The organism is Streptomyces sp. NPDC002889 (assembly GCF_042888425.1).
Lineage (GTDB): Bacteria > Actinomycetota > Actinomycetes > Streptomycetales > Streptomycetaceae > Streptomyces.
In genome coordinates, this window is sequence record NZ_JBIAPT010000031.1 from 1 (window position 1) to 51,375 (window position 51,375).

Annotated in this window: 47 protein-coding genes and 2 pseudogenes; 30 read left to right on the plus strand and 19 right to left on the minus strand. The window is 69.4% G+C overall.

Going from position 1 to position 51,375, the window contains the following annotated elements:
• The 3 genes from ACFYWI_RS33235 to ACFYWI_RS33245 all read left to right on the plus strand — a co-directional run.
• The coding region (locus tag ACFYWI_RS33235; RefSeq protein ID WP_389239488.1) for an RNA-guided endonuclease InsQ/TnpB family protein at nt 1–665 on the plus strand (665 nt) is incomplete at its 5' end.
• Between the two features lie 269 nt (nt 666–934).
• Nucleotides 935–1,684 carry a transglutaminase domain-containing protein gene (locus ACFYWI_RS33240; protein WP_389239489.1) on the plus strand — a complete coding sequence of 250 codons (750 nt, stop codon included), beginning with the start codon at nt 935–937 and terminating at the stop codon, nt 1,682–1,684.
• Nucleotides 1,685–1,707: 23 nt separating this feature from the next.
• Entirely contained in the window at nt 1,708–2,664 is a 957-nt protein-coding gene (locus tag ACFYWI_RS33245; RefSeq protein ID WP_389239490.1) for an aldo/keto reductase family oxidoreductase, read from the plus strand.
• On the opposite strand, the gene ACFYWI_RS33250 is transcribed toward ACFYWI_RS33245, so the two are convergent.
• The gene (locus tag ACFYWI_RS33250) at nt 2,636–3,304 is read right to left on the minus strand and encodes a DUF2238 domain-containing protein (RefSeq protein WP_389239491.1); all 669 of its coding nucleotides are present in this window, start codon (nt 3,302–3,304) and stop codon (nt 2,636–2,638) included. The two genes, ACFYWI_RS33245 and ACFYWI_RS33250, sit on opposite strands and share 29 nt — an antisense overlap.
• Before the next feature lie 251 nt (nt 3,305–3,555).
• Here ACFYWI_RS33250 and ACFYWI_RS33255 point away from each other — a divergent pair, with 251 nt between their 5' ends.
• Complete coding sequence (locus tag ACFYWI_RS33255) at nt 3,556–5,085, plus strand: SDR family oxidoreductase (protein WP_389239492.1); 1,530 nt, start codon at nt 3,556–3,558, stop codon at nt 5,083–5,085.
• A gap of 76 nt (nt 5,086–5,161) precedes the next feature.
• Here the strand turns inward: ACFYWI_RS33255 and ACFYWI_RS33260 are convergent, their stop codons facing one another.
• Together ACFYWI_RS33260 and ACFYWI_RS33265 are read right to left on the minus strand one after the other, a co-directional pair.
• Nucleotides 5,162–5,425, minus strand: coding sequence for a GlsB/YeaQ/YmgE family stress response membrane protein (locus ACFYWI_RS33260; protein WP_389239493.1), 264 nt, complete (start codon nt 5,423–5,425; stop codon nt 5,162–5,164).
• A 198-nt stretch (nt 5,426–5,623) separates the two neighbouring features.
• The gene (locus ACFYWI_RS33265; RefSeq protein ID WP_389239494.1) at nt 5,624–7,369 is read right to left on the minus strand and encodes a serine/threonine protein kinase; all 1,746 of its coding nucleotides are present in this window, start codon (nt 7,367–7,369) and stop codon (nt 5,624–5,626) included.
• Nucleotides 7,370–7,607: 238 nt separating this feature from the next.
• On the opposite strand from ACFYWI_RS33265, the gene ACFYWI_RS33270 reads away from it, so the two are divergent.
• Both ACFYWI_RS33270 and ACFYWI_RS33275 read left to right on the plus strand, forming a co-directional pair.
• The gene (locus ACFYWI_RS33270; RefSeq protein WP_389239495.1) at nt 7,608–7,817 is read left to right on the plus strand and encodes a helix-turn-helix domain-containing protein; all 210 of its coding nucleotides are present in this window, start codon (nt 7,608–7,610) and stop codon (nt 7,815–7,817) included.
• A gap of 100 nt (nt 7,818–7,917) precedes the next feature.
• Nucleotides 7,918–8,268, plus strand: a pseudogene (locus ACFYWI_RS33275) (response regulator transcription factor); the annotation flags it as partial.
• A 208-nt stretch (nt 8,269–8,476) separates the two neighbouring features.
• Here ACFYWI_RS33275 and ACFYWI_RS33280 read toward each other — a convergent pair.
• Complete coding sequence (locus tag ACFYWI_RS33280; RefSeq protein WP_389239496.1) at nt 8,477–9,010, minus strand: hypothetical protein; 534 nt, start codon at nt 9,008–9,010, stop codon at nt 8,477–8,479.
• A 374-nt stretch (nt 9,011–9,384) separates the two neighbouring features.
• Between ACFYWI_RS33280 and ACFYWI_RS33285 the strand changes: the two genes are divergently transcribed.
• From ACFYWI_RS33285 to ACFYWI_RS33325, 9 genes are all read left to right on the plus strand, one after another.
• Entirely contained in the window at nt 9,385–11,739 is a 2,355-nt protein-coding gene (locus ACFYWI_RS33285; protein WP_389239497.1) for a collagenase, read from the plus strand.
• A gap of 56 nt (nt 11,740–11,795) precedes the next feature.
• Nucleotides 11,796–12,962: an NAD(P)/FAD-dependent oxidoreductase gene (locus tag ACFYWI_RS33290; protein WP_389239498.1), complete on the plus strand. Its 1,167-nt coding sequence runs from the start codon at nt 11,796–11,798 to the stop codon at nt 12,960–12,962.
• Nucleotides 12,959–13,273 carry a (2Fe-2S)-binding protein gene (locus ACFYWI_RS33295; protein ID WP_389239499.1) on the plus strand — a complete coding sequence of 105 codons (315 nt, stop codon included), beginning with the start codon at nt 12,959–12,961 and terminating at the stop codon, nt 13,271–13,273. Before ACFYWI_RS33290 ends, ACFYWI_RS33295 begins: the two co-directional genes overlap by 4 nt.
• A complete protein-coding gene (locus tag ACFYWI_RS33300; RefSeq protein WP_389239500.1) occupies nt 13,254–14,828 on the plus strand; it encodes an FAD-dependent oxidoreductase in 1,575 nt (524 codons plus the stop codon). Before ACFYWI_RS33295 ends, ACFYWI_RS33300 begins: the two co-directional genes overlap by 20 nt.
• Before the next feature lie 101 nt (nt 14,829–14,929).
• On the plus strand, nt 14,930–15,832 hold the full coding sequence (locus ACFYWI_RS33305; protein ID WP_389239501.1) for a dihydrodipicolinate synthase family protein: 903 nt from the start codon (nt 14,930–14,932) through the stop codon (nt 15,830–15,832).
• Between the two features lie 20 nt (nt 15,833–15,852).
• The gene (locus ACFYWI_RS33310; protein ID WP_389239502.1) at nt 15,853–16,854 is read left to right on the plus strand and encodes a proline racemase family protein; all 1,002 of its coding nucleotides are present in this window, start codon (nt 15,853–15,855) and stop codon (nt 16,852–16,854) included.
• On the plus strand, nt 16,851–17,024 hold the full coding sequence (locus tag ACFYWI_RS33315) for a hypothetical protein (protein WP_389239503.1): 174 nt from the start codon (nt 16,851–16,853) through the stop codon (nt 17,022–17,024). Before ACFYWI_RS33310 ends, ACFYWI_RS33315 begins: the two co-directional genes overlap by 4 nt.
• Complete coding sequence (locus ACFYWI_RS33320) at nt 17,021–17,983, plus strand: ornithine cyclodeaminase family protein (protein ID WP_389239504.1); 963 nt, start codon at nt 17,021–17,023, stop codon at nt 17,981–17,983. The genes ACFYWI_RS33315 and ACFYWI_RS33320 overlap by 4 nt, the downstream gene beginning before the upstream one ends.
• 48 nt (nt 17,984–18,031) lie before the next feature.
• The gene (locus tag ACFYWI_RS33325; RefSeq protein WP_389239505.1) at nt 18,032–18,763 is read left to right on the plus strand and encodes a GntR family transcriptional regulator; all 732 of its coding nucleotides are present in this window, start codon (nt 18,032–18,034) and stop codon (nt 18,761–18,763) included.
• 69 nt (nt 18,764–18,832) lie between these two features.
• On the opposite strand, the gene ACFYWI_RS33330 is transcribed toward ACFYWI_RS33325, so the two are convergent.
• Nucleotides 18,833–19,447, minus strand: a complete 615-nt coding sequence (locus ACFYWI_RS33330) for an RBBP9/YdeN family alpha/beta hydrolase (RefSeq protein WP_389239506.1) — start codon at nt 19,445–19,447, stop codon at nt 18,833–18,835.
• A gap of 50 nt (nt 19,448–19,497) precedes the next feature.
• Here ACFYWI_RS33330 and ACFYWI_RS33335 point away from each other — a divergent pair, with 50 nt between their 5' ends.
• Nucleotides 19,498–20,433: a LysR family transcriptional regulator gene (locus tag ACFYWI_RS33335; protein WP_389239507.1), complete on the plus strand. Its 936-nt coding sequence runs from the start codon at nt 19,498–19,500 to the stop codon at nt 20,431–20,433.
• Between the two features lie 47 nt (nt 20,434–20,480).
• Here the strand turns inward: ACFYWI_RS33335 and ACFYWI_RS33340 are convergent, their stop codons facing one another.
• From ACFYWI_RS33340 to ACFYWI_RS33360, 5 genes are all read right to left on the minus strand, one after another.
• Nucleotides 20,481–21,908 (minus strand): FAD-dependent oxidoreductase, encoded by a 1,428-nt coding sequence (locus ACFYWI_RS33340; protein ID WP_389239508.1) that lies wholly within the window; start codon nt 21,906–21,908, stop codon nt 20,481–20,483.
• A gap of 135 nt (nt 21,909–22,043) precedes the next feature.
• Nucleotides 22,044–22,376, minus strand: a complete 333-nt coding sequence (locus ACFYWI_RS33345) for an ArsR/SmtB family transcription factor (RefSeq protein ID WP_389239509.1) — start codon at nt 22,374–22,376, stop codon at nt 22,044–22,046.
• A 197-nt stretch (nt 22,377–22,573) separates the two neighbouring features.
• On the minus strand, nt 22,574–22,948 hold the full coding sequence (locus ACFYWI_RS33350) for a hypothetical protein (protein WP_389239510.1): 375 nt from the start codon (nt 22,946–22,948) through the stop codon (nt 22,574–22,576).
• A 672-nt stretch (nt 22,949–23,620) separates the two neighbouring features.
• Nucleotides 23,621–25,639, minus strand: coding sequence for an APC family permease (locus tag ACFYWI_RS33355; RefSeq protein WP_389239573.1), 2,019 nt, complete (start codon nt 25,637–25,639; stop codon nt 23,621–23,623).
• Nucleotides 25,640–25,726: 87 nt separating this feature from the next.
• A complete protein-coding gene (locus tag ACFYWI_RS33360) occupies nt 25,727–26,722 on the minus strand; it encodes a LysR family transcriptional regulator (RefSeq protein WP_389239511.1) in 996 nt (331 codons plus the stop codon).
• 122 nt (nt 26,723–26,844) lie between these two features.
• Here ACFYWI_RS33360 and ACFYWI_RS33365 point away from each other — a divergent pair, with 122 nt between their 5' ends.
• From ACFYWI_RS33365 to ACFYWI_RS33375, 3 genes are read left to right on the plus strand one after another with little or no spacing between them, the layout of a single operon-like run.
• A complete protein-coding gene (locus ACFYWI_RS33365; protein ID WP_389239512.1) occupies nt 26,845–27,582 on the plus strand; it encodes an SDR family NAD(P)-dependent oxidoreductase in 738 nt (245 codons plus the stop codon).
• The gene (locus ACFYWI_RS33370) at nt 27,583–28,065 is read left to right on the plus strand and encodes a nuclear transport factor 2 family protein (RefSeq protein ID WP_389239513.1); all 483 of its coding nucleotides are present in this window, start codon (nt 27,583–27,585) and stop codon (nt 28,063–28,065) included.
• Between the two features lie 2 nt (nt 28,066–28,067).
• A complete protein-coding gene (locus ACFYWI_RS33375) occupies nt 28,068–28,277 on the plus strand; it encodes a 4-oxalocrotonate tautomerase family protein (protein ID WP_389239514.1) in 210 nt (69 codons plus the stop codon).
• Between the two features lie 165 nt (nt 28,278–28,442).
• Here ACFYWI_RS33375 and ACFYWI_RS33380 read toward each other — a convergent pair whose 3' ends face one another.
• Nucleotides 28,443–28,718 (minus strand): hypothetical protein, encoded by a 276-nt coding sequence (locus ACFYWI_RS33380; RefSeq protein WP_389239515.1) that lies wholly within the window; start codon nt 28,716–28,718, stop codon nt 28,443–28,445.
• Between the two features lie 196 nt (nt 28,719–28,914).
• Between ACFYWI_RS33380 and ACFYWI_RS33385 the strand changes: the two genes are divergently transcribed.
• The 5 genes from ACFYWI_RS33385 (at nt 28,915) to ACFYWI_RS33405 (ending at nt 31,166) form a co-directional block, all read left to right on the plus strand.
• On the plus strand, nt 28,915–29,052 hold the full coding sequence (locus tag ACFYWI_RS33385) for a hypothetical protein (protein WP_389239516.1): 138 nt from the start codon (nt 28,915–28,917) through the stop codon (nt 29,050–29,052).
• Nucleotides 29,053–29,260: 208 nt separating this feature from the next.
• Nucleotides 29,261–29,689, plus strand: coding sequence for a hypothetical protein (locus ACFYWI_RS33390; protein WP_389239517.1), 429 nt, complete (start codon nt 29,261–29,263; stop codon nt 29,687–29,689).
• Complete coding sequence (locus ACFYWI_RS33395; protein ID WP_389239518.1) at nt 29,683–29,916, plus strand: helix-turn-helix transcriptional regulator; 234 nt, start codon at nt 29,683–29,685, stop codon at nt 29,914–29,916. The genes ACFYWI_RS33390 and ACFYWI_RS33395 overlap by 7 nt, the downstream gene beginning before the upstream one ends.
• Entirely contained in the window at nt 29,913–30,884 is a 972-nt protein-coding gene (locus ACFYWI_RS33400) for an NAD(P)-dependent alcohol dehydrogenase (RefSeq protein WP_389239519.1), read from the plus strand. The genes ACFYWI_RS33395 and ACFYWI_RS33400 overlap by 4 nt, the downstream gene beginning before the upstream one ends.
• A gap of 132 nt (nt 30,885–31,016) precedes the next feature.
• Nucleotides 31,017–31,166, plus strand: a complete 150-nt coding sequence (locus ACFYWI_RS33405; RefSeq protein ID WP_389239520.1) for a hypothetical protein — start codon at nt 31,017–31,019, stop codon at nt 31,164–31,166.
• Between the two features lie 41 nt (nt 31,167–31,207).
• On the opposite strand, the gene ACFYWI_RS33410 is transcribed toward ACFYWI_RS33405, so the two are convergent.
• Nucleotides 31,208–31,447: a hypothetical protein gene (locus ACFYWI_RS33410; protein ID WP_389239521.1), complete on the minus strand. Its 240-nt coding sequence runs from the start codon at nt 31,445–31,447 to the stop codon at nt 31,208–31,210.
• A 641-nt stretch (nt 31,448–32,088) separates the two neighbouring features.
• Here ACFYWI_RS33410 and ACFYWI_RS33415 point away from each other — a divergent pair.
• A complete protein-coding gene (locus ACFYWI_RS33415; RefSeq protein WP_389239522.1) occupies nt 32,089–32,841 on the plus strand; it encodes a hypothetical protein in 753 nt (250 codons plus the stop codon).
• A gap of 117 nt (nt 32,842–32,958) precedes the next feature.
• On the opposite strand, the gene ACFYWI_RS33420 is transcribed toward ACFYWI_RS33415, so the two are convergent.
• A complete protein-coding gene (locus ACFYWI_RS33420) occupies nt 32,959–33,357 on the minus strand; it encodes a GntR family transcriptional regulator (RefSeq protein WP_389239523.1) in 399 nt (132 codons plus the stop codon).
• A gap of 150 nt (nt 33,358–33,507) precedes the next feature.
• Nucleotides 33,508–33,902: pseudogene (tnpA, locus tag ACFYWI_RS33425) on the minus strand (IS200/IS605 family transposase).
• A 92-nt stretch (nt 33,903–33,994) separates the two neighbouring features.
• On the opposite strand from tnpA, the gene ACFYWI_RS33430 reads away from it, so the two are divergent.
• The 3 genes from ACFYWI_RS33430 to ACFYWI_RS33440 all read left to right on the plus strand — a co-directional run bounded on the left by ACFYWI_RS33430 (nt 33,995) and on the right by ACFYWI_RS33440 (nt 37,740).
• Nucleotides 33,995–35,191: an RNA-guided endonuclease InsQ/TnpB family protein gene (locus ACFYWI_RS33430; protein ID WP_389239524.1), complete on the plus strand. Its 1,197-nt coding sequence runs from the start codon at nt 33,995–33,997 to the stop codon at nt 35,189–35,191.
• Nucleotides 35,192–35,361: 170 nt separating this feature from the next.
• Nucleotides 35,362–35,919 carry a PadR family transcriptional regulator gene (locus ACFYWI_RS33435; protein WP_389239525.1) on the plus strand — a complete coding sequence of 186 codons (558 nt, stop codon included), beginning with the start codon at nt 35,362–35,364 and terminating at the stop codon, nt 35,917–35,919.
• Between the two features lie 102 nt (nt 35,920–36,021).
• Nucleotides 36,022–37,740, plus strand: a complete 1,719-nt coding sequence (locus ACFYWI_RS33440) for an acyl-CoA dehydrogenase family protein (RefSeq protein ID WP_389239526.1) — start codon at nt 36,022–36,024, stop codon at nt 37,738–37,740.
• A gap of 69 nt (nt 37,741–37,809) precedes the next feature.
• On the opposite strand, the gene ACFYWI_RS33445 is transcribed toward ACFYWI_RS33440, so the two are convergent.
• Nucleotides 37,810–40,611: a M4 family metallopeptidase gene (locus ACFYWI_RS33445; protein ID WP_389239527.1), complete on the minus strand. Its 2,802-nt coding sequence runs from the start codon at nt 40,609–40,611 to the stop codon at nt 37,810–37,812.
• A 203-nt stretch (nt 40,612–40,814) separates the two neighbouring features.
• Here ACFYWI_RS33445 and ACFYWI_RS33450 point away from each other — a divergent pair, with 203 nt between their 5' ends.
• Together ACFYWI_RS33450 and ACFYWI_RS33455 are read left to right on the plus strand one after the other, a co-directional pair.
• Nucleotides 40,815–41,852: a TrmB family transcriptional regulator gene (locus tag ACFYWI_RS33450; protein WP_389239528.1), complete on the plus strand. Its 1,038-nt coding sequence runs from the start codon at nt 40,815–40,817 to the stop codon at nt 41,850–41,852.
• Between the two features lie 142 nt (nt 41,853–41,994).
• Nucleotides 41,995–42,528, plus strand: coding sequence for a GNAT family N-acetyltransferase (locus ACFYWI_RS33455; protein WP_389239529.1), 534 nt, complete (start codon nt 41,995–41,997; stop codon nt 42,526–42,528).
• 85 nt (nt 42,529–42,613) lie between these two features.
• Here the strand turns inward: ACFYWI_RS33455 and ACFYWI_RS33460 are convergent, their stop codons facing one another.
• The 4 genes from ACFYWI_RS33460 to ACFYWI_RS33475 all read right to left on the minus strand — a co-directional run bounded on the left by ACFYWI_RS33460 (nt 42,614) and on the right by ACFYWI_RS33475 (nt 51,087).
• On the minus strand, nt 42,614–43,579 hold the full coding sequence (locus ACFYWI_RS33460) for a YihY/virulence factor BrkB family protein (RefSeq protein ID WP_389239530.1): 966 nt from the start codon (nt 43,577–43,579) through the stop codon (nt 42,614–42,616).
• 93 nt (nt 43,580–43,672) lie between these two features.
• Nucleotides 43,673–46,201 carry a GAF domain-containing SpoIIE family protein phosphatase gene (locus tag ACFYWI_RS33465; RefSeq protein ID WP_389239531.1) on the minus strand — a complete coding sequence of 843 codons (2,529 nt, stop codon included), beginning with the start codon at nt 46,199–46,201 and terminating at the stop codon, nt 43,673–43,675.
• 63 nt (nt 46,202–46,264) lie between these two features.
• On the minus strand, nt 46,265–50,563 hold the full coding sequence (locus ACFYWI_RS33470) for a HAMP domain-containing protein (RefSeq protein ID WP_389239532.1): 4,299 nt from the start codon (nt 50,561–50,563) through the stop codon (nt 46,265–46,267).
• Between the two features lie 353 nt (nt 50,564–50,916).
• Entirely contained in the window at nt 50,917–51,087 is a 171-nt protein-coding gene (locus ACFYWI_RS33475) for a hydrophobic protein (RefSeq protein WP_389239533.1), read from the minus strand.
• Nucleotides 51,088–51,375: the final 288 nt, after the last annotated feature.

Sequence of the window (51,375 nt, forward strand, 5' to 3'; positions counted from 1 at the left end):
CTCTCTCGGACGGAACCACGTTCGAGCACGGCGAGTGGCTGACCGAGAAGGAGAAGACCAAGCTCCTGCGCCTGGAGCAGCGCGCCGCCCGGCGCAAGCAGCACCGCAAGCCCGGCGTGCGCACCAGCCGCCGGCTGCACCGCACCTACGACCAGATCGCAGGACTGCGCGCGAAAGCCAAGCGCCGGGCCTTGGACTGGCAGCACCAGAGGACCACCACCATCGCCCGCACCTACGGCACCGTCGTGGTCGAAGCACTCACCATCACGAACATGGTCACGTCGGCCAAGGGAACCATCGAGAAGCCGGGGAAGAACGTTGCCCAGAAGGCCGGGCTGAACCGCTCCATCAGCGGGGAGGCATGGGGCCGGACGGTCACGATGCTGACGTACAAGACCGCCCAGCTCGGCGGCACCCTGGTCAAAGTCCCCGCCCCCGGCACCTCCCAGCGCTGCTCAGCGTGCGGCTTCACCACGCCCGGCAGCCGGGAAGACCAGGCCACGTTCGTGTGCAAGAACCCCGATTGCGGCTGGTTCGGCAACGCCGACCACAACGCAGCCCGGAACATCTTGCACCTGTACCGGATCGGCCTCGTGGCCATCCCGGCTGCTGGAAGAGCAGTCGCCAGGCGCGCTCGTCGCGTCAAGCCTCCCACCGCAAGGTAGGGCGGAATCTCCATCCTGAGCTTGCGAAGGGAGGAGAGCGCTTCAATGGGACCAGGCATCGGTGGCCAGGCAGGGCTCATCGCCCCCGGCACCCTGGCACAGCTGCCGGTCGTCACGGACCAGAAGGCCACATTGAGCGACGGGCTCTCAACCAGCTCATGGACCCCGGCCCCCCACCCTGACCCCGCCTCCGCCGCGCCACCGGACCTGCGCCCGCCGTGGGGGAGGGCGGTGACCGGGCCCCTGGTGCCGCCTCATAGCATTCCGACATGACAAGCGCAGTGCTGACTCCGTGGTGGCGAAACCGGCGACCCGCGCCGACCGGTGCCCTCGATGACCATGGGTCCGTAGCCCCCACCCCGATCCTCGACTGGCGTCACGCGCGCGTGCAGCACCTGCTCGCAGAAGCCCGGGCCGCCTCCGAGCCCGCACAGCGCGCGGTGCTGCAGGCCGCGCACCAGCTCATCAGCGAGAACGTCCGGCCGGTCTACGCACTCAATGACGCACAACCGGTCTCCCGGACTCTGGCGCGGGGCACAGGTTCGTGCAGCCAGCGGCTGGCCGTTCTCGAAGCGGTGGCCCGTGCGGCCGGCGTGCCCACCCGCGTGCGGGGCCTTCTGGTGGACGGCTCGTTCTGGTACGAGCGCTTCCCCCGACTTCGCCGTCTGGTACCCGACACGGTCCTCCTGGCCTGGCCGGAATTCCGCATCGAGCAGACGTGGTTGAACGTCTCCGAGCTGTACGCGCCTCTCGACGCGCTGAGCGCGGCCAACCCCCGCGGTTTCACCAACACGGGGCCTCAGACGCTCTTCGAGGCGCTCGCTTCCACCGCCGTGGACTGGGACGGCTCGACCTGCGGCGCGAACAGCTGCTCGTCCTTCGACCTGTCGGCACTGGTGCGCGAGGACCTCGGGCGCTTCTCCTCCCGGGACGACCTCTTCGCCACCCACGGCCAGACTCTGTGCCCGCCCGCAAGGATCGTCGGCGGTGCCCTGCTGGGGCGCCGTGCGGCGTCCTGATCAGCCCACCGTAGGGTGAGGATGTGACGACGAGGGCAGGGACGGGCGGCGACCGGCTGCTGTACGGGTGCATGGGGCTCGGCGGCAGTTGGGACACCGAGCCCTACGGCGCGCCGGACATCGCACAGGCCGAGGCGGCGATCGAGGCCGCGCTGGACAGCGGGATCACCACGTTCGACCACGCCGACATCTACCGTCACGGGAAGGCCGAGGCGGTCTTCGGCGAGGTGCTCGCCCGCACGCCAGGGCTGCGTGAACGCATCGTCGTGCAGACCAAGTGCGGTATCCGCCTTGCGGACGGCGAGCGGCCCGGAATCTACGACCTCCGTGGCCGGAGCATCGCCCGGCGGGTCGAGGAGAGCCTGGCCCGCCTGAGCACCGACGTCATCGATGTGCTGTTGCTGCACCGGCCGGACCCGTTGGCGGACCCCGACGACATTGCCGAGGCGCTGATGTCGCTCCACCGGCAGGGCCTTGTGCGACGGTTCGGTGTGTCGAACATGGGCGCTGTACAGATGGCCGCCCTCCAGGCACGCCTCGACGCACCCTTCGTCGCCAATCAGCTCGAGATGAGCCTGCAGCGGCGCGACTGGCTCGAAGCCGGCGTCCTCGTGAACACCACGGAGGCCGCGATGAACGGCTTTCCGTTCGGAACGGTCGAGTTCTGCCGGGAGAACGGCATTTCCCTGCAGGCGTGGGGATCACTGGCGCGGGGCCGCTTCACCGGCCGGCAGGAGACGCCGGCGGAGCATGCGACCGCCCAGCTGATCACGTCACTGGCCGAGAAGAAGGGCACGACGCCGGAGACGATTCTGCTGTGGTGGCTGCAACGGCACCCGGCCCGGGTCGCACCGGTGGTGGGCAGTGCCCGTCCTGACCGTATCCGCGCCTGCCGGGACGCCGCGCAGCAGGAACCGGACCTCACCCACGAGGAGTGGTACGAACTCTGGCTCACGGCCCGCGGCGCTCCGCTGCCCTGAGCGGAGCCGGGCGCACCGACAGCTGACGGTCATGCACCCTGCTGAGCAGAACCAGCGCCACCACAGCGCCGACCAGTGCGCAGAACATGTCCCACTGGGTGTCCCAGACGTCGCCCTGCGTGGCCAGGAACGCGTCGGCCTGCTCCCCGCCGATCACGGCGGCCAGCCACTCGAGCATTTCGAAGACCGCGCTGAAGGCCAGGCAGGCACACACGGTGAGCGGCGCCAACCAGCGGCTTCCGCGCAGCGGCGACGTACGGACCAGCAACTCCCGCACAAGGATCGCCGGGACGAAGCCCTGCATCAGATGGCCGATGCGGTCGTACGGATTTCGGGTCAGCCCCAGCCCGTCCTGAAGCCACTCGCCCAACGGCACTCTGGCGTACGTGTAATGGCCGCCCAGACACAGCACCAGCGCGTGCAGCGCCAGCAGACAGGACAGCAGGAGCGTCAGCGGAAAGCGTTGCCACACGAGGACGACGAGCGGCAGACCCACCAGCACCCAGCACGTCTCCAGCAGCCATGTCGCCCGGTCGTACGGCCGCAGCCCGGACACGAGAAGGCCGGCGCACACGAGTGCGGCGAGTGCGAGGGGCACGCCCGCCCGCATGGGCAGGACGGGCCGGGAACCTGAGGACATGGCGGACGCTCCTTCGTCGGTGGTTCGCCCTCAGCATGGCCACGGCCGTGGGCGTCCGCCTGAGTACCCCTACTCATCCGCGCCACGTCGGCCCACGAGCCACCGGCAGGGCTCCGTAGCGCGCGCCGTTCGCCGGGCGACGGGCCGTCCCGGGAGACGCGGCGCCGGACCTGGTGGGGTACCGGCCGTGCGGAGGAGAGCGATGCGCGAGACCGTGAGAAGCACGGGACACGCACGAACGGAGGGCACCGATGGGGAGCGGCGAGGGAGCACAGCGACCCCACTGTCTGGTCACGGGCGCGACAGGCTACATCGGAGGCCGTCTGGTGCCCGAACTGCTGGATGCGGGGCACCGAGTACGTTGCCTGGCCCGGACGCCGGCGAAGCTGCGTGACCACCCGTGGGCCCCACACGTGGAGGTGGTGCGCGGAGACGTGACCGATGCGGCCTCGCTCGGCGAAGCCCTGCGCGGCATCGACGTCGCCTACTACCTCGTGCACGCTCTCGGCTCCGGTTCCGGCTTCGAGACAACCGACCGGAAGGCCGCGAGGCTCTTCTCCGAGCAGGCCCGGGCCGCCGGCGTACGACGCATCGTCTACCTCGGTGGACTGACCCCGGCCGATGTCCCGGAACGCGAACTCTCCGCCCATCTGCGTTCGCGTGCCGAGGTGGGCGCCATCCTCCTCCGCTCGGGTGTACCGGCCACCGTGCTGCGCGCCGCGGTCATCATCGGCTCCGGTTCCGCGTCCTTCGAGATGCTGCGCTACCTCACCGAGAGGCTGCCGGTCATGGTCACCCCGAGCTGGGTCGCCACCCGCATCCAGCCGATCGCCGTCCGGGACGTGCTGCGCTATCTCGTGGGCAGTGCGCGGATGCCCGACGCGGTGAGCCGGACGTTCGACATCGGCGGGCCCGATGTCATCACGTACGAGGAGATGATGCGGCGATACGCCGTGGTGGCGCGGCTGCCTCACCGCCTCATCCTGCGCGTACCGATGCTCACCCCTCGGCTTTCCAGCCTCTGGATCGGCCTGGTCACTCCCGTTCCCCCGTCTATCGCCCGGCCGCTGGCCGAGTCCCTGCGCCACGAGGTCGTCTGCCGCGAGCACGACATCGCGGAGTACGTCCCCGATCCGCCGGGCGCACCGATCGGCTGCGACCAGGCCCTGACGCTGGCTCTTCAGCGTGTGCGCGACGCCCAGGTCACCACCCGCTGGTCCTCGGCCTCCCTGCCGGGCGCTCCGAGTGATCCCCTGCCCACGGATCCCGACTGGGCGGGAGGCAGCCTGTACACCGATCGGCGGGCGCTGGCCGTGGACGCCTCGCCGAAGGCGCTGTGGCAGGTCATCGAAGGCATCGGCGGCAAGAACGGCTGGTACTCCTTCCCGCTCGCCTGGGCCGTGCGGGGCTGGCTCGACCGGCTCGTCGGCGGGGTCGGACTCCGCCGTGGCCGCCGGGACGCGGCCCGGCTTCGGGTCGGTGACTCGCTGGACTTCTGGCGGGTGGAGGAGATCGAACCGGGCCGACTGCTACGGCTGCGTGCCGAGATGCGTCTCCCGGGACTCGCCTGGCTGGAGATGTCCGTGGAATCGGACGGCAACGGCCGCAGCCGGTACCGACAGCGCGCCCTGTTCCACCCCCACGGCCTCCTCGGGCATGTCTACTGGTGGAGCGTGTCACCGTTCCACGCCGTCGTGTTCGGCGGCATGGCACGCAACATCGCACGGGCCGCGCACCGTGCCGCTGCCGCACCTGGCAACCGGGGCGTGGCTCGCGGGTGAGTGGGTGCACCCGTCCGCGCGCGCTGTGTCGAAGGTGCGGACAGCGGCACTGCTTGTCCGCCGGACTGCGGCCCGATCAGCGGCGGAGCTTGAGACGCTGGAGGGCGGCCACGCCGGCCGCAGCGACAGCGATCTGAATGACCCATTCGATCCAGTCGACCCCGTCGGTGTCCGCGACGCCGAGTCCGGCCGCGATACCCGTGCCGATGAACGCGGCGACGATGCCGACGACGATGGTCCAGAGGAAGCCGATGGGCTGACGGCCGGGAAGGACGAGCCGACCCAGCACACCGATGACGATGCCGATCACGATGGCGCTGATGACGCCGGAAATTTCCATTGCTGCCCCTTCCCAGGACGTCCTGTGCTGTGCGTCTGCCCGGGTCCCACGCGGCCACACCTGGGGCGGAGCCGACGCGGGAAGCCGGGGCCGCGGACGCGGGGTGATCGCCGTCGTCGCGAAGGCATGCTGCACATCTGCGGGGCTGTGCGTCGCCGCCGGCCCCGTACCGGCATCGGTCCGGCGCTCCCCGCGACGTCAGGAACGGGCCACGGAGAAGCTGCTGCAGTTGGCCCCGTACACGTTGCCGTCCAGATGGCCCGGTGTGTCGGGGTCGTACTCAGCGTCCAGGTCGACCGTCAGGTAGTCCGGGGGCTGCTCGATCCAGTAGTCGGCGTCGAGTGTGAGCTCACCCTCCACATACGTCCCGCTCATGGCGAACGAGCCACGCGGCACGAGCGGGTTGGACGGATCGGGGAAGAAGCTGAAGACCGCCGAGACGTCTCCGTCGCCCTCGTCCTCGATGGTCAGCGACAGGCCGGTGATGCCCTGGTTGCAGACGTAGCTGCCCAGCCACCTCCCGGTGATCTCCCCGACGCCGCCGGCCTGCGTGGGCTCCGGTTCGGGTTCGCTGCTGTCGGTCTCCACCAGGGACGTCTCGGTCGGGTCGCTGGTCGGGGTGGGCACCTCCGTCGCGGAGTCCGTCGGCGACGGCTCGTACGAGGCGGTCTGTGAGGGGGTGGCCGAGGAGACCGTCGATGAGGAGGGAGACGCTCCGTCCGCGCCGTCGGAGGAGTCCGCCGACCCGAAGATCGCCCCCGCCTGCCATGCGAAGACCCCGATGAGTGCCACCGCGGCGGCGGACGCGAGGACCAGGCGTCGGCGCACGGGGCGGGAGGGGGGACGCGGGATGCCGTCCGGTGCCGGTCGCGTCATACCGGGTGCTGTCCCCGGCCCGGGCGGTGGTGTGGGCGGTATCGAAGGCGGCGGCGTCGGCGGTACGGGAGGCGGCGACGGTATCCGGCCCGGTGCCGTGCGCGTCGCAGCATCGGAGACCGCCGAGCCGGTGTCCGGGGTGTCCGGACCCGCGCCCGCCGCCTCCGCGACAGTCTGCGCGTACTCCCGTACTGTCCGGGCGATGGTCTCGGGCAGCCACGAGGCACTGGTGAACAGCAGTGTGGTCTGAGCAGCCCCCGCGGCGTCCGTCATCTCCGACAGCACCTCGCCGATCACAGGGCGGTCTTCGGGCTCCTTGGCCAGGCAGCGTGCCACCAGCGGGCGCAGCCCGGGCGGAACGGCGGCCAGGTCCGGCTCGGAGTACACGATCCTGAACATCAGGCCCTGGGCCGAGCCCGTGCCGAACGGCCCCGTGCCCGAGGCGGTGAAGGCCAGCACGGCTCCCAGCGCGAACACATCGCTGGCGGGGCCGACATGACGTCCCGTCAACTGCTCGGGTGACATGAAACCCGGGGTGCCGATCACGGCGCCGGTGCGCGTGATGGCACTCACCTCGCTCGCGATGGAGATCCCGAAGTCGATCACCCGGGGGCCGTCCGAGGCCAGCAGCACATTGGACGGCTTCAGATCCCGGTGGACCAGCCCGGCCGCATGGATCGCCTCCAGCGCCTCGGCCAGCCCGGCGGCCAGGGAGGTCACCGGTCCTTCGGGCCACGCCCCGGACCGTGCCACCGCAACATCGAGGGACAGGCCAGGGACGTAGGCCGTGGCCAGCCAGGGCGGGTCGGCGTCCGGGTCGGCGTCCACGACTCCGGCGGTGAACACCCCGTTCACCCTCCGGGCCGCCGCCACTTCGCGTGCGAAGCGCAGCCGGAACTCGTGGTCCTCCGCGAGTTCGGGCCGCACCACCTTCACGGCGACCGCACGCCCGCCGCGTGAACGGCCCAGGTACACCCGCCCCATCCCGCCCGCACCCAGCCGTGCCACCAGCCGGTACGGGCCCACCGCGTGTGGATCGCCCGCGCCCAGCGGCTTCAGCGATTCCATCGCCCCACCCCCCAAGTCCGCGTATGCGCATCGCGGATGGCTGACATGGTGCAGCAGGCAAGCGCTCACATGGGCAGTTATGCGGAAATGAGGCAGACCAGTGACGCGGCTGGTGATCAGGGCCGGCGGAGGCCCATGGCCGCGCTGGTTCACGAGGCCGTGTCGGTCGAGGGCCGTCAGCCGACGGCGAGGGCATCTGAAGGCATCCGAGCCGCAACGCAGCCTGGCCGACCACGGCTTGGCGATCTCCGCCGGCAAGATGTCCGGCGTGTGGTGCGGCCGGCCGGTCTCCCTCGAACTGGAAGACCTGGACGTCATCTGCGTCGTCCTCGGCTTCGAGATCGGCGACCATCTGATCGCCGCACCCGAGAAGGTCAGCGCCGCCACCGTCAGCGGCGTCCCCCTCCCCACCCACCCACGCGGCTCGGCGGGTTCTCGCTCGGCATGAAGCAGCGGCTCGGGATCGCCACCCTGATCAGCACACGGAGGCCCAGGCCGACCAGTGCGCAGACCTCGTCGGCGAGCACGACCCGGACGGTCATCGGGGCAAGGACATGGCGGTGGACGACATCCTCGCGGCGATCCTCGTGGTCGCCGCCGGCGACGCACTGATCGCGCCGGGTGTGACGCGCCGTCTGATCGCGGACTTCGTCGGGCGCGCCGGGGCTGTCCCGGAGCGCTCCCCACGGCCGGTCGAGGGCATCACCGAGCGGGAACGGGAAGTGCTGACCCTGGTCGGACGCGGCCGGTCGAACACCGAGATCGCGGAGGAACTCTTCATCACGGTGGCCACCGCCAAGTCGCACGTGTCACGGCTGTTCACCAAACTGGGTGCCCGGGATCGGGTCCAGCTCGTGATCACCGCCTATGAGATGGGGCTGGTCACGCCGCCTCGCTGAGCGCCTCCCTGGGCCCTGGTGAAGTAGTCGATATCGTGTCGCCCTGCTGCAATCCTCGTGGATCTCCTGGCGCAGCTCGACGTCGGTGAGTTGGTTGCAGACGAATGATGCGCGCACCGCCCGGCCCAGTTCCTCGATGGCCCCGGCCGGTCCTTCGCGATGATCCTCGCGTCCCCCAGGACGGCTTCTGCGGCCGAACATCGAGGCCTCAGTGAGCGGACGCCGGGGGCAGGCAACCGGTCTCGGGGTAGTGGCCGTTGGCGTGGGCCCACACACGGTCTTTGCTGACGGCTCCGGTGACACAGGCGGTCTCGCCGATCCAGATGCCGTAAGTGCTGCCTTCGGCCTTGTCCATCCCGGGGCCGATCAGCAGCTCTTCCACCGAGAGGTGGGCGGGAGCGGCGAGCTGTGCGAGTACGGGCCGTACCTCTGCAGGACTGATCCTGCCCCGTCGGCGCAGCTCGTCGAGGGCCCGTTGGACCTCAGTGGCCTTTTGCCCGGCTCGCTTCTCGTCCTGCGGACTCATCTCGCCGGGCTGCCGGACCCGGCTGTTGTCGGCGTAGTTCGGTGGTGCGTCGGACCGTGGCGCGTCTGAACCGGAGGGATCGGTGTCGTGCGAGCTGGATGAGTTGGTGCCATTGAGGTTGGAGAACAGGTCGTCCGTGCTCTTCCCGCAGCTTGCCAGAGTGAGGACGGCGGCTGCGGCGGCGATGGCGACGGCAGTGTGTTTCCGTGTAGGCATGATCCAATGCTCCGTGCCCGGTGCTTGGAGTTCGTGAGTACCGGTACTCATCTTCGGTCCGTCGGTGCGGTACATCATCCCGCGGTCGACCAGCCGCCAGTCCGGTGAACGCGGCCAACTCCGGGGAGACGGGCAGGTCATGACTGCCGGTGTGGGCACGGGCAGCCGCCTGCTCAGGCGTCGTCGACGGTCACAGGGGAACTTCTCGAAGACGAAAGGGTGCTGAGGGGTTGTCAGTGCAATTTCACATTACTATGTTACAGGTCACATCGTTCCCCTGCGGGGTCCGGCCAATGCCCCTTGCGTGCCCGGCAGTTCGCGATGACCGCACCGCTGACACACCCACCTCCCACCTCCCCTTTCAGGAGCCTTCGGTGTCCCAGCTCAGATCCGCGCGCACACCCCTGCTCGCCGGAGCCACCGCTGTCGCCCTTCTCGCGCCGCTCGGACAGGTCGCCAAGGCGGACGGTCCCCAGAGGACGGCCCTCGCCGCCCCCGCCACGTTCGCCGCCCGCCCCGGCCCGGCCGCACAGACCGCCCACGACGACAACCCCTTCGACGAGGTGGACCGCCTCGCCAGGGCGCCCAGGCGCACTGGCGAGCCCGCCTCCGCGCCGGGGGGCTTGGCCGAGGGTCGTGTTCCCGGCCGCCAGGGCCCCGGCAAGAGCGATCCGGCGCACAACGCCGCTCCTCGCGCCGCTGGCGTCCCGTGCACCCTCGACGGCGTCACCAGCCTCGCACCGGAGCAGCTCGTCGACTTCCTCGCCGACCCGGCCGTCACCGCCGACGGCTGTCTCAGCGGCCTCATCTGGGCCTGGGACGCCCGGCTGGTCCCGATCATGTCCGACGCCCACGTCCAGGCTGTCGGCCGCCGGATATCCGCGCTCGCCGCCCGTCACGACGGCCGAAACGGCAGTCATCTGCTGGAGATGTTCACCTATCTCCACGCCGTCGCGTACCACGACTTCTCGCACCCCGAGATAGACATCACCGACGCCCCGACCACCGAGACACTGCGGCGCGCCATCAACGACTTCGGCACGGCGGCCCGCACCTTCCAGGTCACCCGTACCAACGCCGAGACCCTGCGCGAGGCGCTCTACGCGGGCAGCGCCCCAGGTCTGCGGCACAGCCAGCTCGGGCTGATCAGGAAAGTCCTGGCCACCATGGACAGGTACCACACGGGCCAGTACGACAACGCCTCCTGGGGAGGCGCCGCCCTGGCCGCCCTCTCCGTGAACTACCTCGGCATCTATCCCGGCAATCGGGACACGGCCTTCCACACCGTGGTCGCCCAGAACGCCTCGTACCGCGCGTCCTTCAGGGCCTTCGCCGGGTACACGCACCTCAAGGGCACCGCCAACGAGTGGGCCGTGCGCGACGCGCTGAGCGAGTACGGCCGCTTCGGGCAGGTCGACGCCCTGAAGGGTCGGATCGTGCCCGACCTGGGTGCCCTGCTGCCCGTCGCGCGCAGCAACTTCGGTACCGGCAGCCGCCCTTGGGCCTCCCTCGTGTCCTGGCTGAACTTCTACCAGGCGTGCAAGCCCTACGCGGTCTGCAGGGACGACATCGAGCGCCAGATCTTCCCGTACACCTACACCTACGACAACGGGGCCATGAAGGTCCGCACCGGGCTCGACCGCGCGACCGTCGACCAGCTCTACTACGCGAGCAAACAGGTCAAGGCGCAGTTCCACCGGGTCGTCGGCGCCGAGGAGCCGCTGGCGGGCGACACCAACACGTCGCTGAACATCGTGCTGTACGGCTCCCGTGCCGACTACGACGTCTACCACCCGATCCTGACCGGGATGGACACCCGCAACGGCGGCATCTACATCGAGCGCGGCGCCACCTTCTACACCTTCCAGCGACGGGTCCCACAGGACTCCTCGCTCACGCTCGAGGAGCTCTTCCGCCATGAGTACGTGCACTATCTCAACGGCCGCTGGGCCGTGCCCGGTTACTTCGGCGAAGGGCCCTGGTACAGCGGCGACCGCACCACCGCGATGGACGAGGGGACGGCCGAGTTCTTCGACGGCGCCACCCGTGACGACGGCGTCGCGGTTCGCAAGTCCCTGATCCGCGGGATCATCAACGACACCGCGGGGGGCAAGCCTCGAATGACCGTGGACCAGCTGCTCCACGCCACCTACGCCGGGGACGGGTTCCGCTTCTACAACTACGCGGGTGCCTTCTTCGAGTTCCTGTGGACCGAACGCCCCGCCCTGATCCGTGAGATGTACGGATACCTGCGGGCGGACGACCCGGCCGGCTTCGACGCCTGGCGAGGTCGCCTCGGGGGTGACGCGGCGCTGCAGCGGGCGTACGACAGCTTCCTCGACGGACAGATCCCCAAGGTCGACGAGCTGTTCGTGCCCCGCACGACCTTCACGCCCAACGACCAGCTCAGGGAAGCCACTTCGGAGGCGGTGCGCGCCGCCCTCGCCGCCGCCGTCTCCGCCGATCCGGAGTGTGCCGACAACGGTGACCCCGGTAAGCGCCGCTTCACCTGCACCGGGAAGATCACTGCGAATCTCTCCGATGCCGGCAGCCCGGACCGCGTCTTCAAGGACATGTCCGAGACGGTCGACTACTTCATCCTGGACCGGGCCAAGGCCGCGTCCAACAATCTCGCCGACATGAACTGCTCCTTCGGGCCGGTCGAGATCTGGAGCAACCGCCTTGCGGGGACGGCGACTTATCGCTGTGAGGGACCGCTGCGCAGCTGACGGGCGGTTGCGTGGACTGCCTTCCCCCGGTCTATGGAATGTGACATATTACTGCCGTGCCCAACAGACACACCCTGGACGCCGTCATCATCGGCGCCGGCGTCGTCGGAGCCGCGTGCGCCTACTACGCCGCCCGCGCCGGACTGGCTGTCGCGGTGATCGACCGCGGCTCGGTCGCGGGCGGCACCACCGGCGCCGGGGAAGGCAATCTCCTCGTCTCCGACAAGGAGGCGGGCCCGGAGCTCGATCTCGCGCTGCTGTCCACCCGACTGTGGCGTGAACTCAACGAAACCCTTCCACCGGAGACCGAGTACGAGCCCAAGGGCGGTCTTGTCGTGGCGCACGACGAGTCCGCCCGCACCGCCCTGCGTGACTTCGTCGCGGCGCAGCGCAAGGCAGGTGTCGAAGCGCACGAGATCACGCCGGATCGGCTGCACGACCTCGAACCCCATCTGGCGCCCGGCCTCGCCGGCGGATTCCACTACCCGCAGGACGCCCAGGTCCAACCTGCCCGAGCGGCGGCCCAACTGCTGTGGGCAGCACGGGGATCGGGCGCGGTCATCGGGCTCGGCGAGGAAGTGACCGGGATCCTCACCGCATCCGACGGCCGGATCCGGGGAGTTCGCACTCCGCGCCGTGACCTGGCGTCCCCGGCCGTCGTCAACGCCACCGGCACCTGGGGCGGCGACCTGGCCCGCCTCGCGGGCACCGACCTGCCCATCCTGCCGCGCCGGGGTTTCGTCCTGGTCACCGAACCGCTGCCGCGCGTGGTGCGCCACAAGGTCTATGCCGCCGACTACATCGCCGATGTCGCCAGCGGGTCGGCAGCCCTGCAGTCCTCCGCGGTCGTCGAAGGCACCCCCTCCGGCCCCGTGCTCATCGGTGCGACGCGTGAGCGCGTCGGCTTCGACCGGAGCCTGTCCGCCGCCGCGCTGCGCAGGCTCGCCGCCCAGGCCCGGGCACTGTTCCCCGTGCTGGCGGACGTCCATGTGATGCGTACGTACCACGGCTTCAGGCCCTACCTCCCCGACCACCTTCCCGTCATCGGCCCCGACCCGCGCGTTCCCGGCCTGTTCCACGCCTGCGGCCACGAGGGCGCGGGCATCGGCCTCGCCCCGGCGACCGGACTGCTGATCGCCGCCGCGCTGCGGGGTGAGCAACCGGCCCTGGAGCTGCGGCCGTTCAGACCCGAGCGTTTCGACCAGGCAGGAGCGGCGCAGTGAGCAGAACACCGGCATCCCTGGTGCGGTCCGACCAGGGTCGTCCGTACGAGATCACCTTCGACGGCCGACCGGTCGCCGCGCTGCCCGGCCAGAGCATCGCGGCCGTCCTGTGGTTCGCGGGCATCCTCGCCTGGCGCACCACCCGCGACGGCGGCGCGCCGCGAGGCGCCTTCTGCGGCATCGGCGTCTGCTACGACTGCCTCGCCACCGTCAACGGCCGCCCCAACCAGCGTGCTTGCCTGGTCCCGGCCCGTCCGGGCGACGCGGTCACCACCCAGGAGGGCACCGGCCATGACGACCTCGCCATCTGAGCCCGAGCCGCCCGAGTTCCCCGAGTTCCCCGACCACCCCGAGCTCCCCGATCATCCGGACGGCCCCGTCCACCCGGACCACCCCGATCAGGCCGGTCACTCCGGCATCGCCGACCTCGCCGTCGTCGGCGCGGGCCCCGCCGGGCTCGCCGCCACCGTCACCGCTGCCGGCCTGGGGCTGCGGGTGGCGCTGCTCGACGCGGGGGAGCGGCCGGGCGGTCAGTTCTACCGGCACCCCGCTCCCGGCCTGCGCGCCCGGCGGCCCGAGGCCCTGCACCACAACTGGCGGGCGTTCGCCGACCGGGAGCGCAGGCTCCGCGCGCAGGAGGCTGCCGGCCGCCTCCAATACCTGCCCGCGCACCACGTCTGGACCGTTCTCCCCGAGCAGACCCTGGGCGCACGGGCGTCCGTCTGGCGGCTCCACGCCGTCGCCGGGCCCGACGAGCGCGCTGTCACCGTGCGGGCCCGTGCGGTGCTGCTCGCCACCGGGGCATTCGAGCGTCAACTCCCCTTTCCCGGCTGGACTGTGCCGGGAGTCGTCGGTGCCGGGGGTGCGCAGGCCATGCTCAAGTCCGGCCTCGTCCTGCCCGGCAGGCGGGTCGTCGTCGCGGGCAGCGGCCCCCTGCTGCTCGCCGTCGCCGGATCGCTCGCCTCCGCCGGCGCAAGGATTCCCGCGGTCGTGGAGGCCGCCGCCTACGCGGCGTACATGCGCCGGCTGCCGGTCCTCGTGCGCAATCCAGGCAAGCTCGCCGAAGGCGGCCTGCACAGCGGCGCCCTGCTCCGGCACGGTGTGCGGCTGCTCACCCGGCACGCGGTCACCGCCGTCCACGGCACCGCCCGCGTCGAGGCCGTGACTGTCGCACGGCTCGACCGCAGCTGGCGGCCTCTGCCCGGCACGGGCCGCACCATCCCGTGTGACGCGGTGGCGGTCGGGCACGGGCTGGTCCCGCAGCTGGAGCTCGCGACGGGACTCGGCTGTGCCACCCGCACGATGTCCGACCGGACCACGGCCCTGCAGCTCGACAATGAACAGCGTACGTCCGTGCCCGGTATCTGGTCGGCGGGGGAGACCGGGGGGATCGGCGGCGCCGAACTCGCCCTCGCCGAGGGTGAGCTGGCCGCCCTCGCCATCGCGTCCGCAGCACACGGCATCCGGCGTCCCGGGCGTATCGCGGCGCTCGCACGCCTCCGGGACCGGCTGCGCGCCTTCGCCGACGTGATGGGCACAGTCCATCGCCCGGGACCGGGCTGGACCGCGTGGCTCGACGACGCCACGGCCGTATGCCGTTGCGAGGAGGTGCCGGCCGGGCTGATCAGGGAGGCCGTCGGTGACCTCGGTGCGTGCGATGCCCGTACGGTCAAGCTGCTGACCCGCGCCGGAATGGGCTGGTGCCAGGGTCGGATGTGCGGGCCCGCCGTGGCCGCTCTGGCCGGTGAGGAAGCCGCAGTGGACCGGCGGCCCCTGTCCTGCCCGGTGCCGCTGAGCCACCTCGCCGAACTCGCCGACTCCGCGGACCCCGGCGAGCCGGCGCAGCCGCGCGGCCCGGCGTACTGACTGCCGACGGTGCGTCACCGTCCCTGCCCGGGCGGGCGCGTGACTCTTGTGGCCGCATCACACCGCTCAGTAAAATGTCACACCTCACACTAGGAGTCCTGATGGCCCTCGTACCACGTACGCGCCCCTGGCACGGCATCATGGTCGCCACCGCTCTGCCTCTGCGTGATGACCTCTCCGTCGACCACGACGCCTACGCCGAGCATGTCGCCTGGCTCGTCGCGAACGGCTGCGACGGCGTCGTACCCAATGGCTCCCTCGGCGAGTACCAGTCACTCACCGACGAGGAGCGGACCCAGGTCCTGCGGACAGCCGTCGACGCTGCGGGCGACGGGTCCAGGGTGATGCCCGGCGTGTCCGCCTACAGCAGCGTGCAGGCCCGCCGCTTCGCCGACCAGGCCGCCGAAGCGGGCGCCGGATCCGTACTGCTTCTGCCGCCCAACGCCTACCGCGCCGACGAGCGGGCCGTCGTCGCCCACTACGCCGAAGTCGCCCGGTGCGGCCTGCCCGTCGTCGCCTACAACAACCCGCACGACACCAGGGTCGACCTCACCCCCGCGCTGCTCGCCCGGCTGCACCACAAGGGCAGCATCGTCGCCGTCAAGGAGTTCACCGGCGATGTCCGCCGGGCCTACGAGATCGCCGAACTCGCCCCTTCCCTCGACCTGTTGATCGGCGCCGACGACGTGCTGCTCGAACTGGCCCTGGCCGGTGCGGTCGGCTGGATCGCCGGCTACCCCAACGCCCTCCCCGCCTCCTGCGCCACCCTCTACCACGCCGCGGTCACCGGGGACCTCACGACCGCACTGCCCCTGTACACATCCCTTCACCCGCTGCTGCGCTGGGACACCAGGACCGAGTTCGTCCAGGCCATCAAACTCTCCATGGAGCTGGCCGGCCGCAGGGGAGGCCCGTGCCGGCCGCCGCGCCTCCCGCTCGACGCGGAACAGGAGGCCGCCGTGCGCGCCGCCACCGAAAAGGCACTGGCCGAAGGCCACCAGTAGCAGCCTGAGGAAAGGGACCCATGCGCACCCGTCACGTCTACCACGCCGTCGACTCGCACACCGAAGGCATGCCCACCCGGGTCATCACAGGCGGCGTCGGTGTCATTCCCGGCACCACCATGGCCGAACGGCGACTGCACTTCATCGAACACCTCGACCACATCCGGACCCTGCTGATGTACGAACCGCGCGGCCACGGCGCCATGAGCGGCGCGATCCTCCAGCCGCCCACCCGCCCCGACGCCGACTACGGAGTCCTCTACATCGAGGTGTCGGGCCTGCTTCCCATGTGCGGCCACGGCACCATCGGCGTCGCCACCGTCCTGGTCGAGACCGGCATGGTGCCCGTCACCGAACCGCTCACCACGGTCCGGCTCGACACCCCCGCCGGGCTGGTGAGTGTCGACGTGCGGGTCGAGGGCGGAGAGGCGAAGTCCGTCACGCTCACCAATGTGCCGTCCTTCTGCGTCGCGCTGGAGAGCAAGGTCGAGGTTCCCGGGCACGGCACGGTCACCTACGACCTCGCCTACGGCGGCAACTTCTACGCCTTCGTCCCCCTGGCCGCCCTCGGCCTGCCCTTCGACCGCGCCCGCAAGGACGACATCCTCGCCGCCGGGCTCGCTGTCATGGACGCCATCAACAAGGCCGACCGGCCCGTACACCCGGAGAATCCCGGCATCGACGGCGTCAAGCACGTCTACCTCGCCGCCCCGGGTTCGGACGCCATGCGCTCCCGGCATGCGATGGCCATCCACCCGGGCTGGTTCGACCGTTCACCGTGTGGCACGGGCACCAGCGCCAGGATGGCCCAGCTGCACTCCCGGGGCGAACTCCCCATCGGCCGGGACTTCGTCAACGAGTCCTTCATCGGTACACAGTTCACGGGCCGGCTCGTTGAACGCACCACGGTCGGACCTTTGCCCGCGGTCGTCCCGACCGTCACCGGCCGCGCCTGGATCACCGGCACCGCCCAGTACTTCCTCGATCCGTCCGACCCGTTCCCCGGAGGCTTCCTCCTTTGACCACGCCCGCCGACACCCTTGACCGCACCACCGGTCACCCCACCGCCGGCGAACCCTTACGTATCGTCAGCGACGGTCCGTCACCTGTCCCCGGCACCGAACACCGCACGGGTGAGCACACGTTCGTCCTCGGCTCGCACGGCACCCCGGCGACGGGCTTCACCCTGTGAACCCCCCGGCCGGCAAGGACCTGCCGTACCTCGACGAGGATGCCGTCCGGACACTGCTGACCCCGGCAGATGCCGCCGCCGCCGTGGCGCAGGCTCTCCTGGACGGACTCGACCCGGAGACGTGCCCGCCGCGCAGCCGGGTGACCGTGCCGACCGGGCAGCTCCTCCTGATGCCCGCGGCAACCGGGGCATACGCCGGAGTGAAGATCGCGGGCGTCGTTCCGGCCAATCCCGGACGGGGCCTGCCCCGGATCACCGGCGGCTTCCTGCTGCTCGACGGCACGACACTGCTCCCGCTCGCGCTGCTGGACGGCGCGGCGCTGACCGCGCTGCGCACCCCCGCCGTCTCCGCCGTGGCCCTGAGTCATCTGGCCGTTCCCGATGGCGGGCATCTGGTGATGTTCGGGGCGGGCCCGCAGGCGTACGGACACCTCGAAGCGGTACGGGCCCAGCGGCCGTTGACCCGCGTGACGGTGGTCGCGCGCCGCCGCGAGCGGGCCGAAGCACTGGTCGCGTACGCGGGTGCGCGCGGACTGAACGCCCGTACGGGCACCGCGCGGGCTGTGGCCGACGCCGACCTCGTCGTCTGCTGTACCACCGCACGCGAGCCCCTGTTCGATGGGCGGCTGGTGCAGACACACGCCACCGTGATCGCGGTGGGCTCCCACGAGCCCGACGCACGGGAGACCGACACCGCACTGGTGAGTCGCTCCGCGGTGTACGTCGAGTCACGGGCGGCGGCACTGGGCGAGGCGGGCGACCTGCTGGTGCCGCAGGCGCAGGGCGCCATCGGCCCGGGGCATGTGGCGGGCACCCTCGCCGATCTCGTGACCGGACGGGCCGCCGCGGACCGCACGCGTCCCCGGCTGTTCAAGAGTGTCGGGATGGCCTGGGAGGATCTCGCGGTTGCGGCCGCCCTGTGCACCGCGGCCGAAGGCGGTGGCCCGCCCCGGCGTTGAAACGTGACATTGTACGCTGGCACTCCGCGTCATCCCGGAGGACATGCCATGGGCGATCTGAAGCAGCGCAACCTGATCACGGCCCAGGAACGGCTGCGCGACCAGGTCGCCCACGCACTGCGCGCCGCCCTCGTCGCCGGCGAACTGCGCCCCGGCAGCGTCTACTCCGCCCCCGGCCTTGCCGCCGACTTCGGCATCTCGGCCACGCCCGTCCGCGAGGCGATGCTGGACCTTGCACGGGAGGGCCTGGTCGAGCCCGTGCGCAACAAGGGCTTCAGGATCACCGAGGTCAGCGAGCGCGATCTCGACCAGTACACCGAACTGCGTGCCCTGATCGAGGTGCCGACGGTCGGCAGGGTCACGCGGACCGCCGGCGCGGAGCAGCTGGAGGAACTGCGGCCGATCGCCGAGGAGATCGTGGCCCAGGCCCGTGAGCACAACCTCATCGGCTATCTGGACGCGGACCGCCGATTCCACCTCGGTCTGCTCGCCCTGGCGGGCAACGACCGGCTGGTCGAGACGGTGGGGGAGCTGCGCAAGCGGTCCCGGCTCTACGGCCTCACCCGGCTGGACGAACGGGGCCAGCTGATCTCCTCCGCCGAGGAACACCTGGAGCTGCTGGACCTGATGATGACGGGCGACCAGGCTGCCGCTGAAGCCTGCATGGCGCGCCACCTGGGCCATGTCCGTTCGCTGTGGGCCCAGGCACGTGACGAACCGGTGGAACCGCGCCCCAAGCGAACCCTCGGCGCCGACGTCATCGGCCGACAGGCCCGCTGACCGACAACAATCCCTGAGGGGAACCTGGTTGGGCCCGCCGTCCGGCCGGTCCCGACTGCCGGTTCACATCTACCGGCTCCCGGTCCGCGGACCTATGCGTACGGCGGGATCGACACACCAGTCGAGGACGGACGGCCAGGGGCCGTAGCCCGCGTCCAGGTCCAGATGGGCGCCACCGGGTACGACGTCGGTGTCGAGACCGAGCGGCAGACCGTACTGCTGGGCCGCGCCGCCCGGGCAGTACGGATCGTCGTCCCCGGCCACGAGCCTGGTGCCGCCCGCAGGGGTGCGCACCTGTGCACCGGTGACCGCGGGCCTGCCGAAGCCGACGACTTCCTCGTACTGTGTGATCACCTCGGCGGACGGTGGCGCGACCAGCAGGACCCGGTCGGCCCGGACGCCTCCGCGCGCAACCGCGTGCAGCCACAGCAGAACCGAGAGACTGTGGCAGACGACCACCCGCTCGCGCCCGGGGGCTTCCTGCTCCGCGTCGAGGAGTGCATGGAGCCGGCCGAGCCACACCTCCAGGTCCGGTTGGTCGGGTTCCGGAAGCTGCGGGTACGTCACACGGTTGCCACGGGCTGTCAGTTCGTCCGCCAGCCAACGCTGCCAGTGGCCCGTTGGGCGACGGTTCTGCCAACCGTGAAGGATCAGGAAGGAACGTGAGGTCGAGGCCGGAGTCATGGTGTGATTGTCAGTCTCGCTCACCCGGTAGGTCCAGTTAATCTTTCTGGATGGAACAGATAAGCGCTGCCTTCAGTATTGACCTGCGCCGCCTCAGTGCCCTGCGCGAGCTCGACCGCCGGGGCAGCCTGGCCAGGACCGCTCAGGCCATGCGCCTCACGCCGTCCGCGGTCTCGCAGCAGCTGACCGCGCTCTCCCGCGAGCTGGGCGTACCGTTGGTCGAGCGGAAGGGAAGAGGGGTCCGGCTCACCGGGCAGGCGCGCATCGTGCTGCAGCACGCGGACGTGATCGCGGCCCAGCTGGAGCGCGTACGCGCCGATCTGGCAGCCTGGGGTCAGGGACATCGCGGTGCGGTGACCATCGGCGCGTTCTCCAGCGCGATTTCCGGCCTGCTGCCCGCCGCCCTGGCAGCCTTGGCCGAGACACGTCCCGACATCGAGGTCGCCGTGGTGGAGTCCCAGCCGCCGGACCTGTTCACTCGGCTCGACGCGGGGGAGATCGACGTGGCGGTCGCCGTGGATTTCGCCGAGGCGCCTGCCTCCACCGATCGCCGCTACACACGGACCGACCTCTTGACCGACATCCTCGATGTCGCGTTGCCGGCCACGCACCGCCTCGCCCGTCTGGACCGGGTTCCGCTGCGGAAGCTGGCCGCTGATCCCTGGATCGTCGGAGACGCGCACAGCTGCTGCGGTGCGGTGACGCGATCCGTCTGCGCGGCAGGCGGCTTCACGCCGGAGATCCGCCATGCGGTGAACGACTGGCAGTCGCTCGCCGCGCTTGTCGAGGCAGGGGCGGGCGTGGCTCTCGTGCCCCGTCTGGTGCAGCCGCTGCACCGCCCCGGCCTGGTACTGCGCGCTCCGGAGGGGGAACCGCCCACCCGCCATGTCTTCGCAGCAGTCCGGGCGGGCGCAGAGGGCGACCCCGTGCTCACCGCCGTCCTGGAGCGTGTGGGCACGGCGGCGGCCCAGACCTTGGAGCGGTGACAACTCGGGCCCCCGACCGGGCGCATGAGCAGGGGGCCGGCCGTCTCTCAGCCGAGCGTCGGCTCCCGCGTCATCGGGGGAGCGGCGGGCGTCTCGGCAACGGGCCCGAAGAGCACCGCCCGGGCCACCTTCGGTGCGAACAGCGTGGTGAGCGGCGATGTCAGGGTCAGGACGGAGCGAAAGGCAGGGCCCACCACGGGGTCGCCGGGATAGCGCTGCTGGACGCGACTCAAGTACCAGCCGGCGGGCCGGTCCACGGCCCGGATGGTGGCCGCGTTGCCCACCGCGCCCGGCATGTTCTTGTCCGCGCCCGCCGAGATGTCCCAAGCCTGGCGCGACGCTTCGAACAGCGCCCGCTGCACCCGGCGCGTCGTCGGCGTACGTCGCGGGTCGGTCAGCGTGTCGCGCAGCGCCACCGCGCTCATCGCCGCGACCGCCATGCCCTGGCCGTAGATCGGGTTGAACGTGCACAGCGCGTCGCCCGTCGCGAGGAAGCCGGCCGGGCGACGGCCCGGGCGGTCGTACCGGCGACGGAGGTTCGACGTCCGGCGGAAGCCGTAGGGCGGTGTGTCCGGTTCGGCCTCGCGCAGCCAGTCATGGATGAAGGGATGCGGGAAGCGGGCCGCGAAGGCGGTGAACCCGCTTTCGTCCGTGGGCGGTTCGTCGCCCCGCAGTCCCGAGAGAATGACCAGATAACGGCCGTCCTCCAGCGGCAGTACCCCGCCCCCGTACACCTGTGAGGGATTGGGGAACACGTAGTAACCGAGGGACTCGGAACCGAGGTTGTCGCTCTTGTTGTGGTAGATGCGGGAGGCATACGCGAGGCCCGTGTCGATGGTCTCTTCCTCCGGAGGCTCGGCGCCGATCGCCGACAGCCACTGCGACGCGCGCGAGCCGCGTCCGGACGCGTCCACCACCAGGTCGGCTTCGAGCGGGCGCGGTTCCTGGTCGGCGGCCCCAGTACCCTCGCCGCGCTCACGCACGAGCACACCCCGCACCCGTGAGGCGTCACCGAGCAGCCCGACGGCCTCCGTCGACGTGACCGTCGTGATCACCGGGTTGGCCAGCACCCGCTCGCGCACGAGGTGCTCGACCTGGCCGCGGGAGCCGGTGTAGATGTACGACGTCGCCTCCGTGCGCCGGAACCAGCGGCCGCTCTGCCACTGCACCATGTCCGACGGCATGCCGAGCCGGGGTGCACCCGACGCCCTCAACTCCGCCATGAAGCCCGGCAGCAGAGCATCCAGAGCGAGCTGTCCACCCTCGAGCAGCACATGGGCATGCCGGCCGTGCGGCACTCCGGGACGTGACTCAGGACCCCCGGGGCGGTCGCGTTCGACGACGGTCACCTTGTCGGCGTGCCCGGCGAGGACGTGTGCCGCCAGCAGCCCCGCGAGGCTGCCCCCGATGACGACCGCGTGGCGCCCGTCGGCTCTGCGCTGCCAACTGCCCTGCTCCGATGGGTTGTTCGCCATATGTCTGCCTCTCATGGTCAGCGAGTCGCTCCAGGACTGACCAGTATCCCGGTGAGGGCGCGCAGACCACGGATGCCGAGCCGTGGCGGGTCGGATCCCTGATCGCGGGGGACTGCCTTCACGACGCGGCGTCGATCACACCTCGGTTTGCCGGAGCTCGGCGAGCAGTTCGCTCTGACCGACGATGAGTTCGGTGAGGATGCGGCGGGCCGCCCGCAGCAACTCGGCGACATCGCCGCCTGCCAGGGCGTAACTGACGGTGGAGCCATCGCGAATCGAAACCACGATCCCGGAGCGGCGCAGCACGGCGAGCTGTTGGGACAGGTTCGACGGCTCGATCTCGATCTCCGCAAGCAGGTCTCGCACAGGTACGGGGCCGTTCTGCAGCAGCTCCAGAACGCGAATACGGACTGGGTGTCCGAGCATGCGGAAGAACTCCGCCTTGGCCTGGTACAGCGGTACCTGCATGTGAAAGCTCCTGCTGGGTCGACGGCCGGCCGTGTGTCGGGGCCTCGGCTGCTGCCGCTCGTGACCGGCGGTGCAGCGCAGGGTCGATCCTCCCGCCTCCGGATGCCACACTCCCAGGGGGTTCTACGCATCGAGATGTAGGTACTTGAAGAAATCTTCAAGTAGTGGGCAGACGAAGGCGGGAGAATGGCTCGGGCCTAGACTTCCAGCTCTGCTTCGATGCGCTTGAGCTGGTGGCGGGCCATGGCCAGATTCGCGTTGGTCTTGTCGAGTACGAGGTAGAGGAAGAGACCGTTGCCGCCGCGACTCTTGAGCAGGCGGATCAGGTGGTACTGGCCCCCGAGTGTGATCAGTACGTCCTCGATGTCGTCTTTCAGTCCGAGGTGTTCCATGGTGCGGGTCTTCGCGCGGATCACGTCCGTGTTGCCGGCCGCGGCAACGGACAGGTCGAGGTCCTTTCCACCCCCGAGAGTGCCCAGCGCCATCCCGCTGGTGTAGTCCACGAGGGCGGCCCCGAGACTGCCCTCGATCGATGTCATGGCTTCCTTGAGAGAGGTCTCCACACTCGCCACGTCAGCGCTCACTCCTCGTCGCTCTGCACGGTGGTCGGCGGCTCATCATGAGGCCGCCGACGCATTGAGACGACGACGCTACTCACCGTGCGCAAGTTCGGGGTGGATATGCCGATAGTGGGACGAGAGTTGGCGATTACTCGTAGGATGCGGCCCCGCGATCAATGAGGGAAGCACGCATCCTGAACGTCCTCAGCTGTGAGACCGCCGTCCGCCGAGTAGTTGCGAGACGCGTTGTGGCGAGAGGCCGAGGGCGTGCGTGATGTCCCGCCCGATCATGCCCCGCTCCTTGGGGCAGGAGGCGGTGCGCCTCGCCTCTTCGGTGGCGGTGGGTGTGACGAGACCTCTGCCCGGAGAGCCGCAGTCGGCGACCGTCACGGGGGTGCCGTCCCGGCGAGCTCCTCGGCCGCACGACCGGAACCGTGCACGAGGGTTCCTTTCCGGCCAGCGTGGCGCGTACCGTCAGCTTCCCGGTACCCACCCGCCGGGAGAGCGGTGCACCTCCCCCCTTGCGCACCGCTGCGAGACCCCGCCCGCTCCCGCTCGGCGGGGCCTCGCCACGCCCCGACGCCGCCGCTGCACGCCCGCTGTGGCCTGGGCAAGTCCACCAGGGTGCGCCGGATCGACCACCGCATGGACCGGATGTGTCCCCAGGTCGGTTCCCGGAGCACGTCAACGGTGCATGCTGACGTCCTTGCTCGTACGCGCCCTCGTGGGTTCTCCGCGGCGTACCGAACCGGGTGCTCGGGCGGCCGGACGGTCGGCGCGGGCGGAGGAACTCAATTGCCAGGGGACGCTGATCACCATGACACCGGGGGTGAACAGCAGGCGGCTCTTGAGCCATAGAGCGGAATGGTTGTGCAGCCCGGCTTCCCACCAGTGGCCTACGACGTACTCGGGGATGAAGACCGCGACGACGTCCCTGGGGCTGTCGCGCCTGATCGAGCGGACGTAATCCATGACCGATCCGGTGATCTCGCGGTAGGGGGAGTCGAGAACCTTGAGCGGCACCGGGATTGCGTAGTGCTCCCACTGCCGTTGGAGCTCGTTGGATGCGTCGCGGTCGACCGCGACGTTGAGCGCTTCGAGCTGGTCCGGTCGCAGGGCGCGGGCATAGGCGAGGGCGCGCAGGGTGGGCTTGTGGATGGTGGAGACCAGCACGATGGCCAGTACGCGGGACGGCGGCACCATCTCGCTGCGCGGGTCGGTGACCGCCAGCTCCGCTGAAACGGTGTCGTAGTGACGGCGGATGCTGCGCATCATCCCGAAGAGCACGATCGCGGCGAGCACCGCCAGCCAGGCGCCCTGGGTGAACTTGGTCGCCAGCACGATGACGAGGACCAGGCAGGTGATGACCGCGCCGGTTGCGTTGATCACCCGTGCCCCATGGTGGCGACGCCGTACCGCGGGGTCGGTCTCTGTGCGCAGCTCGCGGTTCCAGTGCCTGACCATGCCGGTCTGGGAGAGCGTGAAAGAGGTGAACACGCCCAGGATGTAGAGGTGGATGAGGCTCGTGACGTTGGCCTTGTACGCCCACAGCAGCAGTCCGGCGACGATCGCCAACGCGAGGATGCCGTTGGAGAAGGCGAGCCGGTCGCCGCGGTTGTGCAGCTGGCGCGGCAGGTAGCGGCGCTGGGCGAGGATCGAGGCGAGCAGGGGGAAGCCGTTGAAGGCGGTGTTGGCGGCGAGGATCAGCACCAGGGCGGTGGCGGCCTGGATGAAGTAGAAGCCGACGCTGTTCTCGCCGCCGAAGACGGAGGCGGCCAGCTGCGCGATGACGGTGCGCTGGATGTAGGAGGAGCAGTCGCCCGGCAGACCGGTCAGCCGGCAGGGGTCGTCGGTGATGTGCACCTTGGCCACGAGCGCGAGGGTGGTGACGCCGACGAACATCGTGATGGCGATGAGGCCCATCGCGGCCAGGGTGGCCGCCGCGTTCCGTGACTTGGGCTTACGGAAGGCCGGGACACCGTTGGAGATGGCCTCGACACCGGTCAGTGCGGTACAGCCGCTGGAGAAGGCGCGCAGGACCAGCATCACCAGGGCCAGGCCCTGCAGATGGGTGTCCCCGGGATCGGGCTCGATGCCGTACGCGGCACTCTCGGCCACCGGGGCGTCACCGAGCAGATAACGGAGCAGGCCCGTGCCGACCATGATCAGCACGCCGCTGATGAACAGATACGTCGGCGCGGCGAAGGCCTGGCCGGACTCGCGCACGCCACGCAGGTTGATCGCGGTCAGCAGGGCCACGAAGACGAGGGCCATCTCCACCCGGTAGTCGGCCAGGGCCGGGAGCGCCGAGACGATGTTGTCCACGCCGGAGGCGACCGAGACCGCCACGGTCATCACGTAGTCGACCATCAGCGAGGCGGCGACCACCAGACCGGCGGACGGCCCCAGGTTCGTCGAGGCGACCTCGTACGACCCGCCGCCGCTCGGGTAGGCGTGCACCACTTGGCGGTACGAGAGGACCACCACGACCATCAGCGCCACGACCGCGCCCGCGATCCACGGCGTGAAGTGCAGATACGCCAGCCCGCCGAGGGTGAGTACCAGCAAAATCTCCTGGGTGGCATACGCCACCGAGGACAGAGGGTCGGAAGCGAAGATCGGCAGCGCGAGCCGCTTGGGCAGCAGCGTCTCGCCCAACTCCTCGCTGCGCTTGGCGCGGCCGATGACCAGCCGTTTGAGCATTCCGGTCACGTTGAGCACGGCGCGAGCGTATGCCGCCTCACCCGGTCGGCAGCACTATTGCTCGGCCCGTGGGACGTGAAGAACTCGTTAGGGTTCCGCCAGGCTGCGCGCATTGGCGCAACGGTTGTTACGGCCGACTGACGATGCGTCGGTTTCTCGGACGCCGGAGGGGGACCAGGAATCCGCGTGCTTCGCGAGCCGGCCGACGAGCTCGTGGACGAAGGAGGCGATGTGGGGCGGGCGGGGACCGGGGCGGGTGGCGCAGTACCACCTTCTCGTCATCGGTTGGGCGCCGATGCGGACCAGAGCGAGATCGTGGGAGGCGGTGTACGGGGCGGCGGCCCAGTTGGGGAGAACGGTGGCGCCCTGGCCTCCGGCCACCATCTCGATCACCAGATCGGTGATGACGGGCATGGTGGTGATCCGGGCGGGGCGGGCGTCGCGCGGGATGGGCAACGGCATCGAGGGGATCCGGGTCTGGTCGTAGACGTCGTAGAGGACGAGATGGGCGTCGGTGAAGTCCTTGGCGGTGAGGTGAGCGCGTGTTGCCCAGGGGTGCTGGGCCGGCACCACGGCCACCATTTCGTCGTCGAACACGTGGGTCAGGCTGACCCGGTCCATCTCCCGGTCGGGCTTGGTGACCAGGGCGACGTCCACCTGGTCGGCGAGCAGTGCGGGGATCGGCGCGTCGTCGGGGACGGACTCGATGCGCACCTCCGCGCCCGGGTGCTGGTCGCGAAACGCGCGGATGACCGGGGGCAGCCATTGGAAGGTGGTGCTGCACTGTGCGGTGAATCGCACCCGCCGGTCGCGCCCCTCCCGCATGTCCTTGAGATCGCGGGTGGCCGACTGAAGCTCGGCCAGGACCTGATGGGCCGCCACGAGCATCCGCCTGCCGGCAGCGTTGGGCACCAGTCGGCGGCCTTGCCGGTCGAAGAGCCTCATGCCCAGCCGGTCTTCCATTCTTGTCAGACGCTGGCTCAGAGCGGGCTGGCTGACGTAGAGGCGCTCGGCGGCGGCGGTGAGCGAACCGGCCTCCGCCATGGCCTCCAGCAGTTCAAGGTCCCGCAGATCCACATCCATAAGCACTGATTATTTCATACTCCAAACTCTGTAGTGGAGTTATGTGATGGCCGCTTCTACGGTTCAGGTGTCGACCCGACGAGGGTCGAACAACCCGATCACGACGAACATGGAGTATCCGTATGTCCGAAACCACGACAGCGATCGTCACTGGCTCGTCCAGCGGCATCGGTCTGGACATCGCCCGGGCCTTCCTGGACCAGGGTGCCAACGTCGTCCTCAACGGCCGGGACGGCGACCGGCTTGCCAAGGCGGCTGCCGGACTCGGACACCCCCACCGGATCGCGCAGGTGCCAGGGAGCATCGGCGCGGCGGAGACCGGCGAGGCACTGGTGCGTGCGGCGGTCGAGCGTTTCGGGGGCGTCGATGTCCTCGTCAACAACGCCGGCACGTTCGCCTCGAAGCCGTTCACCGATGTCACCGAGGAGGAGCTGGACGGATACCTGAACGGCAACCTCAAGGGCACCTACCTCACCACCCAGGCCGTGGTGCGCCGACTGCGCGAGCAGGGCCGCGGTGGCAGCATCGTCAATATCGGGACCGTCCTCGTGGACCACGCACTGGCGGGCTTTCCCGCTTCCGCGCCGGTGATGAGCAAGGGTGGTGTGCACACACTGACCACCAGCCTCGCGGCCGAACTCGCGGCCGAGGACATCCGGGTCAACCTGGTGGCGCCCGGAATCATCAGGACTCCGCTCCACACGGGAGCCGATGTGGACTCCTTCGGCGGTATCGCGCTGCTGAACCGGGTCGGGGAGGTCTCCGAGATCGCCGAGGCGGTGCTGTACCTCGCGGGAGCGGCGTTCATCACCGGCCACGCCCTGCGTGTGGACGGCGGCCATGTGACCGGCAGGCGCTGAGTGGCCCGCGGTACGGCTCCGCCGGCGGAGAAGCCGGGCCGTCGGCCGGACAACCCGGTCGACCCAGCCCCGTGGATCGCGGTGACGGATGCCCTGCTCGCCTACTTCGACGGCCTCCACCACGGTGACATCGACACGTTGGCCCAGGTGTTCCATCCGGGTGCCGTGTACGCCACCGCCACAGAGGGTCATCTGCTGCGGCTGACCCTGGACGAGTACCTCCCCGTGGTCAGCCGAAGGGAACCGCCCGTGGCCAGGCGCGAACCGAGACGGGACAGGATCGTGTCGATCGAGTTCGCAGGCCCCGTGACAGCGATGGCCCGGGTGGAGTGCGCCATCGGGCCGCGGCACTTCACCGACTTCCTGACCCTGGTCCTGGTGGACGGTAGGTGGCAGATCATCGCCAAAGTCTTCCACTTCGAGACCGCCGGGGTCCCGGCGGCGCCGCCCATGACCACCGCGGCCCCAAGAACAGAGGACTGACCATGCCTTACGTCAATGTGAAGATCACGCGCGAGGGCGCCACACCCGCCCAGAAGGCGCAGATCATCGCGGGAATCACCGACCTTCTGGTCAAAGTGCTCGACAAGAGCCCCGCCACCACGTTCGTGGTTCTCGATGAGGTCGAGCTGGAGGACTGGGGTATCGGTGGCCTCCCCGCGGGGGAGTACCGGCGTCAACAGCTCGGCGAATGAATCGAATCGTGGACAGGGCCGGTGTCCCACCGGTCCGACGCCGCATGCCCGGGCCTCGAAGTGAGGTCCGGGCATGCGGCGTTCACGCCACGCCGCCCGATGGGGGTCTGCGGGAGGGGCGGCGGGCACCACCAGGACCGGGTGGAGCCCGGCGCGGGAAGCCGCCTACTGTCCGTACTCCCGGTCGTGGACCGGTGCGTCCGGCAGCTCGCGTTCCAGCGATTCCCGGTAGCGGACACAGCCGCGCAGGAAGCGCGGCCACGGGGGCACGGCCACATCCGGTTCGACGCGTTCCGGCAGCAGCCCCCACAGCTGCGGGTGGTGCCAGCACAGCTCGTGCCCCGAACTGTCCCGGTGCACACGGATACCGGTGCGCAACCGCCTTACCTCGAGCACCAGTTCGTCACGGCTCATCCCGCCCAGATCATCGTCCAGGTCCATGACCGCACCCTAGACACCCCCGCAGTGCCCTGGGATGAGCCGCACCGCACCCGTCGGGACCGATCACCCCGTCAGCGCCTCTGTCGGCTGTCCGTTCCCCTCGGCATGCAGGAGCTGTCCCGCCGAGGAGAGGGCCGGTGTCGGCCATCGTGGCAGCGCAGCCCCAAGTCGCTGACGCGTAGGGTCGTTTGGTCGCGTGGCGACCATCGCCGTCGCGACCGTTCTCTCCCGGTGGCAGCTCGTCCCGGCCTCCTGGCACACGCCCAAGGAAGTGGCCTCGGCGGTGGCGCACGCGGACCCGCATCCCCATGCGGTCACGCCGCGTCCTGCCTGACCGCAGTCTGCGGCGTTCGGACCCCATCGTGGCTTCGGGCGCCGCTTCCTGGCGTCCGACGGCTGGGCGCCCTCGTCGCCGTACCGGCGTTCCCCCGGATGGCATGCCCCCGGGAATCCGTGTCGGGGAAGTATAGAAAACTTGACATCGTGTCGTGGCTGCTTGACACTCCAGCGTGTCAGGTTTTCTTTACATGGGGAGTGGGAGAGTGGCAGTCGAAGAGAAACGTGCCTGGATCATGCTGCTGGTCGCAATCGCGTCCTACGCGACGTACCTGGCCGTCGTCCTCGGGCGGCCCGCAGACGTGCCCCTGGCTCAGGCGCCCTATGTGTCGGCGCTGCTGTGGACGGTCGGTGCGGCGATCGTCGGGTCGATCGTGCTCCACATCGCGGTGGCGGCCTTCTCGCCCAAGGAGGCGAACACCAAGGACCAGCGAGACCGGGAGATCCACCGCTTCGGCGAGTACGTCGGACAGTCGTTCGTCGTGATCGGCGGTGTGGCCGGGCTTGTCCTGGCCATGGCCGACATCGACCAGTTCTGGATCGCCAACGCGATCTACCTGGCGTTCGTCCTGTCCTCGATCCTCGGATCGGCGGCGAAGCTCGTCGCCTACCGGCTGGGATTCCACCCGTGGTGAGGCCCACCAGGGTCACCAACGCGATCCGAGCCCTGCGCTTCGCCCACGGCGAGATGACCCAGGCCGAGCTCGCCCGTCGCATCGGCGTGACCCGCCAGACCGTCATCGCCATCGAACAGGGCCGCTACTCGCCCTCCTTGGAGATGGCCTTCCAGATCGCCCGTGTTTTCGCTGTCCCGCTCGACGAAGTGTTCCAGTACCCCCAAGCCGAGGGAGACACGTCATGAAGGCCATCGTCCAGGACGTCTACGGACCGCCCGCGGTCCTGCGCCTCGAGGAGATCGGACAGCCGGTACCCGGCAGCGGCGAGGTGCTCGTACGGGTTCATGCGGCCGCCGTCGACCAGGGTGTCTGGCACCTCATGACGGGCCGGCCGTACCTGCTCCGTGCCATGGGCTTCGGCCTGCGGGCGCCCAAGGTCCGCGTGCGGGGAATGGATGTCGCAGGACGCGTGGAGGCCGTCGGCCCGGACGTCACGCGCTTTCGGCCGGGTGACGAGGTGTACGGCACGTGCGACGGGTCGTTCGCCGAATACGCCTGTGCCGCACAGGACAGGCTCGCGCACAAACCGGAGAGACTCGGCTTCGAACAGGCGGCCGCCGTTCCGGCTTCCGCGTGCACCGCCCTCCAGGCCCTGCGCGACGCGGGAGGACTTCAGGCCGGGCAAACCGTCCTCGTCATCGGCGCGGCGGGAGGTGTGGGCACCTTCGCCGTGCAACTGGCCAAGGCCTTCGGAGCGCACGTCACCGGCGTGTGCAGCACCGATGGAGCGGACCTGGTCCGCTCCATCGGCGCCGACGAGGTCATCGACTACACGCGCGAGGACCCCACCGACGGCACCCGCCGCTACGACCTCGTCATCGACACCGCCGGCAACCGTTCCCTCTCCCGGCTCCGCCGCGCCCTCACCCCCCGTGGAACCCTCGTCATCGTCGGCGGCGAGGGCGGCGGCAAGTGGCTCGGCGGCACGGACCGGCAGTTGCGGGCGCTGCTTCTGTCACCGTTTGTCGGCCATCGGCTCCGCGGGCTCGCCTCCAGGCAGCCCCACAGTGACCTCCGGCTCCTGGCGGAGCTCATCGAGGCCGGCTCGGTGACACCCGTCATCGAGCGGACCTACCCGCTGGCCGACGTCCCCGCCGCCGTCCACTACCTCGCAGAGGGGCACGCGCGCGGCAAGACCGTCATCCGCGTGTAAGGGCTCGGCCTCGTCCTCCGGGCCGGCCCGGGAACGGCCCGACGGTGGCGATGAACGCCGGCTCGGCGGCCGCGAGCGCCACCACGCCGACGGCGTACGGCGTGGTCGGTGCGGCGGGGAGGACCGGCCGACATGTACGTGCGGGTGGCGGGTGCGGTCCGGTTCGGTCTCGCGGAGCACCTCGCGGGTGACGGTGGCGACCTCGCCCTGGCCGAAGAGAACCGCAGCAAGTTGGCCACTGCCATTCCTCGACTACCGGTGACGGGACTCGGCAGCAGGTGACATCAGCCGTCGTCGGGCGAGCCGAATCATGAAGGACCGGCTCAGGGACGCCACTTGTACTTGCCTCCACCGACCCATCTCACCTGTGCCGGATCGTCGAGGTCCACATGCTTGCGTCCGGCATGGGAGGCCAGCTCGATCAATTCCACAATGTCGTGAGCGGTTCCGATCACGATTCCGTCGACCTCGACCACGCGGAACGGCGGATTCTCGGGCGTGACAGGGAAGACGACGATCGGCCCCCGTGCCTCGCCACCCGGTTGAGGGTCAGTGGTCGACATCCTGGGCCGCTCCTGTCCCTGATCAGGCGGCCGTCCTGGCCCGCTCCTTCGCCCAGGAGGCGCGTACCGCGCCCGGGCGGTACTGGGCTCTGTCCCAACGGTACGCCGCGAGGAGTGGGGCAGCGACTCCTGTCGGGGTGACATACGCCGAGAGCGAGCGTCATCCTGTCCTGCCGGCAGTTGCCGCAGCGCATCTTCGTGCGTGACATCGTGGTCATGCCGACGAGCTCGCGCTTCGGTTGAGCCGGGTTCACGGCCGAGGCTCCCAGGATCCCGATGGTCTCCAGGTGCCGCCCGGTTGCGCCTGTCTCGACGCCGGCCGCCCGGTCCTCAGCGCCCAGAGGCACCACAAGGCACTCTCACGCTGTGAAGCGCAGGCGGTGAGCGCCGAGTTCGAAGGCGCGAGGCGGCACTTGCCGAGGCAGCCCGACGGGCCGGGCACCCCTGTGTGCGAGTTGCCTTCGGTCTGGTGGACGATTTGGCGTACGTGAACACAGCGATGCGCCGCCTGACGTGACTGCCGGGCGCCGCGAACGTGGGGGGTTGATCAGCCGGTGTTGCGAGCTGCCGACGGTTGTGACGGGACCGAGGACGACCACGGTGGACGGGGCGATCCCGGCAGTGACGGTGAACCATCCACGATGCGTGCCGACCTCCCGGGGAAGCGGCGCGCCGTGCTGCCCCGGTTCTCCCGACGTATGGGGCGCATCCTGCGAGCCGAGTGGCAGGCAATAGTCGTCGAACCCGTACGGGAACTCTCGCGCCGGCGCGTGAAGGGAGTGTCCTTGGCGATGCTCGCCACGTTCGCGGTGATCTTCCTCCACGAGATTCACCGGACGCCGAGTGGTGCGGTGGCGATACGACTGCTCGGTGAAGTACACGCCGACCTGCCGATCACTCTGGCACTGCTGCGAACTCCGGTGTCGTTGTTCGTCCCGGCCCTGGAACTGCCTGTATGGGCGGGCCTTCCCAAGTTGTTTCTGGCGTTCGCACTGGCCGAACTGTCGCTCGGCCGTACACGGACTCTGCTGATCGCCTACGGCACGACCCTGGCGGGCACCCTCAGCGCACGGGCGATGATCGCGCTCGGCCCGGGCGGGATCGGACTGCCGCCGGAGGCCGGGCAGGCGATCGACACAGGACCATCCGCCGCGGTGGTCGGCCTGTTCACGTACATCGCGGTCATTCGACGCGCGCCTGTCCTGTTCACGCTCACCGGCGGCTCGATGGTGGTGGCTTCGCTCAGCAACCCCAATCTGGCAGGTCGCGAGCACCTGGTCGCGGTGCTCACCGCGATCGTACTCGCCGCGCTGCACAAATGCTTCCGAACCGGACGCAAGGCCCGGCAGCTCCGATCCGTGGCGGGGAACCGGGGCACCGGGGACGGTGGATGACGCCTGCTGGATGCGGGCTCCGACACGTGTGCCGTGTCCTCTTTCACCACGCCCACGCCAGTGGCGCCGCGCAACCACTGGCCGTTGTCCGGCAGTTGGACGGGACGCCCCATCAGATCAGAACTGGAACCCGTCCCCGATGCCGCGTTCGCGGCGGGCCTCGCGCAGGCCACGCTCCACCGATCCCACTCGCTCGGTCAGCTCGCCGAGCCGTTTGTCGAGTTGCTGCAGCTGGATCTGCAACCCGCGCACCGCCTGCACAATGCTGCGGGTATGCGGGTCCATCTCCGGATCAGCCACGAAAACGCCCGGTTCCAGCAGGCCCTCCACCAGCAATCCGTCCTCGATCAGCTGCCGGTACGCGGATTCGACCGGCTTAGGCAGCTTGCCCAGCTCCCCGGCCAGACCGTCGGGGCTGGGCAGCGCGTCACCCGGCTGGTACACCCCTTGGGCGATATCGCTACGGATCTTCGCCACGACATCCTCGGATCTCAGCGTCCTGCGCATCTGCTCCATGCCGAGAACCTATCCACTCTCCGGCCCGGCCCGGCCCGGAATCCATCCATGATGTTGCGTGGGTATCCCCGGCTTCAGCCGGGGAGTGAAACGCATCCTTGCCCCGGGAGGCGCGAAGCGCCGGAGTTCGCTGCCCCTGCGCAGTGATGGTCAGACGGGCCGCTTCTGCTCCTCGATGTACTGGCGGATCACCGTCAGCGGTGCTCCGCCGCAGCTTCCGGCGGAGTAGGAGCGGGACCAGAACACTGGCCCCATGCCGATGCGGTTGATACGGCCGGTGTACTCGGCGCGCAGGTATAGGGAGCTGACTCCCTTGAGGCTGTTGATCAGCTTGGACAGGGCGATCTACGGCGGGTAGTGCACCAGGAGGCGTGATCGGCCTCGCCGTTGAACTCCCGCAGCTCCACTTCGAAGCTGGCGCACACGTCGCGCATGATCTCCTCGCACCGTCTGAGCATGTCATCATCGAAGATGCCACGCCGGTCCCTCGTGACGAACACCAAGTGCGCGTGAAGGTGGTAGGCGACGTAGCGACCAGTTCGGATATCAGGGTTTGGTTCCCAGTGGTTCCCAGCGTGGTGACATACACCAAGAGTAGTGTGATCACGTCGGACTCGATCCGGAGGGGGCGGGCCGGTTGATCCGTGCGTACAAGTTCCTCATGCGGCCCACCCTGGGTCAGGCGATAGCGCTCGGAGAGATGGTGCGGGATCACTGCTCCCTCTACAACGGGGCCTTGCAGGAACGCCGCGACGCCTACCGGCATGTCTCGAAGACTACGGTCCGGTACGGGCAGCAGTCCGCGCAGCTCAAGGAGATCCGCGCCCTCGATCCCGAGCGGCAAGGCCGCTGGTCGTTCTCGTCCCAGCAGGCCACGCTCCGCCGACTCGACAAGGCGTTCGCCGCGTTCTTCCGCCGGATCAAGGCCGGAGACAAACCGGGATACCCCCGCTTTCGCGGGGTGGGCCGGTTCGACACGGTGGACTTCCCCAAGGACGGCGACGGCTGCCGCTGGGACTCCACCCCGCACGCCCCCGTCACCCGCGTCCGCTTGCAAGGCGTCGGACACGTCCGTGTGCACCAGCACCGTGCCGTGGTCGGCAAGGTCAAGACGGTATCGGTGAAGCGCGAAGGCAAGCGCTGGTACGTGGTCCTCACCGCCGAGCTGCCCGAGCCCGAGCCGCTGCCCGCGACCGGATCCGTGGTCGGCATCGACCTGGGCATAGCCAACTTCCTCACCACCTCCAACGGTGAGCACGTCGCCAATCCCCGCCACGGGCGGAAGGCCGCCAAGAGGCTCGAAGCCGCACAGCAGGCGCTGTCCCGGTGCAAGCGCGGGTCCAAGCGCCGCCGCAAGGCTGTGCAGAAGGTTGCCGCCCTGCACCGCAAGGTCCGTCGCCAGCGCCTCGATCACGCACACAGGACGGCTCTTGACCTCGTACGCGAACACGACTTCATCGCGCACGAAGACCTCAAGATCCGCAACATGAGCGCCGCTCCCGCGCCGAAGCCGGACCCCGGCAGGCCGGGCGCGTTCCTGCCTAACGGGGCGGTGGCAAAGGCCGGCCTGAACAAGTCGATCAACGATGCCGGATGGGGGGTGTTCCTGACGATCCTGCACGCCAAGGCTGAAAGCGCCGGACGGGAAGTGATCGCCGTGGACCCCCGCAACACCTCTCGCAGGTGCCCACAGTGCGGGCATGTCGCCAAGGAGAACCGGCCCACCCAGGAGAAGTTCCACTGCACCGCATGCGACCACCACGCGCACGCGGACACGGTGGGCGCCCTGAACGTACTACGGGCCGGGCTGGTCCGTCGCAAAGCCACGGCATAGCGAGAAACCTCCTCCTTCAGGAGGGGGAGGAGTCACGATCCGGCCATGACGTGCCGCGCGCTCGGCGCCCCGGCGTGAGGCAGGCCCCTCCCGGTGCCCGCGGGTGAGCCGTGTCTCACCCGGGCCGCGCCGCTTGTCTATGCAACGAGTTGCATAGAAGGATCAGGGGCATGGCGCTCGAACACGCGATCCTCGTCTCTCTGCTGGAGAAGCCGGGCTCGGGCTATGAGCTGGCCCGGCGGTTCGAGCGGTCCATCGGTTACTTCTGGACCGCCACCCATCAGCAGATCTACCGCGTTCTCAAGCGCATGGAGAGCGACGGCTGGATCGATGTCCGCGAGGTGCCGCAGCAGGCCCGGCCGGACAAGAAGGAGTACTCCGTCGCGGCCCGCGGCCGGGTCGCGCTCTCGCAGTGGCTGCACGAGCCGATCGAACCCGAGAGCGTCCGGCACGACCTAGCCGTGAAGATCCGCGGCGCGGCCTTCGACGACCCGGCCGCGCTGATCCGTGAGGTCGAGCGGCACCACCAGGCGCACACCTCCCGCCTCGCGCGCTATCTCGCGGGGGAGCTGCGTGACTTCACCGGACCCGAGGCTCCCGCAACACCCGACGCCGGGCGGGAGCTCCAGCACGTCGTGCTGCGCGGCGGCATCGCGTACGAGCGGATGACGCTCGCCTGGCTCGATGACGTACTCGCCACCCTCCACCGGCTCGACCCCGAGCGCTGAACCGGCACCCACCTGCCCCGACGACGCGCTCCCCACCCTCACGTACACCTGAAGCTCTCCAGCCCACCATCCCTCGACCCCGAGCCGGAAAGGCGAACTTCCATGGCCGACCCGCTGCTGTTCAACCCGCGCACCTACGACCCGGCCCACTTCGACCCCGAGACCCGCAGGTTGCTGCGCGCCACCGTCGACTGGTTCGAGGACCGCGGCAAGCGCAAGCTGATCGAGGACTACCGCTCCCGTGCCTGGCTGGCGGACTTCCTTGCGTTCTCCGCCAAGGAGGGACTGTTCGCGACGTTCCTCACCCCGGTCTCCGCCGCCGGTCAAGAGGACCAGCGCTGGGACACCGCCCGGATCGCCGCCCTCAACGAGATCTTCGGCTTCTACGGGCTCGACTACTGGTACGCGTGGCAGGTCACCATCCTCGGTCTCGGGCCGGTCTGGCAGAGCGACAACGCCGCCGCCCGCACCCGCGCGGCGGAACTCCTCGCCGAGGGGGAGGTGTTCGCCTTCGGCCTGTCCGAGAAGGCCCACGGCGCCGACATCTACTCGACCGACATGCTGCTGGAGCCCGACGGTGACGGCGGCTTCCGGGCCAGCGGCTCCAAGTACTACATCGGCAACGGCAACGCCGCCGGTCTCGTCTCCGTCTTCGGCCGCCGCACCGACATCGAGGGCCCCGACGGCTACGTCTTCTTCGCCGCCGACAGCCGACACCCGGCGTACCACCTGGTGAAGAACGTCGTGGACTCCTCGAAGTACGTCAGCGAGTTCCGCCTCGACGACTACCCGGTCGGCCCCGACGACGTCCTGCACACCGGCCGCGCCGCCTTCGACGCAGCGCTCAACACCGTCAACGTCGGCAAGTTCAACCTCTGCACCGCCTCGATAGGCATCTGCGAGCACGCGATGTACGAGGCCGTCACCCACGCGCACAGCCGCATTCTCTACGGCCGCCCCGTCACCGCCTTCCCGCACGTGCGCCGGGAGCTGGCCGACGCGTACGTGCGTCTGGTCGGGATGAAGCTGTTCAGCGACCGCGCCGTCGACTACTTCCGCTCCGCCGGCCCCGATGACCGGCGCTACCTGCTGTTCAACCCGATGACGAAGATGAAGGTGACCACCGAGGGCGAGAAGGTCATCGACCTGATGTGGGACGTCATCGCCGCCAAGGGATTCGAGAAGGACACCTACTTCGCCCAGGCCGCCACCGAGATCCGGGGACTGCCCAAGCTGGAGGGCACGGTCCACGTCAACCTCGCGCTGATCCTCAAGTTCATGCGCAACCATCTGCTGGATCCGGCCGAGTACGCGGCTGTTCCCACCCGCCTCGACGCGGCGGACGACACGTTCCTCTTCCGGCAGGGGCCGGCCCGCGGCCTCGGCTCCGTACGCTTCCACGACTGGCGCACCGCCTACGACGCGTACGCCGACGTGCCCAATGTCGGCCGTTTCCGGGAGCAGGCGGACGCACTGTGCGAGTTCGTCACCACCGCCGCTCCCGGCGAGGAGCAGAGCCGCGACCTCGATCTTCTCCTCGCCGTCGGCCAGTTGTTCGCGCTGGTCGTCCACGGCCAGCTGATCCTGGAGCAGGCGCGTCTGACCGGGCTCGACGAGGACGTGCTCGACGAACTGTTCGCCGTCCTCGTACGTGACTTCTCCTCGCACGCCGTCGAGCTGCACGGCAAGGACTCCGCCACCCCGGAGCAGCAGAACTGGGCGCTGGCCGCACTCCGGCGGCCGGTCGTCGACGACGCCCGCTCGGCGCGCGTCTGGGAGCGCGTCGAGGCACTGTCCGGGGCGTACGAGATGGCGCCGTAACGAGGGAAGGCCCCCGGGAATCCGCTGTGGGCGGACTCCCGGGAGCCTTCGGTGCGGTGCGGGTGAGGGTCAGCAGTTGCCCGCCGGACGCTCGCGGACCACCAGGTCGGTCCAGCCGGTGGTGCCGTCGATCCAGGCCACCTGGCGCCCGTCGCCGGCCGCCGGGTAGCTCTGGTCGCCGCGGTTGCAGGAGACCCGGCCCTTGCGCGAGCCGTCCGTGCTGAACTGCCACAGCTTCGGCAGGGTCTCGTTGCGGTACTGGGTGTCGGGCGTCTGGGCCGTCACCGTCAGGGCGTCCTGCGAAACGGTCAGCTCCGATGCGATCAGCGCGCCCGGCTTGTACTCGTTGCTGAGGCTCACGGTGCCGGTGCCGTCCAGGTCCGAGCGCAGAATCGTCATCTGACCCTGGTCGGAGCCGTTGATGTTGGCCAGCCAGAAGACGTTGCGGCCGTTGACGCCGGTCTGGCCCAGGCCCTCCGCCGCGTCCAGCTGGTCGACGAGGGCCGCCTTGCCGGTGGCGAGGTCCATGATCTCCACGCCCAGGCGGTAGTCGCCGTCCTGCGGGTACAGCTTCGCGTAGACGAGCTTGTCGCCCTTCACCGACGGGAGGGCGGTGCCGAGATTCCAGTCGCGGCCGTCGACGAACGTGGGCGCCTTGTCGGCGGGCCGCAGGTAGGCCACGTGGCGGCCGCCGAGGAAGTCGTACTCCTCGAACACCGTCACGCCCTTGTCGACGCGCAGACCTGCCACGCCCGTCGCGGAGCTGTGCAGCTTCTTGATCGGACCGCCCGTGACGGGGCGGGACAGGATGTCGACCGAGGTCGGCCCGTACGCTGCCCAGACGACGGTCTTGCCGTCGGTGGCGGGCGAGGTGTGGTAGCGGCCGTCGTTGGGACTGATCACCTTCGGCGCGCCGCTGCCGTCCAGTCGGCCGGCGTACACGGAGTACGGCTCCGAGCCGTCGTCGTTGGACTTGGACGTCGTCCACCAGCCGCCGCCCGCGCCGACACCGGAGTCCGCCGTGTTGAGCCTGCCGAACAGGGTGTCGGAGTCGACACCGAGGGCGTCCTCCCAACCGGGCACGATGCCATGGGCATTGAAGGAGCGCTTGACGATGTTGGTCTGCCCGGCCTTCACCCCGAGGTCCTCGGCAGCTGCGAGGACGGCGTTGCGGGCCTCGGTGAACCCGTCCAGCGGGGTCATGTACTCGGTGAGCGCCTTGTAGACGATTCTGTCGGCCAGCTCGCCGCCGAGGTCCTCCCGCATGTCCCACAGGGCCCCGGAGAAGATGGTGGAGTTGAGGTGCACTCCGCCGTTGTCGGTGGCGAAAGAGACGCCGAGGAAGCTCTTGGAGGTGGTGGCCCCGTCGTTGAGGTCCCGCAGGGCGCAGGCGGCGGCCGCCTTGGTGCGGCACAGATCCTCGCCGATGAGGCCCGCGCCCGGATCGTCCATGGACGTCCCGTTGGCGATGACGTCGATGGCGTTGCCGAAGTAGTCGGCCAGGGCCTCGTTCAGGGCGCCGGGCTGACCCGCGTAGACGAGGTTCGCCGAGTTCTCGACGACGCCGTGCGTCATCTCGTGGCCGACCACGTCGGTGTCTGCGGAAAGCGGCTTGTACTCCTTGTCGCCGCTGCCGTACACCATCTTCTGGCCGTCCCAGAACGCGTTGACGTACGGGAAGCCGTAATACGTCACGCCCACAAGCGAGTTGACCGTCATGCCCCGGCCGTCGAGGCTGTCACGGCCGTGGGATTTCTTGAAGTAGTCGTAGACCTGGCCCGCGTTCCAGTGGGCGTCGACGGCTCCGGAGTCGGTGGCGGCGGCATCGAAGTCCGCGTTGGAGGACGAGAACTCCTTCACACCGCGCGGCCACACACCCGACGCCTCGGACACGTACCGGCCGCGTGCGTCCCAGGTCGACAGCGCGTTCTTGCTGGTGCCGCGCATGCGTGAGCGGTCGGTCATCAGATACCGGCCCGCGGCGGTGTCGTGCGACAGCTCCAGGTCGGCCTTCCTGCCGTTCAGCCGGATACCGGTCCCGGTGGCCAAGGGCAGATCGGCGGCAGTGACGGGCTCGTCCCCTGCCTCGGCCTGCTGGCCGGCCGCGGCGGCCTCTGTTCCCGGAGCCGTCAGCGTCTTCAGGGCGCTGTACTGGAGCACGGGGTAGCCGGCGCGGGCGTCGATGTACACCTCGCGCACGATCGGGGCGCCACTGCCGGGCGTGGTGCCGCTCACGGTGACCCGGTAGGCGAGGACACCCTCGCCCTTGGGCAGCACCACCAGTCCGTCGGCCTCGCCGGACAGTGCGGCGACCGAGGGTGTCCGCTTGCCCTCCGCGCGGGCCACGTCGTCCTTGCCGAGCTCGGCGGCACCGAGCTGCCGGGCGGTGGCCGCGACCGCACGCCGTACGGCCAGGTCCTCATCGACGGACGGAGTGGTGGTCGCCGTCAGCCCTGTGAAGTAGTGGCCCGAGGTACCGGTGACGACCCGGCGGCCGTCCTTCTTCTCCATCCGCACCATGTACTGGCCGCCGAGCACCTCGACGCCCCGGTGCTTCTGCTGCAGGCGGACGGTCTCGTCCACCCCGCTGCGCAGTGTGGCCACGGGGGTGAGGTCCGTGCCCGGCCGCGCGATCCTGTAGCGGCTTTCCTTCGCGGCCAGATGGTCGCGGGCGGCGTCGGCCGGACTGGCCTTCGCGTCGACGGGCTCGCGTATGCCCTCGACGAGTGCCGGAGTGGCCGTCTCCGTGCCGGGGACTATGTCCGCGGTGGGAGTGCTGGACTCGGCTGCCTGAGCCGGGCCGGCGGCCACCAGCAGAGCGGTGGCGAGCAGGGCCGCCAGTTGGCCGCCGTTGCTCAGGGAACCGGACATCCCCCCGGATATGCGTCCGGCCGGTGCGAATGAACGTGATCTGTGCTTGCGCAAGGCGATTCCTCCACGGGCTGTGCCTGAACGCGTGCGTTCGGTCATGACCATGCAAACCCTGTGGCGCTTCACTGCCAACACTGCCGACGAACTCACAAGTGGATACGCGCACTTGTGGGGAAACTGTGCGGAGGGCAAGAATTCCGCGCATGATCGATACCGAACTGCACGGCCTCGGGCTGGGAAAGACGGAGGAACAGGCTTATCGGGCCCTTCTGTTGGCGTCGGCAACCGACGCCGCGGACCTCGCCCGATTACTGGCCGTCCCCCGGGCCCGGCTCGACGAAGCGCTCGCCTGTCTTGCCGACCACGGCTTCACCGCACCCGACCCCGCGGCCGCTCCGGACGCTCTGCCCCGCCCGACCGCCCCCGCCGCCGCCCTGCGGATCCTGATCCACCGCCGCCAGGCGGCACTTCACCACCAGTCGGCCGAACTCGAACGACTGCGCACCCACGCCGACCGCATCGCCGGCCGCCTCATGTCCGGCTTTCCCGAGGCCGCGCTCGGCGACTTCGAGGTCGTCACCGGCGCCGCCGACATCGCTGCCCGGGCCGACGGCCTGCTCGCCTCCGCCGAACGGGAAGTGCTCATCCTCGACCGCCCGCCGTACGTCAAGGGTGTCCCCGGTGAGTCACCCTCCGGAACCAACCCGCCGGGACTGGGGATCGAGGATCTCCTCGAGCGGGGCGTCACCGTGCGCGCGGTCCTGGACCGCAGAGGTCTCGACTATCCGGGGAAAGTCCGCTGCCTGACCGAGCTCACGGAACGCGGACTCCAGGCCCGCGTGGGAACGGACCTGCCCACCAAGCTCATCGCCGTCGACAGCCGTACGTGCCTCCTGCCACCGACCGAGGCCGTCGACCCGACCATGTCCGCACTCGTCCTCGGAAACTGCCTGCTGCGCAATGCCGTGCTGCCCCTGTTCGAAACGGTGTGGGACCGCGCGACACCGTTCGGCAGCCCCGGGAGTCCGCTCGCGAATCCTCAGCGGGAACTGCTGGGACTGCTCGCGGCGGGCCTCAAGGACGAGGCCATCGCCCGGCGGCTCGGCGTCCATGTGCACACCGCCCGCCGGCGGATCAGCCAGCTGCTCGCGGAACTGAACGCCGACACGCGGTTCCAGGCCGGGGCCCAGGCCACGCTGCGCGGCTGGCTGCACGACAGTCCTGTGAGCGGCGTCGCCTGAGTCCCCTCATCGAGGTCCAGGCCGCGGGCCCGCCGACCGCCGCTGCGACCTCCTCCGGACGAGGACGCGTCGGGCGCCCCCAGGCCCAGCGCTCGTCCTGCCGATTACCGCTATGGCCCTTTTCTCCGCGAGGATGGGTGCCATGACCGAGATCCGCACGCCCCGCCTCATCCTCCGTCGCTGGCATGACGACGACCTTGCCCCCATGGCGGACATCAACGCGGACCCGCAGGTCATGCGCTGGGTCGCCGATGGCTCGGTCCAGGACCTGGACCAGACGGCCGAGGCCATGGAGCGGTGGGAGGAGGAGTGGGACGAGGAGGGGTTCGGCCTCTTCGCCGTCGAGCTGCTGGCCTCGGGCGAGCTGGCCGGTTTCGTGGGTCTGTCGGTGCCCGAGTTCCTGCCGGAGGTGCTGCCCGCCGTGGAGATCAGCTGGAGGCTGGGTCCTCAGTTCTGGGGCCAGGGGTACGCCTCCGAAGCCGCTCATGCCACGTTGGAGTTCGCGCTCCAAGATCGAGGCCTCGACCGTGTCATCAGCATCAGCGCAGTGGGCGACGATGCCTCGGAGAACGTGATACGCAAGCTCGGCATGGTGCTGGAACGCGAAACGACGCATCCGGTCTACGGCACTGCGCTGAACGTTCACGCCATCGACCTGACCGAGTTCCACGCGTAACCGACCGGGCCGCGAATCGGCGACGCAGGTGTGCGGCACGACGGGCTCGTGTGGCCCCGGGCCCCTCAGATGCCACAGGCTCCGCTCAGGAGCCCGGCCCGGGGTCGGGGTGAACCGGGTCGACGATGCCGGCTCTGGCCGCCTCGAGCTGGGCGGCGAAAGCGATGCCCAGGAACAGGGCAATGCCGGTCAGGTTCGCCCACAGCAGCAGCGCGACAAATGCCGTCAGGGGCCCGTACACCGTGCCGAACGAGCCGCTCTTGGCGACGTAGAAGGCAAGGAGCCAGGTGGTGCCGACCCACAGGATCAGGTGAACGGCGGATCCGAAGGCAAGCCAGGTGTAGCCGGGCTGGTCGCGTCGCGGGGACCAGCGGAAGATGGCGGCAGAGGCCAGGACGGCGAGCAGCACACCGAGGGGTATCTGCAGCGGCCCCCACCAGCCGAGCCAGGACCGGGACCAGCCCAGGGCCTCCCCCATCGAGTCGCCGACCGCCTCGCCCGCGACGAGCACGAGAAACCCCAGAACCAGTGGGAGGCCTCCCGCCATCGCCAGCAGCAGCCCGCGGCCGTATTTGCTGAGGAAAGGGCGGTCGCGCTCGATGCCGTAGATACGGTTGCAGCCGCGCTCGATCTGCCCCATCGCGGAGGCAAGATTGAGTACGGCGAACCCGAGCCCCAACCACATCGCGAGTGCACCGGCCGCGTCGGCTTCGGCACTGCGTCGTGTGTCTCCCAGGGCCTGTTGCACCAACTCCGTACTGGCTCCCGGCACGATCCTGCCGACCGTCAATTCGATCACACGGCTCAGACTCTCCGTGTGCACGGTCGTCGCCACCCCGACAAGAGCGATCGTGAACGGCACTATTCCCACAACGACCTGGAAGGCCAAGGAGCGTGCGAAGCTGAATCCGTCCGCGTAGCGGAAACGGGAGAAGGCATCGACAAAGAGCTTGCGCCCGCCGTAGCGGCGCAGCGCAGTGAACGCTTCGTCTCCCGAGAGTTCTTCCCCGAGCATGTCCCGCGTCTGCGGCACGTGCACCACGGTCCCCATGCGCCCTCTCCTCCACCTTCCAGACAACATTTCTGCGCCGGCTGAGCACGCCTGCCCCGATGTCCGGGGCAGGCGCACCGTCCGAGCCCACCCTCACTCCACCTGGAGGCCGATGACGCATGTGTCGTCGTCGGTGTTGGCCCTGCTGTGGGTGAGCAGGCGGTCCAGCCGCTGTTCCAGCGACCGGGCGGAGACACTCGCCGTGGCGATCAGATGCTGGAGCGAGTCGTGGAGGGAGGAGTCCTTTCTCTCGACCAGACCGTCGGTGTACATCAGCAACGTGGCGCCCGCCCCGAGCCGTACTTCGCCTTCCTCGTAGTCCGCTTGTGGGACGGCGCCGAGTAGCATGCCCCGGATGAGCGGCAGGGTCGTGGCCTGCTGCTCGCTGACCAGGACAGGCGGCAGGTGACCGGCACGGGCCCAGCGCAGGATACGGCGGCCGGGATCGTAAAGACCGCAGACCGCAGTGGCGGTGACCGGCTCGGTCAGGTGGTGCGCCACTATGTTGAGCCAGGTCAGAAGCTGTGCGGGGCCCGCGCCGGTGACAGCGAGGCCACGTAGGGCGTTGCGCAGGACGATCATGCTGGTCGCTGCCTCGATGCCGTGGCCTGCGATGTCACCGACGCACACGAGGATCTGCCGGGACGGCAGGACGAATGCGTCGTACCAGTCGCCGCCGACGAGGTGCTCGGTCTCCGCGGGCCGGTAGCGCACTCCGATGCTGAGCCCAGGTGCGTCGATCGGCGCCCGTGCGGGCGGCATGATGGCCTGTTGGAGTTGCAGCGCCAAGCGGTTGCGTTCGGCCGACTCCTGTTCCGTGTGGGCGAGTTGGTCACGCGTTGCTGCCAACGCCACCTCGGTCCAGTGCTGGGAGGAGATGTCCTGGAAGGCACCCCGTACAGCCAGGAGCCGCTCGTCCGCGTCGAGAACCGGCTCAGCGACGACGCGGACATGCCGAGTGACACCGTCGGGACGTTGCAGACGGAAGGCAGTGGAAGCGGCCCGCCGGTGCCGGAACAAGGTGCGCAGAAAACGGCCGATGGCGACGGCGTCGTCGGGGTGGGCATGCGCGGGCAGTTGCTCCAGGGGGATGGGTGCGGCGGTGGGCGGCATGCCGTGGAGGCTGTGCAGCTGCTGGTTCCACGTGATCTTGCCGGTTGTCGTGTTCTCCTCGAAGCCGCCGATGCGGCCCAGGCGCTGGGCGTGCTGCAACAGGCTGGCCAGCCGGCCTGCTTCGTCTTCTATGCGCCAGATGAGCAGCACAGCACCGCCATGCCTGCTGATACTGAGATCGGCGACAGCTTCGAGCGGCACCTGATCGACCAGCGCCGTGAGCGTCATCCGCTGGGCATGGAAGGGTTCACCGGTGGCGTGCACCCTCTCCACCTTCTCGAACAGGTCACTGTTGCCGGCGGCCTTGGGGTAGGCCTCCAGAAGCATCGCTCCGCTGACGGCGCTGCGTGGTCGCCCTGCGGGATCGACGAAGTGCCGGTTCGTGTGATGGATGCGGAAGTCGCTCAGGTGCCCGTCGGCCTCGAGGTGAGGCACCAGCACGAGAGCGGGATCGTAGAGGCCGTCGACGAGGTCGATCAGTTCGGCAAGATCCCGCTTCAGCGCGTTGGGTGCGCCCGGGGAGCCGATGACCGCCGCCGTGTGCGCTTCCAGCGTATGGGCGCACAGTTCGGCGAGAGCCTCCACCTGACGCTGGATCTGAGGCGGTTGCGGCGCAAGCCGCTGGGGCCAGCAGATCTCCAGAACTCCGATGATCCGGCCGCCGGCGCCGGCCGGCACGGCCACTCGACCGCCGCCGGTTGCCTGGTAATCGCTGATCGAGGGAAGGCCCGCTTCGGCGAGTGCCGGGAACCACACGGTCCGGCGCTCCGTCAGCGCTCGGCGGGCCACCGTCTCCACACCGGGCGGCACATAGCGCCAACGCCCGGCTTCCTCCGCGGCGAATCCGGCGTTGCCGGCGAGGGTGAGAGAGGCATCAGGTCCTGCCGCCCAGATGGCGACCGCACTGGCACCCAGCGGAGCGAGTGCGTGTTGCAGGACGGACTCGGCAACGGCTTGCGTGTCGTCCGCGGCCAGCGCGCCGCTCTCCGCCGCACGCAGGCGCACCGCGACAGATCCTCCCGTCGTCCCCCCGGTCCTCTCCCCGGTCCGCTTGGTCAGAGAAATGAAGTCGCGGGCCGCCTCGGTGAAACTGTCGTGCGCGGCCTGGTTGATGATGTCGGCGGCCAGCTCCAGCTGTGACATGCCCGCTTGTGCGGCCAGCCCGGCTAGATGACCGGCCGCCTCGGTGGGGCCGCAGCGGAGCCGCTCGATCAGGACTCCCTTGGCGAGCTCGACCAGGGCGCGGCCATCCGCGGCGGCATGGGCTGCTCGGACCTCGCTGCGAAGGCGTTCCACTGTCGCGGCCAGTCGGCCGACCGACGATGTGCCGACGGCCGCGGCGTCGGCATGCTCCACGACGTCGGCGAGCCCGGGGGGCCCGTCCGTGATGCTGTCCTGCGACCGGTGGGGAGGCGGGACATGGCCCACGCGAGGGTGCGGGCGATCGGAGGCGGATCCCAGCGGCCCGTCATCCCGGACGGGCTCATCGGGCGACTGGGGCGTTCTCACTGTGGTGCTGCTCCTAGCGGGGTGGGTTGGAACACAGAAGCGGCCGACGGGGCGGGGCGCCGGCTACGTGTTCACCCAGCGGCGGATGCACGCGACGAGGTCATCGGCGTCCAACGGCTTGGTGACGTAGTCGCTGGCTCCTGCGGCCAGGCACTTCTCGCGGTCCCCGGGCATTGCCTTGGCCGTCACGGCGATGATGGGCAGAGCGCTGTGGGCAGGCATCCGCCGAATCTCGGCCGTGGCGGTATAGCCGTCCATCTCCGGCATCATCACGTCCATGAGGATCAGGTCGATGCCCGGGTTCTCGGAGAGCGTGTCGATTCCCTTGCGGCCGTTCTCGGCGTGCAGAACGGTGATGCCGTGGAGTTCCAGGATGCCGCTGAGGGCGTACAGATTACGGGCGTCGTCATCGACGACGAGCACGGTGTGCCCGGCAAGGGTCCCGTCGGTGTCCCGGGGCGATGCGTGCGCGGCTTCCTCGGGGCGCAGGAGCGGCAGGACGTCGCCCGGCTGCTCGGCGGACAGGTGCAGGGCGATGCGCTCCCGCAGTTCGTCCAGGCTGGAGAGCAGCTCCAGCGGTTGGGTCTCGGCGCGGGACTGCAGAATCCGTTCGTGCGTCGGGTCCAGACGGCGGTTGTTGTGGGCCAGGACGGGAACGCTGCGCAATCCGGCGTCGCCGTCCATGGCATCGAGGAACTTGAGGGCTTCGCCGTCCGGCATGTCGAGGTCCAGTACGACGCAGTGGCAGGACTCCGCGGCGAGTGCGGCGGCCGCTTCCTGAGCGCCGAGGGCGCTGATGACTTCCACTGAGGCATGTGGGTCGGTCAGGTCGCGGCCGTCGGTGAACTCGGCGACCGTGCTCTCGGCGACCAGAGTGATGAGGCCCCGAGGCCGTTCCTCGATCACCAGAAGGCGCCGCTGTCGCGGTGGCGGTTGAAGGGCGAGCGGGGCGGCGGGACGAAGGATGCCGTCGGGAGTCGTCTCGTGTCTGCCGGCTTCAGAGCTGTGCGTCAGTGCGGCGCGGTGTTCGAAGTCCGCCCGCCGTGCCGGGAGATAGAGCGTGAAGGTACTTCCCTGGCCCAGTGTGCTCTCAGCGGTGACCGCGCCGCCGAGCAGGTGGGCGATCTCCCTGCTGATGGACAGACCCAGCCCGGTTCCGCCGTAGTTTCGGCTCGTGGTGCCGTCCGCCTGCTGGAAGGCGCCGAAGATGGATTCCAGTTGCTGCTCGGCGATGCCGATTCCGGAGTCCTTGACGCGGAATGCCACGGTGGGCCCGCCGCCACGCATGGTCTGCGGCAGTTCGCTGTCCGCCGCGGGCTCGATCCGGAGCTCGACGCTGCCGCGTTCGGTGAACTTGACCGCGTTGGACAGCAGATTGCGCAGCACCTGACGAAGTCGCGCGTCGTCGGTGAGCAGGTCGGTCGGCGTTCCAGGGGCTGTGGTGATCGTGAAGCCGAGGCTCTTTTGGCTGGTGAGCGGCTGGAAGGTGGCTTCGACGTACTCCAGGAGCCGACGCAGCGGGACTCTTTCCGGATTGATGTCCATCTTGCCGGCCTCGACCTTCGACAGGTCCAGGATGTCGTTGATCAGCTGAAGCAGGTCGGAGCCGGCCGAGTGGATGATGCCCGCGTACTCGACCTGTTTGGGCGTGAGGTTGCGCGTGGGGTTCTGCGACAGGAGCTGCGCGAGGATGAGGAGACTGTTCAACGGGGTTCTCAGCTCGTGGCTCATGTTGGCCAGGAACTCCGACTTGTACTTCGAAGCGAGGGACAGCTGCTGGGCCCGGGCCTCCAACTCGCCGCGGGCTTGCTCGATCTCGAGGTTCTTGGCCTCGATGTCGCTGTTCTGCGCGGCCAGCAGCGCGGCCTTCTCCTCCAGCTCGGCGTTGGATCTTTGCAGCTCCTCCTGCTGCACCTGCAGCTCCTCCGAGCGTGCCTGGAGCTCGCTCGCCAGGCGTTGTGATTCTTCGAGCAGCTCGTCGGTGCGGGCGTTGGCCACGATGGTGCTGACGTTGACGCCCACGGTTGCCATGAGACGTTCGAGGAAGTCGCGGTGGACGGGCGCGAAGGCAGTGAACGACGCGAGCTCGATGACACCGAGGACCTGGTCCTCGACGAGAATGGGCAGCACGATCAAGCTGCCCGGTGTGGTGTGGCCGAGGCCGGACGAGAGGGTGACGTAGCCGGCCGGAACATCGTCCGCGGCGATGACGCGGCGGCTGCGCGCGGCTTGGCCGACCAGGGATTCGCCCAGCTTGAACCGTGTGTCCCGGGTGGATCCCGCAGGGCGGCCGTAGGAGCCGACAAGCGTCAGTTCCACGCCCCGGTCGCCGTCCTCGGCCAGATAGAAAGCACCGTACTGAGCCTCCACCAGAGGGGTCAGCTCATCCATGATTGTCTCGGCCACGACAGTGAGGTCCCGGTGGCCCTGCATCAGGCCGGAGATGCGCGCCAGGTTCGTCTTCAGCCAGTCCTGCTCGTGATTGGCCCGGGTCGTTTCCCGCAGCGACCCCACCATCGAGTTGATGTTGTCCTTGAGTTCGGCGACCTCGCCGGAAGCGTCCACGGTGATGGAGCGGGTCAGATCGCCCTCCGCCACAGCGCTGGTCACCTCCGCGATGGCCCGTACCTGCCGCGTCAGGTTGCCTGCCAGCTCGTTGACGTTCTCCGTGAGGCGCTTCCACATACCCGAAACGCCTTCGACCTCGGCCTGGCCGCCGAGGCGGCCTTCGCTGCCCACCTCCCGGGCGACGCGCGTCACCTCGGCCGCGAACGACGACAGCTGGTCGACCATCGTGTTGATGGTGGTCTTGAGTTCCAGGATCTCGCCGCGCGCATCGACGTCGATCTTCTTCGACAGGTCACCGTTGGCGACGGCGGTGGTGACCAAGGCGATGTTGCGTACCTGCCCGGTCAGGTTGTTCGCCATGGAGTTGACGTTCTCCGTCAGGTCCTTCCAGGTCCCGGCGACGTTGGGGACATGAGCCTGGCCACCGAGGATGCCCTCGGTACCGACCTCCCGGGCCACACGGGTGACCTCGTCCGCGAACGCCGACAACGTGTCGACCATGGTGTTGATCACCCCGGCGAGCGCGGCCACCTCACCCATGGCCTCAATGGTGATCTTCTGCGAGAGGTCACCACGCGCCACAGCGGTGGCCACTTGGGCGATGGACCGCACCTGGCCCGTCAGGTTGGAGGCCATGACGTTGACGTTGTCGGTGAGGTCCTTCCAGGTGCCCGACACGCCGCGCACGTCCGCCTGTCCGCCGAGTCTGCCCTCGGTGCCGACCTCGCGTGCGACGCGGGTCACTTCGTCGGCGAAGGCGGAGAGCTGGTCGACCATCGTGTTGATGGTGTCCTTCAGTTCGAGGATCTCACCGCGCGCGGTTACGGTGATCTTCTGCGACAGGTCGCCCTTGGCGACCGCAGTGGCGACTTGCGCGATCGAACGCACCTGAGCGGTGAGGTTGCCGGCCATGAAGTTCACCGAGTCGGTCAGGTCCCGCCAGGTGCCCGAGACCCCCTTGACGTCCGCCTGTCCGCCGAGTCTGCCCTCGGTGCCGACCTCGCGTGCGACGCGGGTCACTTCGTCGGCGAAGGCGGAGAGCTGTTCCACCATGGTGTTGATGGTGTTCTTCAGCTCGAGGATCTCGCCCCGGGCATCGACGGTGATCTTCTGGGACAGGTCGCCCTTGGCGACCGCTGTGGTGACCTGGGCGATGTTGCGGACCTGATTGGTGAGGTTGCCGGCCATGAAATTCACCGAGTCGGTCAGGTCCCGCCAGACGCCACCGACGCCGGGTACCTGCGCCTGACCACCGAGGCGACCCTCGCTGCCGACCTCGCGTGCCATGCGCGTCACTTCGTCGGCGAAGGCGGAGAGCTGGTCGACCATCGTGTTGACGGTCTCCTTCAGCTCGAGGATCTCGCCCCGGGCATCGACGTCGATCTTCTGGGACAGGTCGCCCTTGGCGACCGCAGTGGCCACTTGCGCGATGTCACGTACCTGCGTGGTGAGGTTGCCGGCCATGGCGTTCACCGAGTCGGTGAGATCTGCCCAGGTGCCGGACACCCCGGGTACCTCGGCCTGGCCGCCGAGGGTTCCTTCGGTGCCCACCTCGCGTGCGACGCGGGTCACCTCGGATGTGAACAGCGAGAGTTGGTCGACCATGCCGTTGAAGACCGTGGCGATCTCACCGAGCAAGCCATCGGCTTCATTGGGCAGCCGGGTGCCGAAGTCTCCGTCGCGGACGGCGGTCAGCCCGGTAAGCAGCTGCCGCAATTCCAGCTCACCGACCTTGGCGGCGCCGCGTGGAGCCTTGCTGCCCACCGCAGACCGAGATCCGGTCGTGTCAGCCATGTCAACCTCACTCGAGTTCGGTCACGAGAGCAGTACACGCAGATGCCCAGTGTCCACCGCGGACAGATCGCGACGCCTGGTCCCACGCTTCGATCCGCCGCCCTTGAAGACGGCAAATTGCTCAAAGACTAGCCGACGAGCTGCGACGCCGAGAAGGATCGTCCGAAGCGTGGATCCCGGGGAAGCGGATCATAAGGTGCCTGCCGCAGGGGGACAGGACGTCAGGCCCGGGTGGAGGTCTCGGCCCTGCCGATGGTGGGCTCGCGGTCGATGCGGAGCCGGCACATGCATACGATGTCGGGCGGCCCCGGACATTCATGTCCGGGGCCGCCCGACGTTTCAGGCCGGTGCTTTTACCAGCGGTACCAGCGACCGCGACTTCCTCCTGTTCCGGCGGAGCGCATGACGAAACCGAGCAGCCACACAGCGAGCACGACTGCTGCCACGATCCACAGTGCCTTCAGTGCGAATCCGGCACCGAAGAGGATCAGGGCGAGCAGGAGAACGAGTATCAGGGGAACCATAGTTATCAACCTCCAGGACCTCATGTGCCCCGCGATTCACCTTCCATGTGCTCATTTCCATGTGTTTCGTACGTCGTTCCGGGGGAATTCGGTTGGCTTGTTTCCAGTGCTCCGCAAAGGGCTCGTACGAGCGGTCCGAAAGGCAGCCGGCCGCATGAAAGTGGGGGTGGGGGCGGGTTTGCGGGCCCCCCCCCCCCGCTAGACCCCGGCATTGAGCGGGCGGTGCGGGGGGAAAAATAGCCGGGGTGCGGTCGGGGGGCCCGGGGGCGGGGGGGGGTGTGGGTTGGG

What these genes read in the sequence shown, in the direction of transcription:
- ACFYWI_RS33240 (WP_389239489.1), top strand. Translation starts at nt 935, where the DNA reads ATGACAAGCGCAGTGCTGACTCCGTGGTGGCGAAACCGGCGACCCGCG.
- ACFYWI_RS33250 (WP_389239491.1), bottom strand. Translation starts at nt 3,304, where the DNA reads ATGTCCTCAGGTTCCCGGCCCGTCCTGCCCATGCGGGCGGGCGTGCCC.
- ACFYWI_RS33255 (WP_389239492.1), top strand. Translation starts at nt 3,556, where the DNA reads ATGGGGAGCGGCGAGGGAGCACAGCGACCCCACTGTCTGGTCACGGGC.
- ACFYWI_RS33260 (WP_389239493.1), bottom strand. Translation starts at nt 5,425, where the DNA reads ATGGAAATTTCCGGCGTCATCAGCGCCATCGTGATCGGCATCGTCATC.
- ACFYWI_RS33265 (WP_389239494.1), bottom strand. Translation starts at nt 7,369, where the DNA reads ATGGAATCGCTGAAGCCGCTGGGCGCGGGCGATCCACACGCGGTGGGC.
- ACFYWI_RS33280 (WP_389239496.1), bottom strand. Translation starts at nt 9,010, where the DNA reads ATGCCTACACGGAAACACACTGCCGTCGCCATCGCCGCCGCAGCCGCC.
- ACFYWI_RS33300 (WP_389239500.1), top strand. Translation starts at nt 13,254, where the DNA reads ATGACGACCTCGCCATCTGAGCCCGAGCCGCCCGAGTTCCCCGAGTTC.
- ACFYWI_RS33305 (WP_389239501.1), top strand. Translation starts at nt 14,930, where the DNA reads ATGGCCCTCGTACCACGTACGCGCCCCTGGCACGGCATCATGGTCGCC.
- ACFYWI_RS33310 (WP_389239502.1), top strand. Translation starts at nt 15,853, where the DNA reads ATGCGCACCCGTCACGTCTACCACGCCGTCGACTCGCACACCGAAGGC.
- ACFYWI_RS33325 (WP_389239505.1), top strand. Translation starts at nt 18,032, where the DNA reads ATGGGCGATCTGAAGCAGCGCAACCTGATCACGGCCCAGGAACGGCTG.
- ACFYWI_RS33330 (WP_389239506.1), bottom strand. Translation starts at nt 19,447, where the DNA reads ATGACTCCGGCCTCGACCTCACGTTCCTTCCTGATCCTTCACGGTTGG.
- ACFYWI_RS33335 (WP_389239507.1), top strand. Translation starts at nt 19,498, where the DNA reads ATGGAACAGATAAGCGCTGCCTTCAGTATTGACCTGCGCCGCCTCAGT.
- ACFYWI_RS33340 (WP_389239508.1), bottom strand. Translation starts at nt 21,908, where the DNA reads ATGGCGAACAACCCATCGGAGCAGGGCAGTTGGCAGCGCAGAGCCGAC.
- ACFYWI_RS33345 (WP_389239509.1), bottom strand. Translation starts at nt 22,376, where the DNA reads ATGCAGGTACCGCTGTACCAGGCCAAGGCGGAGTTCTTCCGCATGCTC.
- ACFYWI_RS33355 (WP_389239573.1), bottom strand. Translation starts at nt 25,639, where the DNA reads ATGCTCAAACGGCTGGTCATCGGCCGCGCCAAGCGCAGCGAGGAGTTG.
- ACFYWI_RS33360 (WP_389239511.1), bottom strand. Translation starts at nt 26,722, where the DNA reads ATGGATGTGGATCTGCGGGACCTTGAACTGCTGGAGGCCATGGCGGAG.
- ACFYWI_RS33365 (WP_389239512.1), top strand. Translation starts at nt 26,845, where the DNA reads ATGTCCGAAACCACGACAGCGATCGTCACTGGCTCGTCCAGCGGCATC.
- ACFYWI_RS33375 (WP_389239514.1), top strand. Translation starts at nt 28,068, where the DNA reads ATGCCTTACGTCAATGTGAAGATCACGCGCGAGGGCGCCACACCCGCC.
- ACFYWI_RS33380 (WP_389239515.1), bottom strand. Translation starts at nt 28,718, where the DNA reads ATGGACCTGGACGATGATCTGGGCGGGATGAGCCGTGACGAACTGGTG.
- ACFYWI_RS33400 (WP_389239519.1), top strand. Translation starts at nt 29,913, where the DNA reads ATGAAGGCCATCGTCCAGGACGTCTACGGACCGCCCGCGGTCCTGCGC.
- ACFYWI_RS33405 (WP_389239520.1), top strand. Translation starts at nt 31,017, where the DNA reads ATGTACGTGCGGGTGGCGGGTGCGGTCCGGTTCGGTCTCGCGGAGCAC.
- ACFYWI_RS33410 (WP_389239521.1), bottom strand. Translation starts at nt 31,447, where the DNA reads ATGTCGACCACTGACCCTCAACCGGGTGGCGAGGCACGGGGGCCGATC.
- ACFYWI_RS33415 (WP_389239522.1), top strand. Translation starts at nt 32,089, where the DNA reads ATGCGTGCCGACCTCCCGGGGAAGCGGCGCGCCGTGCTGCCCCGGTTC.
- ACFYWI_RS33420 (WP_389239523.1), bottom strand. Translation starts at nt 33,357, where the DNA reads ATGGAGCAGATGCGCAGGACGCTGAGATCCGAGGATGTCGTGGCGAAG.
- ACFYWI_RS33435 (WP_389239525.1), top strand. Translation starts at nt 35,362, where the DNA reads ATGGCGCTCGAACACGCGATCCTCGTCTCTCTGCTGGAGAAGCCGGGC.
- ACFYWI_RS33440 (WP_389239526.1), top strand. Translation starts at nt 36,022, where the DNA reads ATGGCCGACCCGCTGCTGTTCAACCCGCGCACCTACGACCCGGCCCAC.
- ACFYWI_RS33445 (WP_389239527.1), bottom strand. Translation starts at nt 40,611, where the DNA reads ATGTCCGGTTCCCTGAGCAACGGCGGCCAACTGGCGGCCCTGCTCGCC.
- ACFYWI_RS33450 (WP_389239528.1), top strand. Translation starts at nt 40,815, where the DNA reads ATGATCGATACCGAACTGCACGGCCTCGGGCTGGGAAAGACGGAGGAA.
- ACFYWI_RS33455 (WP_389239529.1), top strand. Translation starts at nt 41,995, where the DNA reads ATGACCGAGATCCGCACGCCCCGCCTCATCCTCCGTCGCTGGCATGAC.
- ACFYWI_RS33460 (WP_389239530.1), bottom strand. Translation starts at nt 43,579, where the DNA reads ATGGGGACCGTGGTGCACGTGCCGCAGACGCGGGACATGCTCGGGGAA.
- ACFYWI_RS33470 (WP_389239532.1), bottom strand. Translation starts at nt 50,563, where the DNA reads ATGGCTGACACGACCGGATCTCGGTCTGCGGTGGGCAGCAAGGCTCCA.
- ACFYWI_RS33475 (WP_389239533.1), bottom strand. Translation starts at nt 51,087, where the DNA reads ATGGTTCCCCTGATACTCGTTCTCCTGCTCGCCCTGATCCTCTTCGGT.